Origin of the sequence: Bradyrhizobium sp. TM233, assembly GCF_036247965.1 — a bacterium.
GTDB classification, from domain to species: domain Bacteria; phylum Pseudomonadota; class Alphaproteobacteria; order Rhizobiales; family Xanthobacteraceae; genus Bradyrhizobium; species Bradyrhizobium ottawaense.
The window spans coordinates 1-55,479 of the sequence record NZ_BTIG01000027.1; the positions used below are offsets into that span (position 1 = coordinate 1).

Annotated in this window: 56 protein-coding genes; 20 read left to right on the top strand and 36 right to left on the bottom strand. The window is 65.6% G+C overall.

Annotated elements, in window-relative coordinates:
- Positions 1-195 precede the first annotated feature (195 nt).
- Positions 196-1,953: an alkaline phosphatase gene (locus AABA86_RS30790; RefSeq protein WP_338309466.1), complete on the top strand. Its 1,758-nt coding sequence runs from the start codon at positions 196-198 to the stop codon at positions 1,951-1,953.
- Between the two features lie 66 nt (positions 1,954-2,019).
- On the opposite strand, the gene AABA86_RS30795 is transcribed toward AABA86_RS30790, so the two are convergent.
- The 10 genes from AABA86_RS30795 to sdhC form a co-directional block, all read right to left on the bottom strand.
- Positions 2,020-4,170 carry an OmpA family protein gene (locus tag AABA86_RS30795; RefSeq protein ID WP_338309467.1) on the bottom strand — a complete coding sequence of 717 codons (2,151 nt, stop codon included), beginning with the start codon at positions 4,168-4,170 and terminating at the stop codon, positions 2,020-2,022.
- A gap of 185 nt (positions 4,171-4,355) precedes the next feature.
- Positions 4,356-4,598: a hypothetical protein gene (locus AABA86_RS30800; RefSeq protein ID WP_338309468.1), complete on the bottom strand. Its 243-nt coding sequence runs from the start codon at positions 4,596-4,598 to the stop codon at positions 4,356-4,358.
- Positions 4,599-4,681: 83 nt separating this feature from the next.
- A complete protein-coding gene (locus AABA86_RS30805) occupies positions 4,682-5,068 on the bottom strand; it encodes a VOC family protein (RefSeq protein ID WP_212252122.1) in 387 nt (128 codons plus the stop codon).
- Between the two features lie 18 nt (positions 5,069-5,086).
- Positions 5,087-5,911, bottom strand: a complete 825-nt coding sequence (locus AABA86_RS30810; RefSeq protein ID WP_338309469.1) for an FkbM family methyltransferase — start codon at positions 5,909-5,911, stop codon at positions 5,087-5,089.
- Positions 5,912-6,023: 112 nt separating this feature from the next.
- Positions 6,024-7,979, bottom strand: coding sequence for an ABC transporter ATP-binding protein/permease (locus tag AABA86_RS30815; protein ID WP_338309470.1), 1,956 nt, complete (start codon positions 7,977-7,979; stop codon positions 6,024-6,026).
- A 53-nt stretch (positions 7,980-8,032) separates the two neighbouring features.
- A complete protein-coding gene (locus tag AABA86_RS30820) occupies positions 8,033-10,231 on the bottom strand; it encodes a hybrid sensor histidine kinase/response regulator (protein WP_338309471.1) in 2,199 nt (732 codons plus the stop codon).
- A gap of 189 nt (positions 10,232-10,420) precedes the next feature.
- Positions 10,421-11,203 (bottom strand): succinate dehydrogenase iron-sulfur subunit, encoded by a 783-nt coding sequence (locus AABA86_RS30825; RefSeq protein WP_212252128.1) that lies wholly within the window; start codon positions 11,201-11,203, stop codon positions 10,421-10,423.
- Positions 11,204-11,310: 107 nt separating this feature from the next.
- Complete coding sequence (gene sdhA, locus AABA86_RS30830) at positions 11,311-13,161, bottom strand: succinate dehydrogenase flavoprotein subunit (RefSeq protein WP_338309472.1); 1,851 nt, start codon at positions 13,159-13,161, stop codon at positions 11,311-11,313.
- A gap of 3 nt (positions 13,162-13,164) precedes the next feature.
- Positions 13,165-13,569: a succinate dehydrogenase, hydrophobic membrane anchor protein gene (gene sdhD / locus AABA86_RS30835; protein WP_212252132.1), complete on the bottom strand. Its 405-nt coding sequence runs from the start codon at positions 13,567-13,569 to the stop codon at positions 13,165-13,167.
- The gene (gene sdhC / locus AABA86_RS30840) at positions 13,566-13,964 is read right to left on the bottom strand and encodes a succinate dehydrogenase, cytochrome b556 subunit (RefSeq protein ID WP_212252134.1); all 399 of its coding nucleotides are present in this window, start codon (positions 13,962-13,964) and stop codon (positions 13,566-13,568) included. The genes sdhD and sdhC overlap by 4 nt, the downstream gene beginning before the upstream one ends.
- A 517-nt stretch (positions 13,965-14,481) precedes the next feature.
- On the opposite strand from sdhC, the gene AABA86_RS30845 reads away from it, so the two are divergent.
- Positions 14,482-15,342, top strand: coding sequence for a sulfite exporter TauE/SafE family protein (locus tag AABA86_RS30845; protein WP_338309473.1), 861 nt, complete (start codon positions 14,482-14,484; stop codon positions 15,340-15,342).
- 153 nt (positions 15,343-15,495) lie between these two features.
- Here the strand turns inward: AABA86_RS30845 and AABA86_RS30850 are convergent, their stop codons facing one another.
- Entirely contained in the window at positions 15,496-17,025 is a 1,530-nt protein-coding gene (locus AABA86_RS30850; RefSeq protein ID WP_338309474.1) for a malonate--CoA ligase, read from the bottom strand.
- Positions 17,026-17,110: 85 nt separating this feature from the next.
- Here AABA86_RS30850 and AABA86_RS30855 point away from each other — a divergent pair, with 85 nt between their 5' ends.
- From AABA86_RS30855 to AABA86_RS30870, 4 genes are all read left to right on the top strand, one after another.
- Entirely contained in the window at positions 17,111-17,872 is a 762-nt protein-coding gene (locus AABA86_RS30855; RefSeq protein ID WP_338309475.1) for an SDR family oxidoreductase, read from the top strand.
- 387 nt (positions 17,873-18,259) lie between these two features.
- Entirely contained in the window at positions 18,260-18,814 is a 555-nt protein-coding gene (locus AABA86_RS30860) for a fasciclin domain-containing protein (RefSeq protein ID WP_338309476.1), read from the top strand.
- Positions 18,815-18,998: 184 nt separating this feature from the next.
- On the top strand, positions 18,999-19,628 hold the full coding sequence (locus AABA86_RS30865; protein ID WP_212252143.1) for a cytochrome b/b6 domain-containing protein: 630 nt from the start codon (positions 18,999-19,001) through the stop codon (positions 19,626-19,628).
- A 10-nt stretch (positions 19,629-19,638) separates the two neighbouring features.
- Entirely contained in the window at positions 19,639-20,421 is a 783-nt protein-coding gene (locus AABA86_RS30870) for a molybdopterin-binding protein (protein ID WP_212252145.1), read from the top strand.
- Here the strand turns inward: AABA86_RS30870 and AABA86_RS30875 are convergent, their stop codons facing one another.
- The gene (locus tag AABA86_RS30875) at positions 20,422-21,639 is read right to left on the bottom strand and encodes a YbfB/YjiJ family MFS transporter (protein ID WP_338309477.1); all 1,218 of its coding nucleotides are present in this window, start codon (positions 21,637-21,639) and stop codon (positions 20,422-20,424) included.
- Positions 21,640-21,770: 131 nt separating this feature from the next.
- Here AABA86_RS30875 and leuB point away from each other — a divergent pair, with 131 nt between their 5' ends.
- The gene (gene leuB, locus AABA86_RS30880; RefSeq protein WP_338309478.1) at positions 21,771-22,883 is read left to right on the top strand and encodes a 3-isopropylmalate dehydrogenase; all 1,113 of its coding nucleotides are present in this window, start codon (positions 21,771-21,773) and stop codon (positions 22,881-22,883) included.
- A gap of 197 nt (positions 22,884-23,080) precedes the next feature.
- Here the strand turns inward: leuB and AABA86_RS30885 are convergent, their stop codons facing one another.
- Positions 23,081-23,458, bottom strand: a complete 378-nt coding sequence (locus tag AABA86_RS30885; protein ID WP_338309480.1) for a hypothetical protein — start codon at positions 23,456-23,458, stop codon at positions 23,081-23,083.
- 156 nt (positions 23,459-23,614) lie between these two features.
- On the bottom strand, positions 23,615-24,409 hold the full coding sequence (locus tag AABA86_RS30890; protein ID WP_338309481.1) for a hypothetical protein: 795 nt from the start codon (positions 24,407-24,409) through the stop codon (positions 23,615-23,617).
- A 116-nt stretch (positions 24,410-24,525) separates the two neighbouring features.
- On the opposite strand from AABA86_RS30890, the gene AABA86_RS30895 reads away from it, so the two are divergent.
- Entirely contained in the window at positions 24,526-25,560 is a 1,035-nt protein-coding gene (locus AABA86_RS30895; protein WP_338309482.1) for an aspartate-semialdehyde dehydrogenase, read from the top strand.
- A gap of 112 nt (positions 25,561-25,672) precedes the next feature.
- Here the strand turns inward: AABA86_RS30895 and AABA86_RS30900 are convergent, their stop codons facing one another.
- On the bottom strand, positions 25,673-26,317 hold the full coding sequence (locus tag AABA86_RS30900) for a carbonic anhydrase (RefSeq protein WP_212252157.1): 645 nt from the start codon (positions 26,315-26,317) through the stop codon (positions 25,673-25,675).
- Between the two features lie 169 nt (positions 26,318-26,486).
- On the opposite strand from AABA86_RS30900, the gene AABA86_RS30905 reads away from it, so the two are divergent.
- Complete coding sequence (locus tag AABA86_RS30905; protein WP_338309483.1) at positions 26,487-27,368, top strand: HpcH/HpaI aldolase/citrate lyase family protein; 882 nt, start codon at positions 26,487-26,489, stop codon at positions 27,366-27,368.
- A 3-nt stretch (positions 27,369-27,371) separates the two neighbouring features.
- Complete coding sequence (locus tag AABA86_RS30910) at positions 27,372-28,031, top strand: HAD hydrolase-like protein (RefSeq protein ID WP_338309484.1); 660 nt, start codon at positions 27,372-27,374, stop codon at positions 28,029-28,031.
- Between the two features lie 13 nt (positions 28,032-28,044).
- Here the strand turns inward: AABA86_RS30910 and AABA86_RS30915 are convergent, their stop codons facing one another.
- The 4 genes from AABA86_RS30915 to AABA86_RS30930 all read right to left on the bottom strand — a co-directional run bounded on the left by AABA86_RS30915 (position 28,045) and on the right by AABA86_RS30930 (position 30,689).
- On the bottom strand, positions 28,045-28,464 hold the full coding sequence (locus AABA86_RS30915) for a hypothetical protein (RefSeq protein ID WP_338309485.1): 420 nt from the start codon (positions 28,462-28,464) through the stop codon (positions 28,045-28,047).
- Positions 28,465-28,694: 230 nt separating this feature from the next.
- Positions 28,695-29,480 (bottom strand): hypothetical protein, encoded by a 786-nt coding sequence (locus AABA86_RS30920; RefSeq protein ID WP_338309486.1) that lies wholly within the window; start codon positions 29,478-29,480, stop codon positions 28,695-28,697.
- A gap of 80 nt (positions 29,481-29,560) precedes the next feature.
- Complete coding sequence (leuD, locus tag AABA86_RS30925; RefSeq protein WP_008539074.1) at positions 29,561-30,166, bottom strand: 3-isopropylmalate dehydratase small subunit; 606 nt, start codon at positions 30,164-30,166, stop codon at positions 29,561-29,563.
- Between the two features lie 124 nt (positions 30,167-30,290).
- A complete protein-coding gene (locus tag AABA86_RS30930) occupies positions 30,291-30,689 on the bottom strand; it encodes a metallopeptidase family protein (protein WP_212252167.1) in 399 nt (132 codons plus the stop codon).
- Positions 30,690-30,845: 156 nt separating this feature from the next.
- Here AABA86_RS30930 and AABA86_RS30935 point away from each other — a divergent pair, with 156 nt between their 5' ends.
- Together AABA86_RS30935 and AABA86_RS30940 are read left to right on the top strand one after the other, a co-directional pair.
- The gene (locus tag AABA86_RS30935) at positions 30,846-31,127 is read left to right on the top strand and encodes a hypothetical protein (RefSeq protein ID WP_338309536.1); all 282 of its coding nucleotides are present in this window, start codon (positions 30,846-30,848) and stop codon (positions 31,125-31,127) included.
- 46 nt (positions 31,128-31,173) lie between these two features.
- The gene (locus tag AABA86_RS30940; RefSeq protein ID WP_338309487.1) at positions 31,174-31,431 is read left to right on the top strand and encodes a hypothetical protein; all 258 of its coding nucleotides are present in this window, start codon (positions 31,174-31,176) and stop codon (positions 31,429-31,431) included.
- A gap of 4 nt (positions 31,432-31,435) precedes the next feature.
- Here the strand turns inward: AABA86_RS30940 and AABA86_RS30945 are convergent, their stop codons facing one another.
- Positions 31,436-31,735, bottom strand: a complete 300-nt coding sequence (locus AABA86_RS30945; protein ID WP_212252170.1) for a DUF1330 domain-containing protein — start codon at positions 31,733-31,735, stop codon at positions 31,436-31,438.
- 180 nt (positions 31,736-31,915) lie between these two features.
- Here AABA86_RS30945 and AABA86_RS30950 point away from each other — a divergent pair, with 180 nt between their 5' ends.
- Positions 31,916-32,458 carry a hypothetical protein gene (locus tag AABA86_RS30950; RefSeq protein WP_212252172.1) on the top strand — a complete coding sequence of 181 codons (543 nt, stop codon included), beginning with the start codon at positions 31,916-31,918 and terminating at the stop codon, positions 32,456-32,458.
- 54 nt (positions 32,459-32,512) lie between these two features.
- Here AABA86_RS30950 and AABA86_RS30955 read toward each other — a convergent pair whose 3' ends face one another.
- The 7 genes from AABA86_RS30955 to ffh all read right to left on the bottom strand — a co-directional run bounded on the left by AABA86_RS30955 (position 32,513) and on the right by ffh (position 38,558).
- Positions 32,513-32,722 (bottom strand): hypothetical protein, encoded by a 210-nt coding sequence (locus AABA86_RS30955; protein ID WP_338309488.1) that lies wholly within the window; start codon positions 32,720-32,722, stop codon positions 32,513-32,515.
- Between the two features lie 93 nt (positions 32,723-32,815).
- Positions 32,816-34,222 (bottom strand): 3-isopropylmalate dehydratase large subunit, encoded by a 1,407-nt coding sequence (gene leuC / locus AABA86_RS30960; RefSeq protein ID WP_338309489.1) that lies wholly within the window; start codon positions 34,220-34,222, stop codon positions 32,816-32,818.
- A gap of 446 nt (positions 34,223-34,668) precedes the next feature.
- A complete protein-coding gene (gene rplS, locus AABA86_RS30965) occupies positions 34,669-35,049 on the bottom strand; it encodes a 50S ribosomal protein L19 (protein ID WP_212252178.1) in 381 nt (126 codons plus the stop codon).
- Between the two features lie 108 nt (positions 35,050-35,157).
- The gene (gene trmD, locus AABA86_RS30970; protein WP_338309490.1) at positions 35,158-35,913 is read right to left on the bottom strand and encodes a tRNA (guanosine(37)-N1)-methyltransferase TrmD; all 756 of its coding nucleotides are present in this window, start codon (positions 35,911-35,913) and stop codon (positions 35,158-35,160) included.
- Positions 35,914-36,031: 118 nt separating this feature from the next.
- The gene (gene rimM, locus AABA86_RS30975) at positions 36,032-36,583 is read right to left on the bottom strand and encodes a ribosome maturation factor RimM (RefSeq protein WP_338309491.1); all 552 of its coding nucleotides are present in this window, start codon (positions 36,581-36,583) and stop codon (positions 36,032-36,034) included.
- A 9-nt stretch (positions 36,584-36,592) separates the two neighbouring features.
- Positions 36,593-36,925, bottom strand: coding sequence for a 30S ribosomal protein S16 (rpsP, locus tag AABA86_RS30980; protein ID WP_008133080.1), 333 nt, complete (start codon positions 36,923-36,925; stop codon positions 36,593-36,595).
- Between the two features lie 85 nt (positions 36,926-37,010).
- Positions 37,011-38,558 carry a signal recognition particle protein gene (gene ffh / locus AABA86_RS30985; protein WP_338309492.1) on the bottom strand — a complete coding sequence of 516 codons (1,548 nt, stop codon included), beginning with the start codon at positions 38,556-38,558 and terminating at the stop codon, positions 37,011-37,013.
- 317 nt (positions 38,559-38,875) lie between these two features.
- On the opposite strand from ffh, the gene AABA86_RS30990 reads away from it, so the two are divergent.
- Positions 38,876-39,940, top strand: coding sequence for an MBL fold metallo-hydrolase (locus AABA86_RS30990; RefSeq protein ID WP_338309493.1), 1,065 nt, complete (start codon positions 38,876-38,878; stop codon positions 39,938-39,940).
- Between the two features lie 157 nt (positions 39,941-40,097).
- Here the strand turns inward: AABA86_RS30990 and AABA86_RS30995 are convergent, their stop codons facing one another.
- Together AABA86_RS30995 and AABA86_RS31000 are read right to left on the bottom strand one after the other, a co-directional pair.
- Positions 40,098-40,814, bottom strand: coding sequence for an SIMPL domain-containing protein (locus AABA86_RS30995; protein ID WP_338309494.1), 717 nt, complete (start codon positions 40,812-40,814; stop codon positions 40,098-40,100).
- Between the two features lie 5 nt (positions 40,815-40,819).
- Positions 40,820-41,599, bottom strand: coding sequence for a GyrI-like domain-containing protein (locus tag AABA86_RS31000; RefSeq protein WP_338309495.1), 780 nt, complete (start codon positions 41,597-41,599; stop codon positions 40,820-40,822).
- A 241-nt stretch (positions 41,600-41,840) separates the two neighbouring features.
- Here AABA86_RS31000 and dapF point away from each other — a divergent pair, with 241 nt between their 5' ends.
- Both dapF and mtaB read left to right on the top strand, forming a co-directional pair.
- Entirely contained in the window at positions 41,841-42,716 is an 876-nt protein-coding gene (dapF, locus tag AABA86_RS31005) for a diaminopimelate epimerase (RefSeq protein ID WP_338309496.1), read from the top strand.
- A complete protein-coding gene (gene mtaB / locus AABA86_RS31010) occupies positions 42,716-43,969 on the top strand; it encodes a tRNA (N(6)-L-threonylcarbamoyladenosine(37)-C(2))-methylthiotransferase MtaB (protein ID WP_338309497.1) in 1,254 nt (417 codons plus the stop codon). Before dapF ends, mtaB begins: the two co-directional genes overlap by 1 nt.
- A 132-nt stretch (positions 43,970-44,101) precedes the next feature.
- Here the strand turns inward: mtaB and AABA86_RS31015 are convergent, their stop codons facing one another.
- Both AABA86_RS31015 and AABA86_RS31020 read right to left on the bottom strand, forming a co-directional pair.
- Positions 44,102-45,211 (bottom strand): DUF2336 domain-containing protein, encoded by a 1,110-nt coding sequence (locus tag AABA86_RS31015; protein WP_338309498.1) that lies wholly within the window; start codon positions 45,209-45,211, stop codon positions 44,102-44,104.
- Positions 45,212-45,364: 153 nt separating this feature from the next.
- Positions 45,365-46,066, bottom strand: coding sequence for an RluA family pseudouridine synthase (locus AABA86_RS31020; protein WP_338309500.1), 702 nt, complete (start codon positions 46,064-46,066; stop codon positions 45,365-45,367).
- Between the two features lie 60 nt (positions 46,067-46,126).
- Between AABA86_RS31020 and ftsY the strand changes: the two genes are divergently transcribed.
- Both ftsY and AABA86_RS31030 read left to right on the top strand, forming a co-directional pair.
- A complete protein-coding gene (ftsY, locus tag AABA86_RS31025) occupies positions 46,127-47,074 on the top strand; it encodes a signal recognition particle-docking protein FtsY (RefSeq protein WP_338309501.1) in 948 nt (315 codons plus the stop codon).
- Between the two features lie 3 nt (positions 47,075-47,077).
- Positions 47,078-47,680 carry a septation protein A gene (locus AABA86_RS31030; RefSeq protein ID WP_028139237.1) on the top strand — a complete coding sequence of 201 codons (603 nt, stop codon included), beginning with the start codon at positions 47,078-47,080 and terminating at the stop codon, positions 47,678-47,680.
- Between the two features lie 136 nt (positions 47,681-47,816).
- On the opposite strand, the gene AABA86_RS31035 is transcribed toward AABA86_RS31030, so the two are convergent.
- From AABA86_RS31035 to ccmA, 5 genes are all read right to left on the bottom strand, one after another.
- Entirely contained in the window at positions 47,817-48,410 is a 594-nt protein-coding gene (locus AABA86_RS31035; protein WP_212252207.1) for a DsbE family thiol:disulfide interchange protein, read from the bottom strand.
- Positions 48,407-48,586: a heme exporter protein CcmD gene (ccmD, locus tag AABA86_RS31040; protein ID WP_338309537.1), complete on the bottom strand. Its 180-nt coding sequence runs from the start codon at positions 48,584-48,586 to the stop codon at positions 48,407-48,409. Before ccmD ends, AABA86_RS31035 begins: the two co-directional genes overlap by 4 nt.
- On the bottom strand, positions 48,586-49,380 hold the full coding sequence (locus AABA86_RS31045) for a heme ABC transporter permease (RefSeq protein ID WP_338309502.1): 795 nt from the start codon (positions 49,378-49,380) through the stop codon (positions 48,586-48,588). The genes ccmD and AABA86_RS31045 overlap by 1 nt, the downstream gene beginning before the upstream one ends.
- 91 nt (positions 49,381-49,471) lie before the next feature.
- A complete protein-coding gene (ccmB, locus tag AABA86_RS31050) occupies positions 49,472-50,140 on the bottom strand; it encodes a heme exporter protein CcmB (protein ID WP_338309503.1) in 669 nt (222 codons plus the stop codon).
- Positions 50,141-50,417: 277 nt separating this feature from the next.
- Positions 50,418-51,020 carry a heme ABC exporter ATP-binding protein CcmA gene (gene ccmA, locus AABA86_RS31055; protein ID WP_338309504.1) on the bottom strand — a complete coding sequence of 201 codons (603 nt, stop codon included), beginning with the start codon at positions 51,018-51,020 and terminating at the stop codon, positions 50,418-50,420.
- 240 nt (positions 51,021-51,260) lie between these two features.
- Here ccmA and acnA point away from each other — a divergent pair, with 240 nt between their 5' ends.
- Positions 51,261-53,981 carry an aconitate hydratase AcnA gene (acnA, locus tag AABA86_RS31060; protein WP_338309505.1) on the top strand — a complete coding sequence of 907 codons (2,721 nt, stop codon included), beginning with the start codon at positions 51,261-51,263 and terminating at the stop codon, positions 53,979-53,981.
- 235 nt (positions 53,982-54,216) lie between these two features.
- Positions 54,217-54,993 carry a DUF1223 domain-containing protein gene (locus AABA86_RS31065; RefSeq protein ID WP_338309506.1) on the top strand — a complete coding sequence of 259 codons (777 nt, stop codon included), beginning with the start codon at positions 54,217-54,219 and terminating at the stop codon, positions 54,991-54,993.
- Positions 54,994-55,479: the final 486 nt, after the last annotated feature.

Here is a 55,479-nt window from a genome sequence, read left to right on the forward strand (position 1 = left end):
AATACAAGGGTGGGCAAAGCAAAAGCGTGCCCACCATCTTTCCGCGACCGAGATAGCGGTGGGCACGGCGCTCACGCGCCTTTGCCCACCCTGCGATTGCGCGTAGCCCCCTTGGAGTTACGCGCTTAATGACGATGTCATGCTCGACCGTTACGGTTCCGCCTCTGTTGGAAACGGAATCGCGGAGCATCGCGCATGGTCAAGGGATCGGCACTCGCCTCTCTCATCGTCCTTATTGGGACATCGTCATTGTCGGCGCAGACGATCTATCCGATCGATCGTGCCGAGATCCTGGCCGGCGCGCAGTTCGACTTCAAGGTCGAGTTTCCCGGGCCGGTCGATCCGGCCAAGCTGAAGGTGACGGTGAACGGCGCGGACTATGCGACCGCGTTCGGCCGTTCGGCGACCTTCATCGAGCGCGAGGACGGCAAGGAGCAGTCGGCGCTGATCCTGCGCGACGTCACGCTGACCACGCCGGGCAGCATTGCCGTGGATGTGGGCGACGGCACGCACCAGCGCAGCGTCACATGGACGGTCTACGACACGGGTCCGCGCAAGGCCAAGAACGTCATCCTGTTCATCGGTGATGGCATGTCGCCGGCGCATCGGGTCGCAGCCCGAATCCTGTCCAAGGGCATTGCGGAGGGCAAGAGCCGCGGCAAGCTCGCCATCGACGACATGCCTCATATGGCCCTGGTGGCGACCGCAGGCTCGGACTCGATCATCACGGACTCCGCGAACTCGGCCAGCGCCTATGCGACCGGGCACAAGAGTGCCGTCAACGCCCTCGGCGTCTACGCGGATCGCACCGCAAGCCCGTTCGACGATCCCCGGGTCGAAACCATCACGAGCCTCGCGAGGAGGCGGCTCGGCATGGCGATTGGTGTTGTCACCAATACCGAGATCGAAGACGCAACGCCGGCCGCGATGGTCGCGCACACCCGCCGGCGCGCCGCCTATGACGAGATCGTCGAGCAGTTGTTTGCGGCCAAACCGGATGTGCTGATGGGCGGCGGCAGCGCGAATTTTCTGCCGAAGTCGGCCGCCGGCTCGAAACGCAAGGACGAGACCGACTACATCGCGAAGTTCCGTGACGCAGGCTATCAGGTCGCGACGACCGCGGGCGAGCTCGGCTCTGCCGCCGCAAAGCCGGAGACCGGCAAGCTGCTCGGCCTGTTCGCCGCCGGCAACATGGACGGCGTGCTCGACCGCAAATTCCTGAAGGGCGGCGGCGTGAAGAAGTTTCCCGAGCAGCCTGACTTGACCGAGCAGGTGCAGGCAGCGCTGAACATCCTGGCGAAGAACGAGGCCGGCTTCTTCCTGATGGTCGAATCCGGACTGATCGACAAATATGCGCATGTGCTCGACATGGAGCGGGCCGTCTACGACACGATCATGCTCGACAATGCGGTGCGCCAGACCCGCGAATGGGCGCGGGCGCGGGGCGACGATACCCTCATCCTGGTGCTCGCGGACCACAATCATCCCAACAGCCTTGTCGGCACGATCAACGACGACATGAGCGCCACGCCTAACGTTTCCTTGCGCGAGCGCGTCGGCGTCTACGAGCAGGCCGGGTTTCCCAATTATCCGGCGCCCGATGCGGATGGCTATCCGTTACGCGTCGATGTCAGCCGCCGGCTCGCGATCTTCTCGGCCAGCCTGCCGGACCACTACGAGACGTTCCGCCCGAAGCTCGACAATCCGAACGAGCCCACCGTGAAGGCGGGCGACGACGGGACCTTCAAGGCCAACGACAAATACAAGGACGTCCCGGGCGCGGTGCTGCGCCCGGGCAATCTGTCGGCGATGATCGGCGCCAGTGTGCATTCGGGCGAGGACGTCATCCTCACGGCGACCGGGCCCGGCAGCGAGCGCGTGCGCGGCTCGATGGACAATACCGAGGTCTTTCGCCTCATGGTCGACGCGCTCGGTCTGGCCGCCGGGCAGTAGCCGCCACGCGCGGCTCAAACAAAAATGGCCGGGATTGCTCCCGGCCATTTGCATTTGCGTTTCGCCTCAGCGCGGCGGCGCGGTGCCGGCCGGGGGCGGCGGCAGCGAGGCCTGGCCGCCGTTGAGCAACGGCGTGATGTTGCGGATGGTCACGCGACGGTTGATCGCGCTCGACCCCTGCGTCTGCTCCTTCAGGTACTGCTCGCCGTAGCCCTGCGACGTCAGGTTCTCCGCGGGCACACCGAACTGCTGCGTCAGCAGCTCGGCTGCGGATTGCGCACGACGATCCGACAGCGACAGATTGTCGACCTCGTTGCCGACCGCGTCGGTGTGTCCCTCGATCAGGAACACCTCGCGCGGATTGCGCTGGATCGCCTGGTTGAGGCCGTCGGCGATCACCTGCAGCCGGGCCGCCTGGTCCGGCGGGATGGTCCACGATCCCGTCTCGAAGATGATCGTGTTGACGTCGATGCTCGGCATCTGCATGCGAACATTGGGGCTGTAGCGGATCTCGTCGAGCGAGTAACGCCGATCGATCCGCTGCACCGGCGGTGCAACCATCGTTTGGTAGATCACGTCCGGCGACGCTTCCTGGGCGTCGACGATGTAGCGATCATAGGGAATGTTCACGACCGGCGGCGGCACGTCGACATAGAAGCCGCCGACCGCCCGCGGATCGCGGTAGGTGTTGTCGATGATGATGACCTCGCGCCCGCGGGGGTCCCTGCGGATTCGCCGCAGCAGCGAACCGTCCGCGCCGACCACGGTGATCACCTCGCTGCCGTCGGGACGGACCACGACGGTGCGGGTCTCACCGCCGACGGTGTCGGTGCGGATGTCGCGGGCGCCATAGCGGAAGCGATAGAGGTCGTTGCCGCGGACGTAAGCCTGCCCGCCCGGATCGCGGATGATGATGCGGTCCGGCTCGGTATAGACGGTGCGGCCGCCTTCGACGACCTCGCGTCGCTGGCTGTGCATGTCGGCAATGGTGGCGCCGATCACCGCGCCCGCCACCACGCCTGCACCAATCGCGAGCGGGGTCAGGTCGCGCTGCTGCGGGCGCGGCGGAGGCGGCAACGGCGCGGCGATCGTCGGGGCGGTCCGGAAGGCCGGCGCAACCGTCGGCGGAGTGTTCCGCACCCTGTCGGGCGGCGGGGTTGCGGCCGCCGAGCCCGGCACGATGCTCGGTGCCGCGACGCCGGCGGGAGGCGCCGGCGGCCGGGGCGGGGCACCAGCCTGCGGACCTGCAGCCGGGGTTCCGGCTGCGGGCGGCGTTCCACCCTGCTGGCCAGGAGTCGGCGTCGCAGTCGGGGCTGGAGTCGCGCCGGGGGCCGGCGTTGCCGAACCTGGGCGTCCGGGCGGCGGCGTCGGCGTTCCACCGGGAGCAGGCGCTGCCGTCGGAGCGGGCGCGGCACCAGGAGCCGGCGATCCTGCAGCCGGAGGCGTGCCGGGACGTCCGCCGGGCGGCGGTGCGCCGGGGCGGCCAGCGGGTGGTGCGCCGGGCGTGCTGCCCGGAGCCGGCGTTGCGGTCGGCGCAGGTGTTGTCGTTGGCGCGGGTGTCGCAGTCGGGGCAGGCGCGGCGGTCGGAGCAGGCGCTCCCGGCCGTGCCGTCGGCGCTGCGGGCGCCGGAGAAGGCGTCGCCGTGGGCGCCGGGCCGGGGCGGCCCGGAGGCGTTGCTGCAGGCGGCGGCGCTGGTGGCGTCGGGGCCGGACGTGCTGCGGGAGGCGGCGGCGTCGGCGCGTGCTGCGGAGCCGCGGCAGGAGGCGGTGCCGGCGGCGTGGGAGCCGGGCGTGCCGCTGGCGGCGGAGGCGGAGGTGTCGGGGCGTGCTGCTGCGGCGCCGCGGCCGGAGGCGGCGAAGGCTGCTTCGGTGCGGCAGGGGGCGGGGGTGGCGGCGGGGGGGCCGGACGGGCCGCAGGTGGCGGCGGAGGCGGTGGCGGCGCGGCGGGACGCGGCGGTGCGGCTGCCGGCGGCGGCGCAGCGGGCGGGTGGGGCGGTGCAGCGGCGGGCGGCGGAGCGGCCGGGCGCGCGGGCGCAGCAGGCGGCGCAGCCGCGGGACCCTTCGGCGGCTGCTTCGGTTTTCCGTCAGGGCCCGTGTCTTGAGGCTGCGCCTGCGCGACCACGAGCGGCGGCGCACTTTGCGCTTGCGATGCGGAGCTTGCGAATTGCATCGCGGTCAGAGCCGTCGTCGCGAGCAGCACGAAACGAAGATTGGTCATGGTGGTGAACTTCCCCGGAAGGTTCTTTGACGAAGTGTTGGGATGAACAGCTACGCGTTAGGCCGGATTGTGGCGGGCGAAGCGGTCGCGGCCCGATTTATTTCTGCACGGAAATCACGTCACTCCGGCAACGTTCATTGCGCATTCAGACGCTGGTTGCAATTGCCCCGCATGTGATCGCCGCTTCATGCGTGCTTCCGCAGCGGAATTGCATCGGTCGCAGGATTCGGCGTCAGCGGCCCGTTCGGCCCGCGCGATGGAATCTCTTCAGGCATGCGGCCCGGCAATTCGTCGGGCCGCGGTGGCGAGCCGGGTTCGCGCACCGGCGGCGTGATTTCAGGCTGCGGATTGCCCGGCGGAATGCCGGGTGGCGGTTCGGCGGGAGTCCCCGGTGTTGCCGGCGGAATCTCGGGCGGTTCGATCGGCATCGGCATCATCGGGATCAGTTGTCCGGGGAAGGACAACGATGATGTGGCGCCGATGTTCCTCATCGCATCGCGCTGGCTCTGACTTATTCCGGCGCGTGGCACACGGCCTCGATGTTGTGACCGTCAGGGTCGAGCACGAAGGCGCCGTAGTAATTCGCATGGTAATGCGGGCGGATGCCGGGCGGGCCGTTGTCGCGTCCGCCGGCCGCGATGGCCGCCTTGTAGAAGGCATCGACGGTGGCGCGGTCGCGGGCCGAGATCGCGACATGCACCGGCTTATTCATGGCGCCTTCGCCGCCGATCCAGAAATCCGGCTTGCCGTCGGCGCCGAAGCCTGCGGCGGCCGCGTGGCCGGTCTGCTCCGCCGTGACTTCCATGATCAGGCCGTAGCCGAGCGGAGCCAGCGCCTTGGCGTAGAATGCCTTGGCGCGCTCATAGTCGGAGACGGAGAAACCCAGATGGTCGATCATCGTAACCTCCTTCGTCCTTCAGCGTGAGAGGAACGTATTGCTTCGTGTCTTGCGCATGATCGCGAATCCGCGCGCGACCATGTCGGCAATACAATCCTGCTGCCATTCGTTTTGTGACAGATGCTCGATGACGACCGCGCGCGGCCATAGCGAGGGTGGTGCATCGCGGAAGAAGCCGATCAGCACGCGGTCCTCAAAACCCTCGACGTCGATCTTCAGCGAGTCGATTTGCGTGACGCCGGCCTCGTCGAGAATGCGCGTCAGCCGCAGCGACGGCACCTTGATGGCCTCGGCGCTCGCCGTGCCGGTGACGACGTGCGTGGCGCCAAGGTTACCGCCGCCACTCTCGATCATCAGCTCGCCGTCTTCATCGCCTGCCGCGGCCTGCACCAGGCGCACCTGCGGCGTCTCCGATGCGGCGTGGTTGAACGAGAGCCGCGCGAACGTCATGGGATGCGGCTCGATCGCAACCACCTTGCCCCTGGTGCCGACCTGCCGCGCCATCACCAGCGCAAAAGTGCCGACATTGGCGCCGACGTCGACGAACACGCCGCCGGCGGGAGTGTGCTGGCGCAGAAAGTCGAGCTCGTCGAGATTGTAATCGGGATTGAACAGCGCGCCGCGCTCCGTCGCGCTGCCCTGGTGATAGAAGCGGAACGATGCGCCCTGATATTGCACGTCGACAGGGCCGCCGCGCAGCAGGTTGACCAGCCGCGACATCCAGGGCCGGAACGCGCCGCGCTTCAGCCCGGACTGCTGTGCGAGGCGAATGATCGCAGCCTGCGCCGCATTGGGCGCAAACGCGCCGAACGGCGCGGACGAAGGGGCGTTGTCGGTCGTCAAGCAGGCGGTCCTCGTTGCAAGCGGCGCATGCATAGCCGGTTTTGATGCGGACTCCAACGCTCGATGCGAGCCGTAATCTCGCTGCCGTCGCCTGGGACGCGGGGAGAGAGTACTACGCCGCCTTCTTCGGGGCTTTGCGCTGCCGCAGAAATCGCCCGAGCAGCCTGCGCTTGCCCTTGCGCGGGATCAGCTCGATGTCGCTGACGAGCTTGGCGCCGCCCTTGCGGCGTTCCAGCACGATCTTGCGGCTGTGGAAGGCCTCCAGCTCGGCACGATGCGCGACGCTGACGATGGTCGCCTTCGGCAGCGCGTCGGTGACCATCTTCATCATCCTGTCCTGGCTCTTCTCGTCGAGCGCCGAGGTCGCCTCGTCGAGCACGATGATGTCGGGCTTGTGCAGCAACAGCCGCGCAAAGGCGAGGCGCTGCTTCTCGCCGCCGGATAGCGTCTGGTCCCAGGGGCTTTCCTCCTCGATCTTTTCCTTGAGATGGTCGAGGCCGACCTTATGCAGGACGTCACCGATCTCCTCCAGGGTCCAGTCCTCGGCCGCACCGGGATAGGCGACCGCGCGGCGCAGTGATCCGGAGGGCACATAGGGCCGCTGCGGCAGCATGAACAGTCGGCGATCCCTGTGAAAATTGACGCTGCCGCCGCCCCAGGGCCACAGGCCTGCGATGGCGCGCACCAGCGTACTCTTGCCGGTCCCGGATTCGCCGGCGACGAGCAGCCGCTCGCCCGACTCGATCACCACCTCGGTCTCGCCGACCACGGCCGTGCCGTCGTCGAGCGAGACCGACAGATCCTTCATCTCCAGGATGGCGTCGTTGCTGGTCTCGCCGCGCTTGATGCGGCCAAAACCGTCGCCCTGCTCGGCGCGTTCGAGTCCGTCGAGCGACATCATCAGCGAGGCGATGCGGCGCGCGCAGGCGTTCCAGTCGGCAAGCCGCGGATAATTGTCGACCAGCCAGCCGAACGCGCTCTGCACGATGGTGAAGGCGGAGGCCGCCTGCATCACCTGTCCCAGTGTCATGCTGCCGTCGAGGAATTTTGGCGCGCAGAGCAAAAGGGGCACGACCGGCGCAACCAGGCTCGAGCCCTGCGACACCAACGTGGTGCGCATGTGCTGACCGGCGAGCCGCGCCCATTGCCGGAGCACGCCGGCGAAGTTGCGGTCGATGCCGTCGCGCTCTTCCTCCTCGCCGCCCAGCAGTGCGATGCTCTCGCCGTTCTCGCGCACGCGCGTCAGCGTGTAGCGGAAATCGGCTTCGGCCTGGTTCTTGTCCTCGGAAACCTGCACGAAGCGCCGCCCGATCACCAGGATGGAGCCCGAGGCGATCGCGGCATAGAGCATCGCGGCGATCACGAGGAAGCCGGGAATGGTGAGCGTCGAGCCGCCGAACGTGACGGTGAGCGCGCCGCCGATGGTCCAGAGCACGACGATGAAGGTCGCGGCCGAGAGCAGCGCCGAGGTGACGCCGGCGAGGAAATCGACCGGCGAATCGGTGGCGACGCGCAGATCCTCCGCAATCCGGTATTCCGGATTTTCGTGGTCGCCGCGGACGAGGTTGAGCTGGTAGTAGCGCCCGTTCGTGAGCCAGCGCGTCAGCACGCTCGCCGTGAGCCAGGCCCGCCAGCGCCGCTGGATGCCCATGCGCGCGAACACCTGGATGACGCCGAGCACGATGCTGCCGATCGCGAGCGGGAAGAACAACGCGGTGAGATGGAAGACGGCGGTCGCATCGCGCTTCTCGATCGCGTCGAAGATCGCCCGGTTCCAGACATTGATGCCGTACTGGAAGCCGACGGTCAGGACGATCAGCACGCCGAGGCCGATCGAGAACGGCCAGGCCAGTCGATCGCCGTTGCGTCCCCAGAAGCCGCGCGCGCTGATCCAGAACCGCGTCAGCAGATAATCCTTGCGGGCCTGCTCGGCTTCCTCGGGTGAGAGCTCCGGGTCAGGCTCGAGCAATTCGGGCGGTGGTGCGGCGACCTCGTCGCCATTCTCGCCCTTGATCCCGACGATGGGCGGCTTAGGGCCCTGTTCGCGCTTGGCGGCCGGCGTGTGCATGAGCGGACAACGCGAAGGAAATCAATCGGTTCCCTCCAGTTCCGCATGGCACCTCATTCGGCGGCGCCGTCCCGGACGCGCCGGATCCGGGCCGCCCGGTGCAGAACGCGCGACAATTCCTCGATCGAATAGGGCTTTTGCACGAGCTCGAAACCGGTCACGCCCTCCTGCGACAGGGCCTGGCTGTAGCCCGTGGTCAGCACGACCGGCACGCCGATGCCACGGTCGCGGATCGCCTGCGCCAGATCTAGCCCTGTCATGCCCGGCATCACCACGTCCGAGAACACGACGTCGAAGCGATCCGCGTCCATGACGAGCTCGGCGAGTGCGTCGGTAGCGTTGTCGACCAGCGTGATGCTGTAGCCGAGCTCGGTGAGGCCATCGGCGGCGAAATTGGCAAGCTCGATATTGTCCTCGACCAGCAGCACCGACATGCCACTGCCGGCCACCGCCGGCGCCGTGTTCGGCGCCTGCCGCTGCGGCAGCAGGTCCGTCGGCACGCGCGGCAAATAGAGCGAGAAGGTGCTGCCGTGACCGACCTCGCTCGTGACCGTCACCTCGCCGCCGGATTGCCGGGCGAAGCCGAACACCTGGGACAGGCCGAGGCCGGTGCCATGGCCGACCTGCTTGGTGGTGAAGAACGGCTCGAAGATGCGCTCGAGTCGGGCGGCCGGAATGCCGATGCCGGTGTCGGTGACGGTCACGCGGATGAAGCCGCGGTTTCCCAAGCTCTGGTTTTCCAAGTTCTGGTTTCCCAAGCTTTGGCTTTCCAAGTTCTGGCTGCCCGAGGCGTGGGCCAGCGTGTCCGGAACGGTCGCCGCGGCCTCGACCGTGAAAACGATTCTGCCCTTGCCCTGCATGGCGTCGCGCGCATTGGTCGCCATGTTGATCAGCGCCGTCTCGAACTGGCCGGCATCGGCATGGACGAGGCAGGGCTCGGTGGGCAGGCGCATGGCGATCTCGATGGCCGGCCCCAGCAGCGGCGCCAGCATGTCGTGCAGCGCCTGCATCCGCTCGCCGACGTCAAATACCTCCGGCTTCAGGGTCTGGCGCCGCGCAAAGGCGAGCAGCTGCGAGGTCAGCTTGGCCGCGCGCGCCACCGCGTCCGCAATGGCCGTGATGTAGCGCTGTCGCCGCTCCTCCGTCAGTTGCGGCCGGTTCAACAGGTCGACCGAGGCGCGGATCACCGTCAGCAGATTGTTGAAATCATGCGCGACGCCGCCGGTGAGCTGTCCGAGCGCCTCGAGGCGCTGGCTGTGCTTGAGCGCCTCCTCGGCTTCACGCCGCTTGGCAGCTTCGGCCTGAAGGTGCTGGGTGCGACGCAACGCCAGCGCCAACAGTAGAAACAGGAGTGCGGTGGCGGGAATGCCGAACACCAGATGCTGGCCCATGGTGGCGAGCCAGCGCGCGCGGATCGCCGAGGTCTCGAGCCCGGCGCTGACATAGATCGGATATTCGGCGACGCGCCGATAGCCGATGCGTCGCTCGATCCCGTCCGACGGCCAGACGACCGTGATGAGGCCATGCTCCGGGTGGGCCGCGATTTCCCGGCCGACCGGTCCGGTCGGATCCAGCCGAAGGTCGCGGTCGAGCCGCGGGAAATGCGCAAGCAGCACGCCGTCCGTGCGTCCCATCGTGAAGAAGCTGCCGGCATCGGAACCGATCCGCGCATAAAAACTCTCGAAATATTCGGGCAGGACGGAGGCCTGGATCACCCCGATGAAGCTGCCGTCCTCGGAATCGCGGCGGCGGCTCACCCCGAAGAAGCGCGCGCCCTGATAAGGCGGACGGGGCGTCAGGGCCGTGCCGATGAAGCTGCCGATGGATTGGTCGACATGAGCGTAGAAATAGTCGCGGTCCGCAAAGCTGAGGTCCGGCGGCGGCGAGGCGAGGCTGTTGACCAGCGCTTTGCCGTCCGCGTCGAAGATCCAGGCCGATTTGAGCTGCGGCAGCGAATCGGTCAGCCGCCTCAGGCGGCGGTGCAGCGCCGGCTCGCGCGCGCGGATGGTGTCGTCGGGAAGGCCACGCACGACCTCGTTGAGCTCGGCCAGGCTGCGATCGATGGTTTCGAACACCTTGAGCGCGTGCTCATGCACGACGTCGAGCGTGCGCTCGATCTCCCGGTCGGCGGTGTCCCTGGTCGAGGTGTAGGAGATCGCCGAGGTGATGACGAACAGCGCAACCGGCAGCGCCAGGGATGCCGCCATCATCCACTGCAACAGCTTCAGCGAGTTGCGTTGCGCCCTCTGCACAGTCGCTCCGTCCCTGACGGGGAGCTTAACTGAATCTCGCGCAGGGAAGGAAGCAACTTGTGCCGGAACCGCTGGTTGTGCGCCTGGAACTTACGCGCAGTGCGGGTCGGAGAAAATTCTACTCGAATTGACCGCGATCTCGGAGCGTCCCGGCCGGTCCGGCCGGAACGCGAAGCATGAATTTCGTCTTCAGATCTGGCGCTCGACCATCTTGAGCTTGAGCTCGGCGATGGCTTCGGCCGGGTTCAGTCCCTTCGGACAGGCCTTGGTGCAATTCATGATGGTGTGGCAGCGGTAGAGCCGGAACGGATCCTCGAGATTGTCGAGCCGCTCGCCGGTCGCCTCGTCGCGCGAATCGGACACCCAGCGGTTGGCCTGGAGCAGCGCGGCGGGGCCGAGGTAACGATCGCTGTTCCACCAATAGCTCGGACAGGAGGTCGAGCAGCAGGCGCACAGGATGCATTCATAGAGGCCGTCGAGCTTCTCGCGATCCTCGTGGGTCTGGCGCCATTCCTTCTGCGGCGTCGGCGAGGTCGTCTTCAGCCACGGCTCGACCGATGCATACTGTGCGTAGAAATTGGTGAGGTCGGGGACGAGGTCCTTCACGACCGGCTGGTGCGGCAGCGGATTGATCTTCACCGCGCCGTCCTTCACGTCGTGCATCGAGCGGGTGCAGGCGAGCGTATTCTGGCCGTCGATGTTCATGGCGCAGGAGCCGCAGACGCCTTCGCGGCAGGAGCGGCGGAAGGTCAGCGACGGGTCGATGTGGTTCTTGATCCAGATCAGGCCGTCCAGCACCATCGGACCGCAATCATTGGTGTCGACGTAATAGGTGTCGACGCTCGGATTCTTGCCGTCGTCCGGATTCCAGCGATAGACGCGAAACTCGCGGGTCTCGGTCGCGCCTGCGGGCTTCGGCCAGGTCTTGCCGCCAGTGATCTTGGAGTTCTTCGGAAGTGCGAATTCAACCATTGCTCTAACCTTTCGTCATTCCGGGGCGATGCGCAGCATCGAACCCGGAATCTCGAGATTCCGGGTCTGGTCCTTCGGACCATCCCGGAATGACGGCTACTGTTCGATCAATACACGCGCGCCTTGGGCGGGATGTACTGCACGTCGTTGGTCATGGTGTAGTCGTGAACCGGGCGGTACTCGATCTTGACCTTGCCGGCATCGTCCAGCCAGGCCAGCGTGTGCTTCATCCAGTTCTTGTCGTCGCGCTCGGAGAAGTCCTCGCGCGCATGCGCGCCGCGGCTCTCGGTGCGGTTGGCGGCCGAGTTCATCGTCACCACCGCCTGCGCGATCAGATTGTCGAACTCGAGCGTCTCGACGAGGTCCGAATTCCACACCAGCGAGCGATCGGACACGGCGATATCGGTGATGCCGCTATGGACCTTCTCGATCAAATTCTGGCCTTCGCTCAGCACTTCGCCGGTGCGGAACACCGCGCAATTGCTCTGCATCACGTGCTGCATGCCTTCGCGCAGTTTTGCGGTCGGCGTGCCGCCGGAGGCGTAGCGGTAATGGTCGAGGCGGCCGAGCGCGAGCTCGGACGAGTTCGCCGGCAGCTCCGGCTGCTTGGCATTGGGCGTGAGCTTCTCGGCGAGACGGAGCGCCGCGGCGCGGCCGAACACGACGAGGTCGATCAGCGAGTTGGAGCCGAGGCGGTTGGCGCCGTGCACGGAGACGCAGGCGGCCTCGCCGATCGCCATCAGGCCGGGGATGATGGCGTTGTCGTCGCCGTCCTTCTTGGTCAGGACTTCGCCGTGATAGTTGGTGGGGATGCCGCCCATGTTGTAGTGCACGGTCGGCACGATCGGGATCGGCTCGCGCGTCACGTCGACATTGGCGAAGATCTTTGCGGATTCCGAGATGCCCGGCAGCCGCTCGGCCAGCACCGCGGGATCGAGATGGTCCAGATGCAGGAAGATGTGGTCCTTCTTCTTGCCGACGCCGCGGCCTTCGCGGATCTCGATGGTCATCGCGCGCGAGACGACGTCGCGCGAGGCGAGGTCCTTGGCCGACGGCGCGTAGCGCTCCATGAAGCGCTCGCCCTCGGAGTTGACGAGATAGCCGCCTTCGCCGCGCGCGCCCTCGGTGACGAGACAGCCCGAGCCGTAGATGCCGGTCGGGTGGAACTGCACGAACTCCATGTCCTGCATCGGCAGGCCGGCGCGCAGCACCATGCCGCCGCCGTCACCGGTGCAGGTGTGGGCCGAGGTGCAGGAAGCATAGGCACGGCCGTAACCGCCGGTCGCGAGGATCACGGTCTGGGCGCGGAAGCGGTGCAGCGTGCCGTCGTCGAGCTTGAGCGCGATGACGCCGCGGCAGGTGCCCTGGTCGTCCATGATCAGGTCGATGGCGAAGAACTCGATGAAGAACTCGGCGGCGTGGCGCAGCGACTGGCCGTACATCGTGTGCAGCATGGCGTGGCCGGTGCGGTCGGCGGCGGCGCAGGTGCGCTGCGCCTGGCCCTTGCCGAAGTCCATGGTCATGCCGCCGAACGGGCGCTGGTAGATCTTGCCGTCCTCGGTGCGCGAGAACGGCACGCCCCAATGCTCGAGCTCGTAGACCGCGTCCGGCGCGTTGCGCACCATGTATTCGATCGCGTCCTGGTCGCCGAGCCAGTCCGACCCCTTCACGGTGTCGTACATGTGCCAGCGCCAGTCGTCCCTGTGCATGTTGCCGAGCGAAGCCGAGATGCCGCCCTGCGCCGCGACCGTGTGCGAGCGGGTCGGGAACACCTTGGTGATGCAGGCCGTGCGCAGGCCGGCCTCGCTGCAGCCGACCACGGCGCGCAGACCCGCGCCGCCGGCGCCGACCACGACAACGTCATAGGTGTGGTCTTCAATCGGATAGGCTTTGCCGTTGGTGGCGGGAGCGCCGTTGCCCGTGCTATTCGTTGTGGTGGCCGATGTTCCCGTAGCCATGGGTTACACTCCGGAGGACAGTTTCAGGATCGCGTAGGTCGAGGCGAGCGCCACGGCGACCGAGAAGAAATTGTTGAGCATGATCGAGACGAGCTTCAGCTTCTCGTTGTGGATGTAGTCCTCGATCACCACCTGCATGCCGATCTTCATGTGCCAGGCGCTGGCGAAGATGAAGAGGAGCAGGATCACCGCGACGGGAATGGAGCTCAGGGTCTGCGCAGCGTAGACCTGGTTGCGGCCGAGCAGCATCACGATGATCACCAGCGCCGGGATCATCAGCAGCGTCATGGCGACGCCGGTGATGCGCTGGCGCCAGAAATCGGACGTGCCGGAATGCGCGGCGCCGAGATTGCGGACGCGGCCGAGCGGGGTGCGCAGGCTGCGCTTCGGCGTATCGGATGCGCTCATCGTCCACCTCCGTTCGCATAGGCGATGATCCAGATCAGCACGGTCAGCGCGATGCCGCCGATCAGGGCGCCCCAGGTCAGCGCTTCCCGCTCATTGGCCTTGAAGCCGTAGCCGAGGTCCCACACGAAATGCCGGATGCCGCTGAGCATATGGTGCATCAGCGCCCAGGTGTAGCCGAACACGATCAGCCGCCCGATGATGCTGCCGGCGAAGGCCTGGACGTGCGCGTAAGCGGCAGGGCCGGAAGCCGCGGCAACCAGCCACCAGACCAGCAGCAGGGTTCCAAAATAGAGGGCAACACCGGTGGCGCGATGGATGATGGACAGAGCCATCGTCAGCGTCCAGCGGTACACTTGCATGTGCGGCGAGAGGGGTCGTTCGATCCGTGCGGTCATGGGCTTTGATGTTTTATGGCGGCCCAGCAGGGGGCGCGCGGGGATCGGAAAGGTCGGCTCTATTTACGGAGTCGATTTGGCCTGCGCAATCTCCAAATTGCCATAAATCGAACGATCGTTCAGCTCTAGAGCCTTGATGATACAAGGCCAATCAGGGGCTTGGTATACCAGAGCGCCGGTCCGCCAGCGAAATTCAGAATGAAAATTCATTGCTTCGTGGTGTGCGCAGGGCGCATTGAAATCACTATTGGAACGCCTCTAACCCTTGTCCGCCGCTCGCCGCTCGAATCCGCCGGTTCATGGCAGCCGTAGCCGTCCCCTCCAGGGCCGAAGCGACCGGCGCGCCGACGCTGGCTCGGTTTCCCTGGGACTGCGGATATGCGCAGCCTGCATTCCACCCCAGCCGGGACGTCCGGTGCGTCGACCGGGCACCCCAGATCGCCTAAAGCTGGGACCGCAGCCGTCTCCGACCGACGTCTAGCAGAGGTTGCGACCAGTCGCCGGGGGCAGGTCAGGGGTGATTGCAGGTCTTGATATCAAGGACATCGTCGAACTCGCGCTGCTGCTGATCGCAACCGGCGCGCTATCGGGATTCCTGGCCGGCGTGTTCGGCATCGGCGGCGGCGCGATTCTCGTGCCGGTGTTCTACGAATGCTTTCGCATCGCCGGCGTGCCGCTGGAGGTGCGCATGCCGCTCTGCATCGGCACCTCGCTCGCGGTGATCATTCCGACCTCGATCCGTTCGTTCCAGGCGCATTACAAGCGCGGCGCCGTCGACATGGCCATCCTGCGGGTGTGGTGGCTGCCGATCGTGATCGGCGTCGTCTCGGGGAGCGTCGTCGCGCGCTACGCGCCGGAGCGGCTGTTCAAGATCGTGTTCGTCTGCGTCGCCTATTCCGCGGCGGCGCGGCTCATCTTCGCGCGCGAAGGCTGGAAGTTGGGCGACGATCTGCCGAAGGGTCCCTTGATGCGCGTCTACGGCTTCTGCGTCGGTATTCTTTCGACGCTGATGGGCATCGGCGGCGGCCTGTTCTCGAACCTCTTGATGACGTTCTACGGCCGTCCCATCCATCAGGCGGTCGCGACGTCATCCGCACTCGCGGTGCTGATCTCGATCCCCGGCGCGCTCGGCTACATCTATGCGGGCTGGCCGGCGGCGGCGAACTATCCGACCATCGCAGCCCTGCAGATCCCGTTCGCGCTCGGTTACGTCTCGCTGATCGGCGCCGTGCTCGTGATGCCGATGAGCCTCGTCACCGCGCCGCTCGGCGTGAGAGCCGCGCATGCGATGTCGAAGCGAACGCTGGAGGTCGCGTTCGGGTGTTATCTGTTGATCGTGGGCAGCCGGTTCGTGATGAGTCTGGTGGGCGGGCTGTAGTCGCCGCGTCCACCGTCATTCGAGCGCAGCGTCGTAGGGTGGGTTAGCGAAGCGTAACCCACCGCTTCTGCCGCCGCGGAACGCAAAGAGGTGGGTTACGCCTTCGGCTAACCCACCCTACGGCTTCATCCGCAAGGACGGCGAACGCCAGCCCTATTTCTTCGCGTAAATATCCTTGTACGTATCCCGCAAGATGTTCTTCTGCACTTTGCCCATGGTGTTGCGCGGCAGCTCGTCGACCACGAAGACGCGCTTGGGCATCTTGAACTTTGCGATCCGTCCGTCGAGCGCGTTCAGCACGGCGGCTTCAGTGACGTCGGCGCCCTTGTTGCAGACCAGCACCGCCGTGACGCCCTCGCCGAAATCGGCATGCGGCACGCCGATCACGGCGGATTCGATCACGCCGGGCATGGCGTCAATCTCGCTCTCGATCTCTTTCGGATAGACGTTGAAGCCGCCGGAGATCACGAGATCCTTGCCGCGGCCGAGGATGTGGACATAGCCCTTGCCGTCGATCTTGCCGAGGTCGCCGGTGATGAAGAAGCCGTCGTCGCGGAATTCGGACTTGGTCTTTTCCGGCATGCGCCAATAGCCCTTGAAGACGTTCGGGCCCTTGACCTCGATCATGCCGATCTCCTCGCGCGGCAGCTCCTTGCCGGTCTCGGGCTCGGTCACGCGCACGGAGACGCCGGGCAAGGGAAAGCCGACTGCGCCGGGCACGCGCTCGCCGTCATAGGGGTTCGACGTGTTCATGTTGGTCTCGGTCATGCCGTAGCGCTCGAGCACGGCGTGCCCCGTGCGCGCCGACCATTCGCGATGGGTCTCCGCCAGCAGCGGCGCCGAGCCCGAGATGAACAGCCGCATATGCTTCGTGGAGTCGCGCGACAGCGCAGAATTCTGCAGCAGCCGCGTGTAGAAGGTCGGCACGCCCATCAGCACCGTGGCGCGCGCCATCAGCTTGATGATCAAATCCGGATCGAGCTTCGGCAGGAAGATCATCGACGCCCGGGCGAACAGCGTCACGTTGGTCGCCACGAACAGGCCGTGCGTGTGATAGATCGGCAGTGCGTGGATGAGCACGTCCTTGTCGGTGAAGCGCCAGTAGCCGACGAGCGAGAGCGAGTTCGACGCCAGATTATCATGCGTCAGCATCGCGCCCTTGGAGCGGCCCGTGGTACCCGAGGTGTAGAGGATGGCGGCGAGATCGTCGTTCGCCCGCGCGACGGTTGCGAATTCGCTGCTGGCCTTGTCGGCGGCTTCCGTCAGCGAGCCCTTGCTGTCAGCTCCGAGCGTCTCGACCTTGGCCTTCACTTTCGCGGCGATCGGCGCGAGGCCCTCCGCCTTCGAGGGGTCGCAGACCACCAGCGACGGCTCGGCATCGCCGATGAAGTAGTCGAGCTCGTTCAGCGTATAGGCGGTGTTGAGCGGCAGGTAGACCGCGCCGGCCCGCACCGTGCCGAGATACAGCACGATATTGGCGACGGACTTTTCGACCTGCACCGCGACGCGGTCGCCCGGCTTCACGCCGCGCGCGACCAGCACATTCGCCATCTGCCCGGCCCGCGCGATCAGATCGCCATAGCTGATATGGCCGCCATCATGCGTCTCGATCGCGAGGCGCTTCGGATCGTCCAGGCCGTCGAACAGGCGGGAGAACAGGTTGGCGTTGGCAGCTGGGTTCATGCAACATTCCTCGCCGGCGAAGGCCGGTCAAACCGAGGGCTGGATTAGCAAAAACCGCCCCGATGAAGCAACGGAGACAGTTTGCATGACAAAAGATGGGAAACGCGTGGCCTGGGTCACGGGCGGCGGCAGCGGGATTGGGGAGGCCGGCGCCGAGGCGCTGGCTGCCGACGGCTGGACGGTGGTGGTCTCGGGCCGGCGCAAGGACGCCCTGGATACCGTGGTTGCCAAAATCGGCAAGGCGGGCGGTGCGGCCGAGGCCATCGCGCTGGACGTGTCCAACGCTGCGGAAGCCCAGAAAGCCGCCGACCAGATCGTCGCCAGGCACGGCCGCATCGACCTCCTGGTCAACAACGCCGGCATCAACGTCCCCAAGCGGAGCTGGAAGGACATGGAACTGGAGGGCTGGGACAGACTGGTCCAGGTCAATCTCAACGGCGTGCTTTATTGCATGCGCGCGGTGCTGCCGACGATGCGCAAGCAGCAGGATGGCGCGATCATCAACGTCTCGTCCTGGGCCGGCCGCCACGTCTCGAAGATGCCGGGCCCGGCCTACACCACGACCAAGCATGCGGTGCTGGCGCTGACCCATTCCTTCAACATGGACGAATGCGTCAACGGCCTGCGCGCCTGCTGCCTGATGCCGGGCGAGGTGGCGACGCCGATCCTCAAGCTGCGCCCGGTGGTGCCGAGCGAGGACGAGCAGGCCAGGATGCTGCAATCGGAGGATCTCGGACGCACCATCGCGTTCATCGCGAGCATGCCGGCAAGGGTCTGCATCAACGAGGTGTTGATCAGCCCGACGCATAATCGCGGGTTCATCCAGACGCCGAACAACAGGGATTGAGGCGCAGCGCGCGCGTCAATCTCCGCTGTCGTCCCGGGGCGCGACAACGTCGCGAACCCGGGACCCATAACCACAGGGAGAAGACGTCGCGCGAGACGGTAACTCCGAGTCTTCGCCAAACCACTCCCTGTGGCTATGGGTCCCGGATCGGCGCTTCGCTTGTCCGGGACGACAGCGGAGTGGGCGGATCGTTCGTGCATCACACGAGCGTCCCCCCACATAGTTTCACGCATCACAAAGAATTTTTCCCCGAAACCACTTCGCCAACCCTCCCGTAGTTCGGTCCAACGACGGCGCTGCTGCTTCACGCCAAAAGGTCGCAGCCGCCGTTGTTGCCCCAACGCAAGACCGGCCATCGCCGGTTACAATTCAATCGGGAGACTTTCCATGTCGAAGCGCATTGCCTATCTCGCCGCCGCCGCCTTCAGCGCCCTGGCCATCACCGCGACCGTCGTCGCGCCTGTCCGCGCCGAGGAGAAGACCGTCATGGTCGGCGGCGCCGCGATGTTCCCGTCGAAGAACATCGTCCAGAACGCGGTCAATTCGAAGGACCACACCACGCTGGTGGCGGCGGTGAAGGCGGCCGGCCTGGTGCCGACGCTGGAAGGCAAGGGTCCGTTCACGGTGTTCGCGCCGACCAACGCCGCCTTCGGCAAGCTGCCGGCCGGCACCGTCGACAATCTGGTCAAGCCCGAGAACAAGGCGACGCTGACCAAGATCCTCACCTACCATGTCGTGCCCGGCAAGCTCGAGGCCTCGGACCTCACCGAGGGCAAGAAGCTGAAGACCGCCGAAGGCGAGGAACTGACGGTCAAGAAGATGGACGGCAAGGTCTGGATCGTCGATGCCAAGGGCGGCACCTCGATGGTGACGATCTCCAACGTCAACCAGTCGAACGGCGTCATCCATGTGGTCGACACCGTGCTGATGCCGGCGACGTAACACCGCGCGATCCTGTTTCATCCCCCGAACAGGATGCGACGAAACGGCGAGCCGGGGGGCACCCGGCTCGCTTTTTTGTGACCGCCATAGCCAGACGCTATCGATTCGATGGCGGACAGGGCGTAACGAAAGCGGGCGCATCGGCGTATAATCGGTGTCACACGACGTTCAGGACGGAACCATCATGTCGAGCCTCACAGTCACCGACGAGCAGGTCAGCGCCGCCCCGGCCAAAGTGATCCAGCCGGCCTGGGTCCGCGTCATGCACTGGGTCAATGCCTTCGCCATGATCCTGATGATCCTGTCGGGCTGGCAGATCTACAACGCCTCGCCGCTGTTCGGCTTCAGTTTTCCGCGCGAGTACACGCTCGGCGGATGGCTCGGCGGCGGCCTGCTCTGGCACTTTGCTGCGATGTGGCTGTTGATGATCAACGGGCTCGCCTATCTCGTCACGGGCTTCGCCACCGGCCGCTTCGCCAAGAAACTGCTGCCGATTACACCGTCGGGCGTGCTCCACGACGTCAGGGCAGCGCTGACCTTCAAGCTCGGCCATGACGACCTCACCGTCTACAATTACGTGCAGCGCGTGCTCTATGCCGGCATCATCGTGGTCGGCGTGCTGATCGTGCTCACGGGGCTCGGGATGTGGAAGCCGGTGCAGCTCTATTACCTCGTCACGCTGTTCGGCGACTACCCGACCGCGCGCTACATCCATTTCTTCTGCATGGCCGCGATCTGCGCGTTCCTCGTCGTTCACGTCCTGCTCGCGCTGCTCGTGCCGAAGAGCCTGCGCGCCATGATCATCGGCCGCTGAGGAGGAGAACATGGCGAAGCGTTCATTCCTGATCCCCGGCGTCGACAAGCGGCTCTTGATCAAGGACTCCATCAAGACCATGCCCGACGTCACGCGCCGCCGCTTCATCGCGGGCGGCGCCAGCCTCGGCGCACTGACGCTGCTCACCGGCTGCGATGTGATCGACTCCTCCTCGGCCGAGGAGATGCTGAAGCAGGTCTCGAAATTCAACGACGCGGTGCAGGCCTTCATCTTCAATCCCGACGCACTGGCACCGACCTTCCCCGAGAGCGCGATCACAAAACCGTTTCCGTTCAATGCCTATTACGATCTCGACGACGCGCCCGATGTTGCTGGCGCCGATTGGAAGCTCGAGGTCCGCGGCCTCGTCGACAACAAGAAGTCGTGGACGCTGGACGAGCTCTACAAGTTGCCGCAAGTCACGCAGATCACCCGCCACATCTGCGTCGAGGGCTGGAGCGCGATCGGCAGCTGGACCGGCACACCCTTGCGCGATTTCTTAAAACTGATCGGCGCCGACACGCGCGCCAAATACGTCTGGTTCCAGTGCGCCGACAAGGACGGCTACAATTCGCCCTTGGACATGCGCAGCGCGCTGCATCCGCAGACCCAGATGACGTTCAAATACGCGAACGAGATTTTGCCGCGCGCCTACGGCTTCCCCATGAAGATCCGCGTGCCGACAAAACTCGGCTTCAAGAACCCGAAATACGTCGTCTCGATGGAAGTCACCAACGACTACAAGGGCGGCTATTGGGAAGACCAGGGGTATAATTCGTTCAGCGGAAGCTAGCTACGGCACCATCTGTTTGACCGGCCCGACTTTCCGCTGGCACAGCGCCGCCACCGCCCCCAAGGCCAACAACGCCGCCGATACATTGAGCGCGTAGCTCAGGCTCCCCAGCGCGTCCGTGATCGCGCCGACCACGATCGGCCCGAGCGTTTGCCCGACGCCGAACGAGATCGTCATCGCGGCGATCGCGGTCGGCCACATCGCCGGCGGATAGTTGAAGCGCACGAAGGCGGTGGTCGAGCCAACCACGGCGAAGAAGGCGACGCCGAACACGACGGCCGAGACCGCGAGCCATGCCGGCGAATGCCCGAGCATCGGCAGGGCCGCGCCAGCTGCGTTGGTGCCGAGGATGATGGCGGTGGCGAGCCCGCCGCGATCGAGCGCCAGCACGCCCCGCCAGGCCCAGGGTGTGACGAAGGCGGACAGGCCGATCAGGCTCCAGAACGCGGCTTGCGCGGTGGCCCCGCCGCCGCCGTCGCGCACATAGGCGATCATGAAGGTCATGTAGGCGATGTAGCCGGCGCCGAACAGGAAGTAGCCGGCGAGGTAGATCAGCACGGGACGAATCGCGAAGGCGGCGTGGCTGCCTTCGGAGAAGCGGACGCTGCTCTCGATGCGGATCAGGAACAGCGGCACGGTCATCGCGGCCGACAGCAGTGTCAGCGCCCACCACACCATCCACCACGAGCCCGGTCCGAAATATTGCAGCGTGAACGGAGCGATCAGCCCCGAGGACAGAATGCCGATGCCGGGCCCGGCATAGAACAGGCTGAGCAGGAAATTGGCCCGCTCGGGGCGAGACTGGGCAATGGTCGCCGCCAGTGCGCCGCCGGCGACGAAGCCGGCCGCGGCTCCGATGCCCAGCACCAGACGCGCCAGGCTCAGCGCAACGAAATTTCCCGTCAGCGCGCAGGTCGCGAGCGCGGCGACGCAGGCCAGAGTTCCGCCGCGGATCGCCGCCGCCCAGCCGACGCGCTGGATCAGGCGCGAGGCCACCAGCGCGCCCACGAGATAGCCGACGGCGTTGATGGTGTTCATGAATCCAGCCGCCGAATAGGACCAGCCGAGGTCCTCCCGCATATCGGGCAGCACCAGCGCATAGGCAAAGCGGCCAATGCCGAGCCCGACCGTGGCGGCCAGCGACAGCGTCAGGATCAGCCGCGCGGGATGCGCGTAGGGCGAGCGGCGGTCTTTAGGAAAGCAGTCTTGGGCGTGCAAGGGATACTCCGGCCTGCCCAGTGTGGCAGGCCCCGTCCGCCTTGCACAGCCGCACCCCGGCAATGGTGTCTTGCCAAGCGCGCAACGCCGCTCTAGCACTCCGGCCGAATTCGATCTCAGAGGATACGACCATGGCGACCCACAAACTGCTGCTGCTTCCCGGCGACGGTATCGGCCCCGAGGTGATGGGCGAGGTGAAGCGGCTGATCGACTGGCTCAATTCGGCCGGGATCGCCAAGTTCGAGACGGATACCGGCCTCGTCGGCGGCTCCGCCTATGACGCGCACAAGGTGTCGATCTCCGAGGGCGACATGGCCAAGGCGCTTGCCGCCGATGCCATCATCTTCGGCGCGGTCGGCGGCCCGAAATGGGACGCCGTTCCTTACGAGGTGCGCCCGGAAGCCGGCCTGCTGCGCCTGCGCAAGGATCTGGCATTGTTCGCCAACCTCCGCCCCGCCGTGTGCTACCCGGCGCTGGCCGATGCATCGAGCCTGAAGCGCGAGGCCGTCGAAGGCCTCGACATCATGATCGTGCGCGAGCTCACGGGCGGCGTCTATTTCGGCGAGCCCAAGACCATCACTGATCTTGGCAACGGCCAGAAGCGCGCCGTCGATACCCAGGTCTACGACACCTATGAGATCGAGCGCATCGGCCGCGTCGCCTTCGAGCTTGCCAGGAAGCGCAAGAACAAGGTGACCTCGATGGAGAAGCGCAATGTCATGAAGTCGGGCGTGCTCTGGAACGAGGTCATGACGGCGGTCCACAAGCGCGAATATCCCGACGTCACGCTCGAGCACCAGCTCGCCGATTCCGGCGGCATGATGCTGGTGAAATGGCCAAAGCAGTTCGACGTCATCGTCACCGACAATCTGTTCGGCGACATGCTGTCCGACATCGCGGCGATGCTGACGGGCTCGCTCGGCATGCTGCCCTCGGCTTCGCTCGGCGAGGTCGACGTGAAGACCAAGAAGCGCAAGGCGCTGTACGAGCCCGTGCACGGCTCGGCGCCTGATATCGCAGGCCAGGGCCTCGCCAATCCCATTGCGATGATCTCGTCGTTCGGCATGGCGCTGCGCTATTCCTTCGACATGGGCGCGCTCGCCGACAAGGTCGACGCCGCGATCGCCGCGGTGCTTGCCAGCGGCCTGCGCACCGCCGACATCAAGTCGGAAGGCACCACGGCTGCTTCCACCACGCAGATGGGCGAAGCGATCCTGAAGGAATTGCAGAAGCTGCACGCGTAAGGCGGGCACAGAATCGTAGGGTGGGTTAGCCATGTGGACTGCGCGAAGCGCAGACCGCTTGGCGTAACCGACCTCTTTCGTCTCCGCGGAGACAAGCAGTGGTGGATTACGCCTTCGGCTAATCCACCCTACGGCACCTTCCAAAACAAAATGGCCGGGCGCGAGCCCGGCCATTTTGATTCGGTCGATCCGTCCGCTCAGTACAGCGGGAAATTCTGCGGATAGCCGCCGACGTCCTGCGGCGGCGAAAGCGGCTGGCGATCGATCGGGCGGTTGAGATTCTCGCGCGCGAAAGTCGGATAGCCCACCGCCGGCGGGAAGGCGTAGTCGGAGAACTTGCGGTCGCCCGGATTGACCTCGGTGCCGCCGTCGAGCCAGGAGCGCTTGCTGACATAGATGCGGGTGCGGCCCTGCTGGTAGACGGCGTTGGGGCCGCTCGGGCCGTAATAGTGGCGGCCGCGCTCGTCATAGCGCTTGGTCTTGTTGTCAGCCGAGGCTGGCGTCGCAAGGGACAGGGCAATCACAGCGCCCGCCGCAAACAAGGTCGCCAGTTTGGCAGAGAATTTCCAGCTCATCACGTCCCCTTCAGGCGGCGCACCGCCAGTCGATATCACCCCATACTAGCCCGGCCGGGGTGAGCGCAACTAGGTCTATTGGGTCACACCAGCTCGGAATAATCGTGCGCGCTGGCAAAAGTTGCATCAATACCAGCCACTTGAGCTTGATGCCGGTCAAAGCGCCCCGCGCAATTGCGCGTTGGCGGCGCCCAGCAGCCAGTCCGGCGAGCCCACGAGGTCACAGCCGCGGCGCTTCAGCTCGGCACGGGCGAACCATTCCGCCAGCTTCGGCTCGTTGCCGGAGGTCAGCAGCGTCAGCCGGTTCAGCGTGCAGGCAATCGCCGCACGCCGGGCGGGCATTGTGTCGCCCTGACAGGAGAAGCCGGAGATCTGCAAGCCTGGCTCCTCGTTGCGCTTGAGGTAGCCGAGGCAGGCCGGGCTCCCCTTGTCCGCGCCGACCGGCCGGAACAGCGCGACGGCGCCGAATTTCGTCTCGATCAGGCCGGCTTGCTCGAGCGGGGTCGCAGCCCCAAGGCCCATCTGGACGGCGAGGTCCATCATGGCCGGACGGGCCACATCGAATTCGCCGCCTTCCCGATATACCTCGAGCTCGGCCAGCGGCCGGTCTGCCGCGCTCGCCCAGCGCATCACGTCCCGGCGGCCGCCTTCGGGATGCCGAAGGATGGTGTAAGAGGCTGTTTTTTCTGATGAATCGATCCGGCTAAGGGCGAAGGCCGGGTGCGAGCGATCGGCCGTGCTCCAGCCTGGCTTCAGCGCGGGCTCATCATCGCGCCAATCGGGCAGCTGGCCGAGCGCCGCGAGGGCGAGGATGGCAAACAGGGCGAGCGCCCCCACATAGGCGATCAGGCGCGCCAGCGTGCCGACCACCTCGTCGGCGAAGGCTGCCAGCGTCAGATAGAGATGGGTCCGGGTGGAGATTGCGGCCGTGCTGGCCTCGAGCGACTGCATCCACGGCCTTCAGGCATGGTCCAACGTTGTCTTGAGGCCGGTTCTCGCATAGAAGCGCTGCTCTTCCTGTTTAAGCGTCAGCTTCAGGAACGGGCTTTTTCATCGGAGAGTGAACGATGGGTTACAAAGTCGCAGTCGTCGGCGCGACCGGCAATGTCGGACGGGAAATGCTCAACATTCTCGACGAGCGCAAATTTCCCGCGGACGAGGTCGTGGCCCTGGCGTCACGCCGCAGCATCGGCGTCGAAGTCTCCTATGGCGACCGCACCCTGAAGTGCAAGGCGCTCGAGCACTTTGATTTCTCCGATGTCGACATCTGCCTGATGTCGGCGGGCGGCTCGGTGTCGAAGGAATGGTCGCCGAAGATCGGCGCCGCCGGGGCTGTCGTGATCGACAACTCGTCCGCCTGGCGCATGGATCCGGACGTGCCGCTGATCGTGCCGGAGGTGAATGCGGCTGCGACCGAAGGCTTCAAGAAGAAGAACATCATCGCCAACCCGAACTGCTCGACCGCGCAGCTCGTGGTCGCGCTCAAGCCGCTGCACGACAAGGCGACGATCAGGCGCGTCGTGGTCTCGACCTATCAATCGGTGTCGGGCGCCGGCAAGGACGCGATGGACGAGTTGTTCTCGCAGACCAAGGCCGTCTACACCAACAGCGAGATCGTCAATAAGAAGTTTCCAGCGCGTATCGCCTTCAACGTCATCCCCCAGATCGACGTCTTCATGGAGGACGGCTACACCAAGGAAGAGTGGAAGATGATGGCGGAGACCAAGAAGATTCTTGATCCCAAGATCAAGCTCTCCGCCACCTGCGTGCGCGTGCCTGTCTTCGTCGGCCATTCCGAGGCCGTCAACATCGAGTTCGAGAATCCGATCAGCGCGGACGAAGCGCGCAACATCCTGCGCACGGCGCCGGGCTGCCTCGTCATCGACAAGCACGAGCCCGGCGGCTACGCGACTCCTTACGAAGCGGCCGGAGAGGACGCGACTTACATCAGCCGCATCCGCGAGGACGCGACGGTGGAGAACGGTCTCGTGCTGTGGTGCGTGTCCGACAATCTTCGCAAGGGCGCAGCCCTCAACGCGATCCAGATCGCGGAAGTGCTGATCAACCGCAAGCTGATCAGCGCGAAGAAGAAGGCGGCGTAACGCACGCTGCCGTAGGGTGGGCAAAGGCGCGAAGCGCTGTGCCCACCATTCTCTCGATTTCGATAAAGGTCGTGGGCACGCTTCGCTTTGCCCACCCTACGAGATCCGTGGTTTAACCCACGCTGCGCGCGTTCTTGAATTCCTTGCTCGCCTTGTCCAGCACGAACAGCGATCCCTCCGCGACGCCGAAATAGGCGCCGTGGGTCTGCATCTGGCCGGCATCGACCGCCTTCCGCACGAATGGGAACGTCATCAGGTTTTCCAGGCTGCGGAACACCGCAGCCTTCTCGATGCGCTCGACGAACTGCGCCATGGTCTCGCGCTCGCGCTGCTCGACCACTTCGCCCGGCTTGATGAACATCTGCATCCATTTGCCGATGAAGTCGCCGGGCGTCAGCGGCTCGATCTTGTCGACGAAGGCGCGGATGCCGCCGCATTGGGCGTGGCCGAGCACCACGATGTGCTTCACCTTCAGCACCGTCACCGCGTATTCCAGCGCGGCCGAGACGCCGTGCGCGTTGCCGTCGGGCTGATACACCGGCACAAGATTGGCGATGTTGCGGACCACGAACAATTCGCCGGGGCCGACGTCGAAGATCACCTCGGGCGAGACGCGGCTGTCGCAGCAGCCGATCACCATCACTTCCGGCGACTGCCCCTTCACCGACAGGTCGCGATAGCGGGTCTGCTCGGTCGGCAGCCGCTGGGTGGCGAAGGCCCTGTAGCCTTCCAGCAAATGCTCTGGGAATGCGGTCATGGCCTATGCCTAAACATATACCGCCGGGGCGAACAAGCCTTTCGAATAGGCAGGCCAGATGTTATCGCCTGTGGCTGTTTGCTTGAGCATGATCCTTGCCGGAAAACCGCCGCACGCTTTTCCGGATCGTGCTCTACAACCGCCTCAGGAAACCGGAAGGAACGCTCGCATGACCCGCCCGCGCCGCAGCCATCTGTTCATGCCCGGCTCCAACCCCCGCGCGCTGGAAAAGGCGCGCAATCTCGCCGCCGACGGCCTGATCCTCGATCTGGAAGATTCCGTCGCCCCTGAGGCCAAGGCGGTGGCGCGTGACGGCATTGCCGCCGCGATCGCAGCCAAGGGCTTTGGCAAGCGCGAGATCCTGATCCGGACCAACGGCCTCGACACGCCCTGGTGGGCCGACGACGTCGCCATGGCGGCGAAGGCTTCGCCCGATGGCATCCTGGTTCCAAAAGTTTCAAGTATCGAAGATCTCGACATAATCGGCTTCCGTCTCACCGAGCTTGGTGCCGCGCCGACCGTGAAGGTCTGGGCCATGATCGAGACCGCCCGCGCCGTGCTGCATGCCGAGGAACTGGCCGAGGCCGGGCGCGATCCATCGCGGCGTCTGTCCGGCTTCGTGTTCGGTCCCAACGACATCTCGCGCGAGACGCGGATCCGGATGCTGCCGGGCCGCGCCGCGATGATCCCGATGATCACCCATTGCATCCTGGCGACGCGCGCCCATGGCCTCGAGATCCTCGACGGCCCCTACAGCGACATTGCCAACCCCGACGGCTTCGCCACCGAATGCGCGCAAGGCCGCGATCTCGGCTTCGACGGCAAGACGCTGATCCACCCCTCGCAGATCGACGCCTGCAACGCGATCTTCACGCCGCCCGAAGAGGAAGTCGCGCGCGCACGAAAGATCATCGCGGCGTTCGAATTGCCGGAGAACGCCTCGCGCGGCGCGATCCGCCTGGACGGCGCCATGGTGGAGCGCCTGCACGCCGACATGGCAAAGCGCACGATCGCCATCGCGGATGCGATTGCGGCGATAGGGAAGAGCTGAGGGGTGCCCCCGACCCGTTCCGTCCTCTTCGATCTCGACGGAACGCTGGTCGATTCCCGACCGGGCATCGTCGCGAGTTGCTCGGCGGCATTGCGTGCGCTCGGACATGATCCCGGCAACGCCCCCGACATAGCCATCGGGCCGCCGCTCGAAGACATCTTGCGGAGTTTGCTGCAGGCGTACGGGGACAACCGGATCGATGAGGCCGCTGTCGCGTATCGTCGGCACTACGGCGAAATTGGTCTGCTCGGAAGCGAGCCCTATCCCGGAATAAGCGACGCTCTTGCAGAGATGCGACGCGCTGGATTGCGGATCTATCTCGCCACCTCGAAGCGCGAAGTTTTCGCGCGACGAATTCTGGAAAACCTCGATCTCGCGACGCACTTCGACGGCATCTACGGTTCAGTGCCTGACGGCGAGCGGGATCATAAGCCGGAGCTGCTCGCCCATATCCTGTCCGATCAGGATATCTCCCCTTCGCGCAGCCTCATGGTCGGCGATCGCCGCCACGACATCATGGGTGCTCACGCAGTCAAGATGCGCAGCCTCGGCGTGCTCTGGGGATATGGCAGCCGGCAAGAGATCGAAACGGCCGGCGCGGACCAATTGGTGGAACGACCTGCCGATCTCTCGCGCATCGTTCTATCCATGTTAAACGGATAGTCGCCATCGCAATTCAGCGCGGCACAACGTCCGCGCGGTCGAGCGATTCCAGTGTCGCGGCATTGCCGCAATAGCCGTGATAATTCTCCGCGGCAGTGCCGTCGGCGAGATCGCGGTCGCATTGTCCCTTGTGATTGCAGAGCGAGCAGACCCGCTCCATGTCGCGGAGCAGCAGCGGCTGCGCGCGGCCGAGCCCTTCGGCGCTGATGCCGAGCTGTTCGAGCATCTTCGGCAGCTCGTCGGCGGCGTGCTTGCCGTGGCGGACCAGTTCCTCGAGATCGTCAGGCGCGATCCGCAGGTCACTCGCGATCCGGTCGAAATCGGCCCGATCGAGCTGCCGCATCTCGTTCAGCTCGCGGCGATGCTTCAGCCAGCTCGCAAAGGAATCGATGAGGTCCTGGACGATGGGATATGGCCTGGTTGCGGTGCTCATGGAAAGCTCCCTTCGGACAGCGGAACTGGAGCGAATTAAGCACAATGATGCAGGGGCGCGTTGCGCTGGATCAAACTGGAAGAGGGCGGGGAAATAGAGCTCGTGTCCCGGACGCGGTGCGGCGCGAAGTGCCGCTCCGCAGAGCCGGGACCCATCTCGCGGCATTGCTGAGCCCCGGCTCTGCAGCGCACCGCTGAAGAAGCGCTGCGCTGCGTCCGGGGCACGAGAAACTAGCCGAACCGCTCCGCCGCCCAGGCATACAGGCTGCCCGGAATCGGCTTTTCGCCGCCGCGGCCCTTGGGCGAGATGTGCAGGCCGATGATCTCGGGGCTGGTGACGAGGCCGAGATAGCTCGAGGGATCGAAGAACAGTTTTGGTTCGGCATGCACGGCGTAGAACGACTGCTTCGGCAGCGCGCAAGCGAGCTCACCGGTGCGGCGCGCCAGCGCGGTGAGTGCCGCGGGGCCGAAGATCGCGACGCGGATATCGGAGAGGCGGTTCGAGCTGCCGCGCAGGCGGCGCATCATGAAGGTGATGCGATGGCGGACCGACAGCCAGTTCGGCGTCAACTCCTCCTGCTCCATCAGCTCCTCGAAGGCGGCGACGATGGCGTGCCGGGGCGGCAGGTAGATCACGGAATTGCCGAGCTGGCGCGGCCGCTCCCAGGCGAAGTAAGGCTTTGCCGGATCGATCTCGACGGGCTTCAAGAGCAGCACATCGGCGTCGAGCCAGAGGCCGAGATCCTTCGCCATCAGCTTCATGCGGAAGAAATCGCTGAACTGCAGCGTGGTCCAGTCGCGCCAGCTTCCGTCCGGTTGCGAGGGCCGCAAGCGTTCCGAGAACGCGTGCGGCAGGATCGCTTCGGCGTCTGCATTTGCGACGCCGGCGGGCAGGCCGGGAATGGTGTCGAAACTATAGACCGTGACCTTGTGGCCGGCAGCGAGCTGCGAGCGCAGACAGGTCTGGCGCAGCGCGTCCATCGGGCCATGCCAGAAGGTGACGATGTCGGGCAGCATGCGGCGAAGCTATACGGGATAAGCGAGGCAAAGAAAAAGCCCCGGCGCAGTCGGCACCGGGGCTGAATGAAGACGCGAGATCAGGCCCAGGCGCGTTCGCGCTTGAGCTTGTCCTCATAGGTGTCGATCGAGGCCTTCTTCTCCATCGTCAGGCCGATGTCGTCGAGGCCGTTGATCAGGCAGTGCTTGCGGAACGGGTCGATCTCGAACTTGACCTTGCCACCGTCGGGGCCGCGGATCTCCTGGTTCGGCAGGTCGATCGTCAGCGTCGCGTTGGCGCCGCGCTCGGCGTCGTCGAACAGCTTGTCGAGGTCTTCCTGGCTGACGCGGATCGGCAGAATGCCGTTCTTGAAGCAGTTGTTGTAGAAGATGTCGCCGAACGAGGTCGAGATCACGCAGCGGATGCCGAAGTCGAGCAGCGCCCAGGGCGCGTGCTCGCGGCTCGAGCCGCAGCCGAAATTGTCGCCGGCGACCAGCACCTTCGCATTGCGATAGGCGGGCTGATTGAGGACGAAATCCGGATTCTCGCTGCCGTCGTCCTTGTAGCGCTGCTCGGAGAACAGTCCCTTGCCAAGGCCGGTACGCTTGATGGTCTTGAGGTACTGCTTCGGAATGATCATGTCGGTGTCGACATTGATGATCTTCAGCGGCGCCGCGACGCCTTCCAGCGTGGTGAACTTGTCCATGGTTGCGCTTTCCCGGATGGGTCTAGGGGAACAGGTATTTATCGTGATCGGGGCGGAAATCCTAGGCCGAATTCGGCAGGTCTAGTCTGCTTGGCGGGATCAAGCCACGGAGAAGGTGCGCTCCCTACCCCGCCCGCGCCTCAATCGCCGCCATATCGTCGTCCGACAGACCAAAATGGTGGCCGATCTCGTGGATCAGGACGTGGCGGACGATGTGGCCGAGGCTTTCGTCGTGCTCGGCCCAGTAATCCAGGATCGGCCGGCGGTAGAGCCAGACCATGTTGGGCAGCCGCGCCACGTCGCCAAGGCTCTGCTGGGGCAGGCCGACGCCCTGGAACAGGCCGAGCAGGTCGAACTCGCTCTCGCATTCCATCTCGTCCAGGACCTCCTCGGTCGGGAAGTCGTCGACGCGGAGGATCACGCCCTCGCACAGCCTGCGAAACTCCGCCGGCAGGCGCTCGAAGATCTCGTGCGCCGTCGCTTCCATCTCGGCCAGCGAGGGCGCTTTCAATTCCGTCCACATGGGGTTGTCTTAGCGCGGGTTTCCCGCTGATGCATCCCGCTTTATAAAGCGCGGCGAGGTTGACGGGCGCCGTCAAAACGGGGAGCGTGGGCCTCGAACGGGACGTTTCAGGTGGGCGGAAAAATGCGAGCGAAAACAGCGCTGACGCTACTGTGCATGGGGTTGTTTTCGCAGTTTTGCGGTGGCGCGGAGGCCCAGAGCGCGGCCCCCGGGGTCAGGCTGGCGCAGGCGGCCTCGCCGGACGACATCCCACCGCCGCGCAAGCGCCCGCCCTCGCGCCTGCGCGTCACGCCCTACTACAGCCCTGACGGCGTCTACCCGCGCTACAATCCCGGTCCCAATGCGGTCCGCGAATGCAATGCGACCTATGTGCAGGAATTCCGGCCGAGCGGCACCGTGATCGTGCCGCGTGTGAGCTGCTATTGGCGCCCCGGCTAATGCCGGTTCAACGCCGGTGCGCGACGGGGGGCCTCGAGGTGTGGCCATGGCGAGATGGGTTGCATGGGCCGTTGCCGCCGCGCTGGCCGCGGGCCTGCCTTGCGCGTCCGCAGCACCGAGGGTGACGGTTCCGGAGGCCTCGGCGGGGATCGCAATGTTCGATGTGCGACGGCCTGCGCGGACCTACGTCGTAGGGCATGCCGTGCGCCGTGATCCGCGCTATTACGCGCGGCCCGTCCACTACCGTCCCTATTCTTACCGCGTGCCCGCCCCCTTCGTGTTCGGCTACGGGCCATTCTGGTGACGCGCTAGCCGGCGGGCGCAAATCCCTTGACCAGCAGCACGGTCGCCTGCGCGCCCGCCTTGCGGTCGCGCGAGATCTCCTCGTAGTCGGGTGAATTCGAGAAGGCGAGGAAGGCGGCCTCGTCGGGAAACGACATCATGACGAGCTTGTCGTGCGGCCACGCCCCCTCGAGCACGCGCGGCTGCTCGTCGGCGGCGAGCAGCCGTCCATTGAACTTCCTGAACACATCGAAGAATCGCGCCTGGTAGCGGTCATAGGCCGCGCGGTCCGTCATCTTCAGCTGCGCGATTGCGTAGACGGTCATCTTCCAAAACTCCTCTCGTCGCGGCACCGCGTCGCATCGCAATTTGCCGGCCTCGTTCATTCATGGCGCGTTCACATCGCTATCCGCAATTTAATCCCGGGAGCGACTGCGATTGAACAGGGATGACGCGGGCCGGGAACGAGCATCGCCACTCCGCTGTCCAGATTCAGGGAGGAGTCCATGCTGAGGAGTTTGGGTCTCAGGGCAGGCCCGATGCGCCTGCTCGGAATTGCGGCCGCCACGACGCTGATGCTGTCGGCCGGAACCGCGCGTCGTGCTGAAGCGCTGAGCTTGATCAATCCGGCGACGTCACCTGCGACGAAGGCCGCGGCCGACGACCTCGTCACGCAGGTTCGCCACGGCGGCGGCGGACATGGCGGTGGCGGGCATTTTCACGGTGGTGGAGGCTTCCGCGGTGGCGGAGGACATATCGGCGGTTTCCGCGGCGGTGGATTCCATGGCGGCCATATCGGCGGCTTCCGCGCCGCACCGGCCTTCCATGGCGGCTATCGCTATGGCGGCGTTCACCGCTACGGCGGATTTCATCGCTACGGGATCTATCGGCCTCACTACGGCCATCGCCACTTCCACCGGCGCTATTATGTCGGCGGCTATTATCCCTACTACCATTATCCGCGCCGCTGCCGGGTCATCTGGACCTATTACGGCCCGCGCCGCATCTGCCGCTGGCATCGCTGGCACCATCCGTATCGGTATTGGTAAGCACGATCGAAGCGAAAAGGGCGCCTTAGCGGCGCCCTTTGTTTATCCGGTGGCCTAGAGCCAACCCCTCAGCTTCCACGATGCGGACTTCCACCGCATCAGGGTCTCGACCTTCCACTGCTTGAACATCGCGGGCGGCCAGCGGCTGAGCTTCGAGGTCTCCTCGACCTCGGGCTTGGCGACGATGTGCAAGCGTGGCGCGCGCCGGCGGTGCTGGCGCGTGGCCTCGCCGATCAGGTCGACATATTCAGGCTTGTTGGCCATGGCGCGCGTCCTCGCGAAAACCTCGCGAGGACGAGAGTGTCAGGCGATCGTTTAACGGCGGTTGCCGCGATCGCTACAATTGCAGGGACCGGCTTAGCGCCAGTCCCTGACGTCGACGAAATGACCCGCGATCGCCGCCGCTGCCGCCATCGCCGGCGACACCAGATGGGTGCGGCCCTTGAAGCCCTGGCGTCCTTCGAAGTTGCGGTTCGAGGTCGAGGCGCAGCGCTCTTCCGGGGCCAGCTTGTCCGGGTTCATCGCGAGGCACATCGAGCAACCGGGCTCGCGCCATTCGAAGCCGGCCTTGATGAAGATCTTGTCCAGACCCTCGGCTTCGGCCTGCTCCTTCACGAGGCCGGAGCCCGGCACGACCATGGCGTTGACATGCGCTGAGACGGTCTTGCCTTCGGCAATCTTCGCCGCCGCGCGTAAATCCTCGATGCGGCCATTGGTGCAGGAGCCGATGAAGATGCGGTCGACCTTGATGTCGGTGATCTTCGTTCCCGCGGTCAGGCCCATGTACTTCAGCGCGCGGTGCTTGGAGAGACGCTTGGCCTCGTCCGCGATCTTGTCGGGGTCGGGCACGATGCCGGTCACGGAGATGACGTCCTCAGGGCTGGTGCCCCAGGTCACGATCGGCGGCAGCTTGGCGGCATCGAGGCGCAGCTCGCTGTCGAAATGCGCGCCCTCGTCGGAGCGCAGCTTCTCCCAGTAGCGCATCGCCGCGTCCCAGTCCGCGCCCTTCGGCGCCTTGGGGCGGCCACGCAGGAAGTCGAACGCCTTCTGGTCGGGCGCGACCAGGCCGGCGCGCGCGCCGCCTTCGATCGACATGTTGCAGACCGTCATGCGGCCTTCCATGCTGAGCGCGCTGATGGCGTCGCCGGCGTATTCCAGCACGTAGCCGGTGCCGCCCGCGGTGCCGATCTCGCCGATGATGGCGAGGATGATGTCCTTGCCCGTCACGCCGTCGGGCAATTTGCCGTCGACGGTGACGCGCATGTTCTTCGCCTTCTTCTGGATCAGCGTCTGCGTCGCCAGAACGTGCTCGACCTCGGAAGTGCCGATGCCGTGCGCGAGCGCGCCGAACGCGCCATGCGTCGAGGTGTGGCTGTCACCGCAGACGATGGTGGTGCCGGGCAGGGTAAAACCCTGCTCGGGGCCGATGACGTGGACGACGCCCTGGCGCTTGTCGAACTCGTTGTAATATTCGATGCCGAATTCCTTGGCGTTCTCGGCCAGCGCCTTGATCTGCTCGATGCTTTCAGGATCGGGATTCGGCTTGGTGCGATCGGTGGTCGGCACGTTGTGGTCGACGACGGCGAGCGTCTTTTCCGGCGAGTGGACCTTGCGGCCGGTGGCGCGCAGGCCTTCGAACGCCTGCGGCGAGGTCACCTCGTGCACCAGGTGGCGATCGATATAGAGCAGGCAGGTGCCGTCATCGGCTTCGTGCACCAGATGGTCGTTCCAGATCTTGTCGTACAATGTGGTCGGCTTGGACATGAGCTTGAGCTCCGAAAGAATGTTGTGTCAGTGGATGGGCGCGCGCGGCGCGCAGGCAACAAAATCGTCAGCGCAGCTTTTAGGCTGCGCGGCTAAGCTCTGACGTTGCCGAGGTCGCGAAGCGTCCGAAGAACCGGCCGGGCAGCCGCGAGCGATCGTCGATGACGATGCGCTTGACGGGGGCGAGGCTGGTCGGATCTGGAAACATTCTAGAAGCTATATAGCACGCAGCGGTAAAAGCGCGAGGGCTTCAAGTTCGTGATTGCAAGCCACCGGGTCCGCGCGGAGCGCGGCCCGGTGACAGGCTCCGCGAAGCAATCCAGAAATGCATCTACGGGGGCAGTCTGGATTGCTTCGTCGCAAGGGCTCCTCGCAACGACGGTGGCCAAACAAAAAAGCGCGGAGCCGAGCCCCGCGCTTCTCGAAAACTTGCCTGATGGCGGAGCTTACTCGTTGACGGCCTTGGCGTGCTCAGTCTTCTCGACGATGCGGGCCGACTTGCCGCGAAGGCTGCGGAGGTAATAGAGCTTGGCGCGACGCACCTTGCCGCGGCGCACCACCTTGATCGAGTCGATCATCGGCGACATCACCGGGAACACGCGCTCCACGCCCTCGCCGTAGGAGATCTTGCGGACGGTGAAGCTCTCGTTGAGCCCACCGCCGGAACGGCCGATGCAGACGCCTTCATAGGCCTGCACGCGGGTGCGGTCGCCTTCGACGACCTTCACGTTGACGATCACGGTGTCGCCGGGACCGAATTCCGGAATGTCCTTGCCGGCGGACAGCTTGTCGAATTGCTCTTGCTCGAGCTGTTGGATCAGGTTCATGGGTAAATCTCCATCGGCGCGCCCAGCCGCAGATCGGGGGCTGCGCGAAATTCGTCTATCCAGCTATTGCGGATGTGGCCGCTCCTATAAGGCAAGCCGGAGCGTTTGTCACCCGTCTGTCTTGTTTTTTGGTGTTTTTTGGCGTCCGGCCCGATTCGGGGGCTTGGGTGGGATCTGGGCCCACAAATCCGGCCGCTGGGCCGCCGTCAGCGCCTCGGATTGCGCCCGCCGCCAGCTGGCCACCTTGGCATGGTCGCCGGAGGTCAGGATCTCCGGGATCGGCACCCCCTCGAACAGCTGCGGCCGGGTGTATTGGGGGTACTCCAAAAGGCTATCAGAGAAGCTTTCCTCGGTTCCCGAGGCCTCCTTGCCCATCACGCCCGGCAGCAGCCGCACACAGGCGTCGATCAGGGCCAAAGCGGCGATTTCGCCCCCGGACAGCACGTAATCCCCGATCGAGACCTCCTCCAGGCCCCGCCCGTCGATCACCCGCTGGTCGATCCCTTCAAAGCGCCCGCAGACGATCAGGGGGCCGGGGCCCTTGGCGAGTTCCCGGACTCGTGCCTGGGTCAATGGCCGACCCCTCGGGCTCATCAGCAGCCGCGGCCGCTCAGGGCCGATCTCTGCGGCATCGATCGCCGCCGCCAGAACATCCGCCCGCAGCACCATGCCCGGCCCGCCGCCGGCGGGGGTGTCGTCGACGCTGCGATGGCGGTCGGTGGCGGACGCCCTGATGTCCCGCGCCTCGATCTCCCACAGCCCGGAGGCCAGCGCCCGGCCGGCCAGGCTCACGCCGAGCGGCCCCGGAAACATCTCCGGAAACAGCGTCAGCACCGTCGCGCGCCAGGGTGAGGGGGTTGTCATCGGATCTCAATATCTCGTCGTCCCGGACAAGCGCAGCGCAGATCCGGGACCCATAACCACCGCAGCCAGTTTTGCGATGGCTGGAGCCATCAGCTTAGCCAAAAACCACGGCCTGTGGTTATGGGTCCCCGCGTTCGCGGGGACGACTCGTGGAGGGATCATTGTCCTCGCCCTCGACCTCCTGCGGCAGCGCGATCACGACACGGCCGCCTTGGAGGTCGACCTCCGGCACCACCGCGTTCGTGAACGGCAGCAGCAGCGTCGTGCCTTTCGGCGGGGCGATTTCGATGATGTCGCCGGCGCCGAAATTATGGATCGCGAGCACGCGGCCGAGCGCATCGCCTTCCGTGGTGACGGCGGCGAGCCCGATCAGATCGGTGTGGTAATATTCGTCGTCGTCGGTCGCGGGCAGTTTTTCGCGCGCGACGTAGAGTTCGATGCCGTTGAGGCGCTCGGCCTCATCGCGGGTCGTGACGCCCTTGAACGTCGCGACCAGATGGTCCTTGGCCTCGCGCGCCGTCGCGACCTCGAACTGGCGCTTGCCGTCCTTGGACAGCAGCGGACCGTAGCGCCTGACGGCAAAGGGATCCTCGGTGAAGGTCCACAATTTGACCGCACCGCGCACACCATGCGCGGCGCCGATCCGCGCGACGCAGACCAGCGCCGACATGATCTAGCCTTAGCCCTTCGCGGCGGCTTCGGCCTGCGCCTTGCGCTCCTTGCGCGGCACGGCCTTCTCGGGGTTGTTGCGCGCTTCGCGCTTCTTGACGCCGGCAGCATCGAGGAAACGCGCCACGCGGTCGGACGGCTGCGCGCCCTTGGCGAGCCAGGCCTTCACCTTGTCCATGTCGAGCTTCAGGCGGGTCTCGTTGTCCTTCGGCAGCAGCGGGTTGAAATAGCCGAGACGCTCGATGAAGCGGCCATCGCGCGGGAAGCGCGAATCGGCGACGACGACGTGATAGACGGGGCGCTTCTTGGTGCCTGCGCGGGCGAGGCGGATAACGACGGACATCTAGTTCTCCTTCAAAGTACAGTTTGTTCGGTTGATTGGTATTTTCGCGCCGCGCGGGACCGTGCGATCCCTCGTGACGAATTCCTCATTTCTTCTTGCCGGGAAAACCGCCGAGGCCCGGCAGCATCGGCTTGCCGCTGAGGCCCGTGAGCCCCGGCACATTCGGCAGGCCCTGACGCAAGCCGGCCGGCAAATCCTTCGGTAGGCTCGGCAGACCCTGTCCGCCGCCGCTCTGCATCTTCTCCTGCAGCGCCTTCATCTCTTCCGGCGAGGGCGGCTTCATGCCGCCGCCGAAGCCCATGGCCTGCGCGATGCCGGCGAGCGGGCCGCGCTTGCCCGAGCCCATGGCCTTCATCACATCAGCCATGTTCCGGTGCATCTTGAGCAGCTTGTTGACCTGCTCGACGCTCTGGCCGGACCCTGCAGCGATACGCTTCTTGCGGCTGGCCTTGAGCAAATCGGGATGACGGCGCTCGTCGCGCGTCATGGAATCGATCACCGCGACCTGGCGCTTCAGGATCTTGTCGTCGATCCCGGCGGCGGCGATCTGGTTCTTCATCTTGGCGATGCCGGGCATCATGCCCATCAGCCCGCTGATGCCGCCCATGCTGGCCATCTGCAGCAGCTGCTCGCGCATGTCGTTGAGGTCGAACTGACCCTTGCGCATGCGCTCGGCGGTGCGCGCGGCCTTCTCGGCGTCGATATTGGCGGCAGCGCGCTCGACCAGCGAGACCACGTCGCCCATGCCGAGGATGCGGCCGGCGATACGATCGGGGTGGAAATCTTCCAGCGCGTCGGTCTTTTCACCGGTGCCGATCAGCTTGATCGGCTTGCCGGTCACCGCGCGCATCGACAGCGCAGCACCGCCGCGGCCGTCGCCGTCGACGCGGGTCAGCACGATGCCGGTGAGGCCGACACGCTGATCGAACGCGCGCGCGAGGTTCACCGCGTCCTGGCCGGTGAGGCTGTCCGCGACCAGCAGCACTTCATGCGGATTGGCCGCGGCTTTGATCGCCGCCGCTTCCGCCATCATGTCTTCATCGAGCGTGGTGCGGCCGGCGGTGTCGAGCAGCACGATGTCGTAGCCGCCGAGCTTGCCGGCTTCCATCGCGCGCTTGGCAATCTGCGGCGGCTGCTGTCCCGCCACGATCGGCAGGGTCGGAATGTCGAGGTCGCGGCCGAGCACGGCCAGCTGCTCCATCGCCGCCGGGCGATAGACGTCGAGCGAGGCCATCAGCACCTTGCGCTTGTCGCGCTGGACCAGGCGGCGGGCGAGCTTGGCGGTGGTGGTGGTTTTACCGGAGCCTTGCAGGCCGACCATCATGATCGGCACCGGCGGCACGGAATTGACGTCGATGGTCTGGCTTTCGGCGCCGAGCGTGTTGATCAGCTCGTCATGGACGATCTTGACGACCATCTGGCCGGGGGTGACCGACTTGACGACGGTGGCGCCGATCGCCTGCTCGCGGACGCGCTCGGTGAAGCTGCGAACCACCTCGAGCGCGACGTCGGCCTCCAGCAGCGCGCGGCGCACCTCGCGCATCGCGGCGTCGACGTCCTTTTCGGTCAGCGCACCGCGCCCCGTCAGACGATCGAGAATGCCACCAAGCCGTTCCGACAGATTGTCGAACAATGCCGTTGTCCTTTGTCCTGCTCGTCAAAAAGACGATCTTCCAAACACCTTTACGCCCGAGGGCGCATAGCGCTGTCGGGCGTTGACCTCTAGTCCCTCAGGACCAGTCGGCGGGTCGAAAAGAAAGCCTTTCCGAGAAAGTGGCGGGGTTAAACGCCGCTCACGCCCAAAAGTCAAGGAAAGTTAGGGTGCCGGGGCGGCTTTGCCAGGGTAAGATACTGAATTTGCGTCACTTTTAACCACCGGTTCCTTTTCGTTTGGCCACGCCCATATAGAAGGTGATGACTTACCTCCGCCACCAGTCTTGAAGCCTGCCTGTGCCGATCACCCGCCGCCGCGTTTTCGGGCTGCTCGCCGGGGCCGGCGCCCTGGTCGGTCTCCCGTCCCTCTGGATGTCCCGCATGAAAACCTACGACGGTCCCGCCTCCGACCATTTCGACGGCCTGAACTTCTTCGATCCGGACGGCGCGCCGCCGAAATCGCTTCGCGAGGTGCTGCGTTGGCAGTTCAGCGGCAAGCGGCAGCGCGCCACCTGGCCCGACTGGGCGCCCAGCCCCCATGCCGACACCCCGCCGGAGCGGGTCGATGGCGACAAGGTGCGGTTGTCCTTCGTCGGCCATGCCAGCTGGCTGATCCAGACCGGCGGCCTCAATATCCTGGTCGATCCCGTCTGGTCGACGCGGGTCTCGCCGGTCGCCTGGGCCGGGCCGAAGCGGCACAACGATCCCGGCATCGCCTTCGAGAAGCTGCCGAAGATCGATGTCGTGCTGGTCTCGCACGGCCATTACGACCATCTCGACATCGCGACGCTGTCGCGGCTCACCAAGAATTTTGCCCCGCGCGTGGTCACCCCGCTCGGCAACGACGTGACGATGCGCAGCTGGGATTCCACGATCAAGGTGGAGGCATTCGACTGGCATGATCGCGTCGAGCTCGGCGGCGGCATCGCCGTGCATCTGGTGCCGACCCGGCATTGGACGGCGCGCGGCATGTTCGACCGCAACAAGGCGCTGTGGGCGAGTTTTGTGCTGGAGACGCCGGCCGGGAAAATCTACGTCGTCTGTGATTCCGGCTACGGCGACGGCCGGCACTTTCGCCGCGTCGCCGAGAGGCACGGCAAGCTGCGGCTGGCGATCCTCCCCATCGGCGCCTACGAGCCGCGCTGGTTCATGCGCGACCAGCACATGAACCCGGAGGATGCCGTGAAGGCGCTGGCCGATTGCGGCGCCGACGCCGCGCTCGGGCATCATCACGGCACGTTCCAGCTGACGGATGAAGCGATCGATGCGCCGGCCAAGGCGCTGGTGGATGCGCTCGATGCGGCGCAGATTCCGCAGCAGCGGTTCGTCGCGATGAAGCCGGGGCAGGTGGTGGAGATTTAGGTCTCTCCGCGCCCACAGCTCGTGCCCCGGACGCAGCGCAGCACGTAGTGGTGCGCTGCTGAGCCGGGGCCCATGTTGCCGTACATCCCGTGTTGCTTTCTGGGTCCCGGCTCTGCGCAGCATCGCTACGCGCTGCAGCGCGTCCGGGACACGAGACTTATTGCTCTTTGGGCTTGATCGCCCAGCTCACATTCACCGTGACCGATAGCGTTTCCTCGCCGGGCGCAACCGCGGCTTGCGGCGCTGCCATCGGCGCTGTTGCCATCCGCGCCTTGAACAGCGGCACCGGGGCGCCCCCTTCGGAGACGCTCAGCGGCGCGCCCAACGTCACGCCGGTGGCCTTGGCGTAGATTTCCGCCTTGCGGCGGGCGTCCGCGACTGCCTGCTCGCGCGCGTCGTCGAGCAGCTTTGAGGCCTGCGTCACCTCGAAGGAGATGTTGCCGATGTCGTTCGCGCCGGCGCTGACCAGCGTATCGATGATGCCGGCGACCTTGGTCACGTCGCGGATCTTCACGGTGACGCGGTTGGAGGCGCGGAAGCCGACCACTGGGGATGCCCCGGTGGATTTGTTCTGGCCGTATTGCGGCTGCAGCGACAGCCGCGAGGTCTGGTAGTCCTTCTCGGCGATGCCGGCGCCCTTCAGCGCCAGCAGCACCTTGCCCATCGCGGCGTTGTTGGCATCGGACGCTTCCTTCGCCGTCTTGGCGTCGTTGGCGACGCCGGCGTCGATCTGCGCGAGATCGGGCGCCGCGGAAATGTTGGCTTCGCCGCTCACCGAAATGGCGGATGGAAAGTCATCGGCAAGCGCGGGCATTGTCAGCAGTGTGGCGAAAGCGGCGGCAAGGGACGTAGCAAGTACGGCAGGCTTTTTCATTGATCTCACTTCAGCGGCACGAAAACATTGATCACGAGCTTGTCCTCGGCCGTCTTGAGGGGATCGGTGAGGTATTCCTCGATGAAGGTGTCCTTGGCTTCCAGCCTCTTGTCGTCAAGGTGATTGGTGATCGCCTCGTAGGTGTTGTCCATGTTGTCGTAGGAACCGCGATGGACGAATTTCAGCACCTTGCCCTCCGGCGACTTGCCGATGCTCATGTCCTTGGACAGGTTCTTGGGATCTTGCTCGACCGGGATCTCGGCAAGGAAGGTGAAACCGGTGTCGTCGGTCGAAGTGTAGACGATCATCGCATTGCCGGCGTGCTTGATGCCCTGCTTGTCCAGCAGCGTGTTCAGCGCCTTGAAGGCGTCGATCAGCGTGTCGAAGGCCGAGTCCCAATTGGCGGTGCCCTTGACCATCACGACCTTTTTGGCCTCGAGCGTGGTCTCCAGGCCGAACGGATCGGCGGTCTGCACCGGGGCGGGTGTCGCGGCGGCGGCCGGTGGCGGGGCCGTCGGGCTGGGTGAGGCGCTGGCGGCGGGCGAGGGCGAATTTGTCGGGGCCGGCGACGCGCTGGCCGCAGGCGATGGCGCGGGTGAGGGCGTGGCTGCCGGCGCGGGCGACGCACTCGCGGCCGGGGCGGGAGAGGCCGACGGGGCGGGCGAGGGACTTGCCGAGGCGGCCGGTGCCGGGCTCGGGGTTTGCGCGAGAACCTCAGAGAGGCCGAGCGACAAGGCCGCCGCCGGGATCAGCGCGGCCAGAGCGAGACGACGAAACCTGAACATATTATTCTCCCCAAGGCCTTAGTCACCAAGGCCTGAACCACCAAGGCCTGCCCGGCTTTGCGCCCGGCCGCGCATCCCGCTTCGCGCCAACTTTCGCCGTTCTAACACGCAAGCGCCAAATTCGTCCCATGACAGATGCGTCATGACAGTTGTCCAGGCAGTCCTGCTGGCGCCCAGCGGCAAAACTCTGGCCAAGCCGGCAAGGATCGCCATATAAGACAGGCGAAATTCAGGAATTTTTATGAGCGCGCTGGCCAACCACGCATTTGCCAAGATGAACGGCATCGGCAACGAGATCGTCGTTGTCGACATGCGCGATTCCGCCGGGCCGGTGACGCCGGACGACGCCCGCGCGGTAGCGTCCGCGAATGGCGGCGTCGCCTACGACCAGCTCATGGTGCTGCAGAAGCCGCGGCTCGAGGGCACCGAAGCCTTCATCCGCATCTACAACAATGACGGCTCGGAAGCCGGCGCCTGTGGCAACGGCATGCGCTGTGTGGTGCGGCGCATCTTCGAGAAGAACGGGCAGACCAATGCGACGTTCGAGACCGCGGCCGGCCTGCTCAACGCCTGGCAGGGCCCGGCGCCCGATCTCTACACCGTCGACATGGGTGTGCCGAAGTTCGGCTGGCAGGACATTCCGCTGGCGGAAGAGTTCCGCGACACCCGCTACATCGAATTGCAGATCGGGCCGATCGACAATCCGATCCTGCATTCGCCCTCCGTGGTGAGCATGGGCAATCCGCATGCGATCTTCTGGGTCGATGACGTCAACGCCTATGATCTCGAGCGTTTCGGTCCGCTGCTCGAAAACCACCCGATCTTCCCGGAGCGCGCCAACATCACGCTCGCCCATATCGTCGATGACAAGCACATCACCATCCGCACCTGGGAGCGTGGCGCCGGGCTGACCAAGGCCTGCGGCTCGGCGGCCTGCGCCACGGCCGTCGGCGCGGCCCGCCTGAAGCGGACCGATCGCAAGGTCGAGATCACGCTGCCCGGCGGCAAGCTCGGCATCGAATGGCGCGAGCGCGACGACCACGTGCTGATGACGGGCACCGCGACCTTCGAATATGAGGGCCGATTCGATCCGGCGCTGTTCGCGCCGGCCGCCTGATGGCCGTCGACATCGTCACCTTCGGCTGCCGCCTCAATGCCTTCGAGGCCGAGGTGATCCGCCGCGAGGCCGAGGGCGCAGGGCTTTCAGACACCATCGTCATCAACAGCTGCGCCGTCACCAATGAGGCGGTGGCGCAGGCGCGGCAATCGATCCGCAAACTGAAGCGCGAGCGGCCCGAGGCGCGCATCGTCGTCACCGGCTGCGCGGCGCAGACGCAAGCTGCGATGTTCGCCGACATGACCGAGGTCGATCGCGTCGTCGGCAATGACGACAAGATGCGGTCATCCGCGTGGCGCGACGCCCGCAATGCCTTCGATCTCGGCGCCGGCGAGAAGATCGCCGTCAGCGACATCATGGCTATCAGGGAGATGGCGCCGCATCTCATCGACGGCTATGCGAGTGGCCTTCCGCGCGTGTTCGTGCAGGTGCAGAACGGCTGCGATCATCGCTGCACCTTCTGCATCATCCCGTTCGGCCGCGGCAATTCGCGCTCGGTGCCGATGGGCGCGGTGGTCGAACAGGTGCGGACGCTGGCCGAACGCGGCCATGCCGAGATCGTTCTGACCGGCGTCGACCTCACCAGCTACGGCGCTGACCTGTCCGGTGCACCGAAGCTCGGCATGCTGACGAAGCAGATTTTGCGGCATGTGCCGGAGTTGAAGCGCCTGCGCATCTCATCGATCGATTCGATCGAGGCGGATGACGATCTACTCGATGCCATCGCCGGCGATGCGCGGTTGATGCCGCATCTGCATCTGTCGCTGCAGTCCGGCGACGACATGATCTTGAAGCGCATGAAGCGGCGGCATTCGCGGCGGGACGCGATCGCATTCTGCGAGCGGGTCCGCCGCCTGCGCCCTGATGTCGCCTTCGGCGCCGACATCATCGCGGGTTTCCCGACCGAGACGGAAGAGATGTTCTCGCGCTCGCTCGATCTCGTCGAGGACTGCGGCCTGACATTCCTGCACGTCTTCCCCTATTCGCCCCGCCCCGGCACGCCGGCCGCGCGGATGCCGCAGGTTGCGGGCGGCGCGATCAAGGAGCGTGCGAAGCGGCTGCGTGCGGCTGGCGAAACAGCACTGCGCAAGCGGCTGCAAGCCGAGATCGGCGCGACGCGCGATGTGCTGATCGAGAGTGAGACGCAGGGCCGCACGGAGCATTACCTGCCGGTGGCGATTGCGGGCGAGCGGGTTGGCAGTGTGGTGCCGCTTAAGATTGCTGCCAGTGATGGCGAGCGTCTCACCACGTAGTCAGTGTCGTCGCCCGGCTCGACCGGGCGACCCAGTACGCCGCGGCTTCTCCGCATCTCACTGACGTCTCTGGAATACTGGATCCCCGCCTTCGCGGGGATGACACCGTTGGCCTGGCGAATAGCGCCCGTCCTACGACGCCCGTACCTGCCAGAACCGCAGCGTCCGCTTGGCATTCTCCGGCGTCATCCGCGCGTAGTGATTTTGCGCTCTTGCCAGATCCGCCGGCTTCATCGCACCCGTCGCAAAACGGCTTTCGAGCACGGCGGTGGTGGTCTCCCAGCTGAGCTGCGCCGCCTTGCACGGCACCAGCAAGCCGTCGTCGCGCAGGCTCTGCATCAGCGGGCGGATCACCTCGACGGTCGATCCGGACAATGCGGCCAGCGCTGCGGCGGTCTCTTCATAGCGCCGCTGCGTGGCGAAACCGAGCAGCGCCGCTTCGCTGAGTTGGCCGGTCGCCTTGAGCATTGCAATCGCCCGCTTGGCGCCTTCGAAATCGCGGACGCCCGACATCTCGCGATCGACGCCGACGGTGGCGGCGGTGATCGCGCTCTGGATTTCCTCGAACAGATGCGGCGGCGCGCGTGACAGCAGACGGGCGCGCACGGCATCGCTCGCCGAGCGCAGCAACCGGCGGCGCAGCTCCGAGGGCAGGTCGACGCGGACGCCGACGCTGACGGCAAGTTCGGGATCGGCCTCGGCCTGGGCGACCATGACGGCGAATCCATTTCCGGAGACGCGCGCGCCGGGATTGGCGGCGAGCCGCCGGCTGACGCTGGGATAGCGGCGCGCCAGCAAGGTGTCGGTGACGATCTCCTTCAGCCACCAGCGGCCGGCGATCGCGAGCAGATGCGGCTCGCCCTTGGATGATGCGATCTTCACCAGCTCGCCGTCGTCGAGACGGGCGGATTCCTGCAGCACGGGACCGGCGATGCGGATCTCGTCATTGCTGGCGAGGCGGCGGATCACCGAGGGCGGCGCCTGCGCGATCGGCGCCAGCTGCGCGCTGATCTCGGCGAGCGCGATGCGTGCGCCCATGTCGGCAAGCGCGCGCAGCTCGATGGTGCCGATCAGGCGCTCGAGCACCTCGTCGAACAGCGCGATCTGCTCGTCGTCGAAACTGCCGGCGGAGGAGAGGAACAGATCGGTGACGCGCCGGGCGGTTTCCAGGCCCTTTTCCGCCGAGCCTGCGCGAATCGCGGATTCGACCTCTTCGATGATCGATAGCTCGGCCTTGGACATCACGCCTTGCTCGTCCTGAGCGGTTACAGAAGCTTGTTCTAAGCGACCGTCATCATTAGCGGCGAGCACTGAACGTTTCGTAAACCATGGGACGGGACCAGTAGGTGCAGCAGTCGCCGCGAAGGCGGTGGGCTCCCTCCCCCGCTTGCGGCGCTACTCCCCGTTCCAGCCGCAGCCGCGGAGCTTTTCGTGCATGTGGGGCGGGGCCGGCGCCACGACGCGAACGGGCTCCTTGTTCCGGGAGATCGGCACCACGATCTCGCGGGAATGCAGATGCAGCTTTGGCTCGCCGAAACGCGGGCCGTTGCCGTAAATGTTATCGCCGAAGATCGGCCAGCCGGTCGCGGCCGAATGCACCCGCAATTGGTGGGTCCGCCCGGTCACCGGTTCCATGGCAAGCCAGGTGAAGCCGTCGCCCCGGCCCATCACTTTCCAGTTGGTGATCGCCTTCTGTCCCTCGGGATCTGGCTTCTGCCACCAGCCGCGTTCGGCGTTGAGCCGGCCGAGCGGCATGTCGATGGTGCCCTCGTCCTCGGCGGGGCCGCCCTCGACCACGGTCCAGTAGGTCTTGCCGATCTTGCCGTGCTTGAAGAGGAGGCCGAGCGAGGCCGTTGCCTTGCGGTGGCGGCCGAGCACGAGGCAGCCGGAGGTGTCCTTGTCCAGGCGGTGAGCGAGCACCGGCGGCCGCGGCAGGCCGAAACAGAGCGCGTCGAACGAGGCCTCCAGATTGGCGCCGCCCTTGGGCCCGCGATGCACGGGAAGGCCGGCCGGCTTGTCGATGATCAGCATCAGCCCGTCGCGATGGAGCACGCGCGCAAGGATCTCGTCGGCGGTCAATTGGGGAACATCGAGCAATTGCAGGACTTTCGGTCAAGACTTTCGTTTAACAGCGGGAACGGCTAACACACCGCCACCATGAACGATACCACGTCAGATCCCCCCAAGCTGAGCTGGTGGCGCCGCCTGTCCAACGGGCTGAAGCGCACCTCGTCCTCGCTCGGGACCGCGGTCGCCGACCTCGTCACCAAGCGCAAGCTCGACCGCGCCATGCTCGACGACATCGAGGACGTGCTGCTGCGCGCCGACCTCGGCACCTCCGTCGCGGTCCGGATCGCCGAAGCCGTCGGCACCGGGCGTTACGACAAGGCGATCTCGGCGGACGAGGTCAAGGACGTCGTCGCCACCGAGGTCGAGAAGGTGCTGGCGCCGGTGGCAAAGCCGCTCGAGATCGATACGGCCAACAAGCCGTTCGTGATCCTCGTGGTTGGCGTCAACGGCTCCGGCAAGACCACCACCATCGGAAAACTCTCGCAGAAATTCGCCTCCGAAGGCCGCAAGGTGATGCTGGCCGCCGGCGACACGTTTCGCGCCGCCGCCATCGAGCAGCTCAAGGTGTGGGGCGAGCGCACCAGGACGCCCGTGATCGCGGGCGCGCAGGGCTCGGATTCGGCGAGCCTCGCCTTCAACGCGCTGACGGCGGCGAAGGAGCAGGCCATCGACGTGCTCCTGATCGACACCGCCGGCCGGCTGCAGAACAAGGCCGAGCTGATGAACGAGCTCGAAAAGGTCGTGCGTGTGATCCGCAAGGTGGATGACACTGCGCCGCATGCCGTGCTGCTTGTGCTCGATGCGACCGTCGGTCAGAACGCGTTGTCGCAGGTCGAGGCCTTCCATCGCACCGCCGGGGTCACCGGCCTCGTGATGACCAAGCTCGACGGCACCGCGCGCGGCGGCATTCTGGTGGCGCTCGCGGAGAAGTTCAAACTGCCGGTGCATTTCATCGGCGTCGGCGAAGGCGTCGACGATCTCGCGCCGTTCACCGCGCGCGATTTCGCCCGCGCCATCGCCGGAATCGAAAGCTGAAGAATGGACAAGACCCAGCCGCATCCGCTGTTCAAGCTCGCGACCGAGCTCGGTCCGCTGCTCGTGTTCTTCTTCGTGAATGCGAAGTTCAATCTGTTCGCGGCGACCGGCGCCTTCATGGTCGCGATCGTCGCGGCGATGGTCGCCTCCTACGTGGTGACGCGCCACATTCCGATCATGGCGATCGTCACGGGCGTGATCGTGCTGGTGTTCGGCACGCTGACGCTGGTGCTGCACGACGAGACCTTCATCAAGCTCAAGCCGACCATCATCTACGGCCTGTTCGCCGCGATCCTCGGCGGCGGGCTGCTGTTCGGCCGCTCCTTCATCGCCGTCATGTTCGACCAGATGTTCAATCTGACGCCGCAGGGCTGGCGCATCCTCACGCTGCGGTGGGCGCTGTTCTTCGCCGGCATGGCGGTGCTGAACGAGATCGTCTGGCGCACCCAGAGCACGGACTTCTGGGTGAACTTCAAGGTGTTCGGCGTGACCCCGCTGACCATGGTCTTCGCCATCGCCCAGATGCCGCTGACCAAGCGCTACCACCTCGAGCCGGCGTCGCTGGAAGCGAGCGAGGCCGACGCGGGGGATGTCAGGAAGGGGTAAGCTCTCGTGTCCCGGACGCGCGAAGCGCGAGCCGGGACCCAGGCTCTTTCCGGCAATGCGGCCGTGGTGAGATGGGCCCCGGCTCTGCAGCGCATCGATGAAGGATCGCTGCGCTGCGTCCGGGGCACGAGCTGCCTTACGAGCCTGCCCCCAGCGCCTTCTCCATCTGCGGCAACAGCACCTTCTGCAGATTGTCCGGCGTGATCGGGCCGACCAGCTTGTAGACGATGGTGCCCTCGCGTCCCACGACGAAGGTTTCGGGCACGCCGTAGACGCCCCATTCGATCGAGGCGCGGCCGTTGGCATCCACGCCGACGCGGCCGAACGGGTTGCCGTAGCGCCCGAGGAAGCGGCGCGCATTGTCGGACGCGTCCTTGTAATTGATGCCGACGAGCTGGAAGCGCTTGTCCTTGGCGAGCTCGGTCAAAAGCGGCGCCTCGTCATGGCACGGCACGCACCAGGACGCCCAGACATTGACCAGGCTGACCTTGCCCTTGAACGCGGCGGGATCGAGGCCGGGCACCTGCGCATTGTCGATCTGCAATCCCTCGAGCGGCGGCAGCGCCGTCTGCGGCGCCGGACGGCCGATCAGCGCGGAGGGAATCCGCGAGGGATCGCCGCTGCCGAGCCGGAACCAGAACAACAGCGCAAGGCCGATGAAGGCGATCAGCGGCAGCACCATCAGGAAGGTGCGGCGCTGCGGCGCTGCGGAGGTCGATTGTTCGCTCATGACGCGTCCATGGCGCTGCGGCCGGAGCGGCGGGTGATGCCGCTGCGGTCGAGCTCGCGCAGGCGCTGCGTCTGGTTGCGATAGTCGAGCGCGATCCAGCCGATCAGGATCGCGACCACGAGGGCCGCTGCGGCATAGGACGTCACGATGAAGGACGCATAAGGACCGAGCGACATCATCCTGCGGCCCCAATTTCGTTCGACGCGCTTTGCCCGCGAGAGGTGGCGCCCATCTCGTTCGAGAACGCCACGCGGCTCGCCTGCATCATCTGCAGGGAGCGGACCCGGCGGCGCAGGATCTCGTTGCGCATCGCCGCCAGATGCAGTGTGACGAACAGCAGCGTGAAGGCGATCGCCATCACCAGCAGCGGAATCAGGAACGACTTGTCGAGCGCCGAGCCGCCCATGCGCATCACCGAGGCGGGCTGGTGCAGCGTGTTCCACCAATCGACCGAGAACTTGATGATCGGCAAATTGAGCGCGCCGACCAGGGTCAGCACGGCGGCAGCGCGCGCCGCGCGCGAGGGATCGTCGACCGCGCGCCACAGCGCCATCAGGCCGAGATACATCAGGAAGAGGATCAGCACCGAGGTCAGCCGCGCGTCCCACTCCCAATAGGTACCCCACATCGGCCGGCCCCACAGCGAGCCCGTCAGCAGTGCGAGGAAGGTGAAGGCGGCGCCGATCGGCGCTGCGGCTTTGGCGGCGACGTCGGCGAGCGGATGCCGCCACACCAGCGTGCCGAGCGAAGCGATGCTCATCACACCCCAGACGAACATCGACAGCCAGGCATTGGGCACGTGGATGAACATGATCTTCACGGTCGCGCCCTGCTGGTAGTCGTCGGGCGCCAGCGCGGTTTGATAGAGACCGATCGCGAGCAGGAGCACGGTCGCGGCCGCGAGCCACGGCAGGACCCGCGCTGTCAGCGCGAGGAACCGCGTGGGGTTGGCGAGGTCGATCAGCGTCATGGTACCCTGATAATCATCGGTGGCCGCTCAGGCAATCAGCACGAAAGCGAGGAACGAAAGTTGATCGGGGTCAAGGTCAGTCGAGTGCATCTCAGTCGAGCCCGTGCCGCAGGCTCGCTGCGGCTGCGAATGGGCCGATCACGAGGCTGACCAGGGACAGCGCGCACAGGATCGAGAACGGCGCGCCGAACGTCATCGGGCCGACGATCACGGCCTGCGACGCCGCAACCCCGAAAATCAGGACGGGAATCGACAGCGGCAGCACCAGCACCGCCATCAGCAGCCCGCCGCGGTGCAGCGTCACCGCCAGCGCCGCGCCGATCATGCCGGTAAACGTCAGCGCCGGGGTGCCCGCCAGCAGCGTCAGCGCCACCGCACCGGTCGCGATCATGTCGAGGTTGAGCAGCAGGCCGAGCACGGGGGTTGCGACAATCAGCGGCAGGCCGGCGGCCAGCCAATGCGCCAGCGCCTTGGCGGCGCAGGCGAGTTCCAGCGGGGTCCGGCTCATCGTGATCAGGTCGAGCGAGCCGTCCTCGTGGTCGGCCATGAACAGCCGGTCCAGGGTGAGCAGGCTCGCCAGCAGGGCGCCGAGCCAGAGGATGGCCGGCCCCAGCCGCGACAGCAGCGCCAGATCCGGCCCGACCGCGAACGGCATCAAGACCACCACGGTCAGGAAGAACAGCACGCCAATCAGCGCCCCGCCGCCAACGCGGAGCGCGATCCGGACGTCCCGGCGGATGAGGGCGGAGAGGGCGGTCATGGGGTGACTCCCGCGGCGAGGCGGCTATGGGAGCCCGGCTCCCGCCATAGGCACACTGCGCTCCCTCCCCCCTTGCGGGGGAGGGCGGGGGAGAGGGGTAGCCCCAGGTGAGATACTCGTTTGAGGCGAGCCGCCAGCAACAAAACGCCTGCCTCCGCAACGCCAGAACCGACAGGTCTTGCCGTGTGGCACCCCTCTCCCTGACCCTCCCCCGCAAGGGGGGAGGGAACGGAGAGGCCGGGGGCCAGCCGCTCGGAAAGCTGAGGGTCGATGCGAATCACGCCACACCCCCGATCCGCAGCTCCCGCGACTCGATCCCCAGCGGCGCATGGGTCGCCGCGACGATCATGCCGCCGCGCGACAGGTGCTCGCGCATCAGGTCGCCGAACATGTCCTGGCCGGTCACGTCCAGCGCATTGGTCGGCTCATCCAGCAGCCAGACCGGGCGGCGGACGGTCAGCAGGCGCGCCAGCGACAGCCGGCGGCGCTGGCCGGCCGACAGGAAGCCGGCGGGTAGGTGGGTGGCATGCTCGAGCCCCACCGTGGCGAGGCTCTCGGCGAAGTCAAGACGCTCGCCCCCAAGGAAATCGGCCCAGAACATCAGGTTTTCCGCGACGCTGAGCGCCGGCTTCAGGGCATCGCGATGGCCGAGATAGTGGCACTGCTCGGGCAGCGTCAGCTCGGCATCGCCGCCCTCCAGCGCGATCGTCCCGCCCGCCGGAACCAGCAGGCCGGCGATCAGCCGCAGCAGCGAGGTCTTGCCCGACCCGTTGCGGCCGACGACCGCCACCGCTTCGCCGGCGATAGCCTCGAAATCGAGCCCCGCAAACACCTCGCGGCCGCCACGCACGCAAACGACCCCGCGTCCGGAAAGCTGCATCTTGCCTCGTGCCACCCCGCTCACCGCCGGGCCTCAGGAAAACTTGGGGTAGCGCATGGGAATTTTTGGCTCGCGTATGCTGCGGTACGGATTGTGGCTGTGGCGGCGCGGTTAGAAAGCTTCTATAAGCCCGGAACTACTTGATGCAGCAACTCAACCTGCCCCTGCAAGCGGCCCAGCCTGATACGCTGACGGTGTTAAAATACCCTGCCGGGTATAACTAACAATTGGGATTCCTACATGACCTCGCTCGACAGCTTCAAATGCAAAAAGACCCTCAAGGTCGGCGCCAAGACCTATGTCTATTACAGCCTGCCCACGGCCGAGAAGAATGGTCTGAAGGGAATTTCCAAACTTCCCTATTCGATGAAGGTCCTGCTCGAGAACCTCCTGCGCAACGAGGACGGCCGCTCGGTCAAGAAAGACGACATCGTCGCGGTCTCGAAATGGCTGCGCAAGAAGTCGCTGGAGCATGAGATCGCCTTCCGCCCGGCGCGCGTGCTGATGCAGGACTTCACCGGCGTGCCCGCGGTGGTCGATCTCGCTGCGATGCGCAACGCGATGCAGAAGCTCGGCGGCGATGCCGAGAAGATCAATCCGCTGGTTCCGGTCGATCTCGTCATCGACCATTCCGTGATCGTGAACTTCTTCGGTGACAACAAGGCGTTCGGCAAGAACGTCGCCGAGGAATACAAGCAGAACCAGGAGCGCTACGAGTTCCTGAAGTGGGGCCAGAAGGCGTTCTCGAACTTCTCCGTCGTGCCGCCGGGCACCGGCATCTGCCACCAGGTCAATCTCGAATATCTCTCCCAGACGGTCTGGACCAAGAAGGAGAAGATGACGGTCGGCAAGAAGACCGGCACCTTCGAGGTCGCCTATCCGGATTCGCTGGTCGGCACCGACTCCCACACCACCATGGTCAACGGTCTCGCCGTGCTCGGCTGGGGCGTCGGCGGCATCGAGGCGGAAGCCTGCATGCTCGGCCAGCCGCTGTCGATGCTGCTGCCCAACGTCGTCGGCTTCAAGCTGAAGGGCGCGATGAAGGAGGGCGTCACCGCGACCGACCTCGTGCTCACCGTCACGCAGATGCTGCGCAAGCTCGGCGTGGTCGGCAAGTTCGTCGAGTTCTTCGGCCCCGGCCTCGACAATCTCTCCGTCGCCGACAAGGCGACCATCGCCAACATGGCGCCCGAATACGGCGCGACCTGCGGCTTCTTCCCGGTCGACGCCGCCGCGATCGATTACCTCAAGACCTCCGGCCGCGCTCCGGCGCGCGTCGCGCTGGTGCAGGCCTATGCCAAGGCGCAGGGGCTGTTCCGCACCGCCAAGTCGGCTGACCCGGTGTTCACGGAGACGCTGACGCTCGACCTCGCCGACGTCGTTCCCTCGATGGCCGGTCCGAAGCGTCCCGAGGGCCGCATCGCGCTGCCGTCGGTCGCCGAAGGGTTTTCGCTCGCGCTCAACACCGAGTACAAGAAGGCCGGGGAACCGGCCAAGCGCTTCGCCGTCGAAGGCAAGAAGTTCGACATCGGTCACGGCGACGTCGTGATCGCCGCCATCACCTCCTGCACCAATACCTCGAACCCGAGCGTGCTGATCGGTGCCGGTCTGCTGGCGCGCAACGCCGCGGCGAAGGGCCTCAAGGCCAAGCCGTGGGTCAAGACCTCGCTCGCCCCGGGCAGCCAGGTCGTCGCGGGCTATCTCGCCGATTCCGGTCTGCAGAAGGAGCTCGACAAGGTCGGCTTCAACCTGGTCGGCTTCGGCTGCACCACCTGCATCGGCAATTCCGGTCCGCTGCCTGAGGAGATCTCGAAGTCGATCAACGACAACGGCATCGTCGCCGCCGCCGTGCTCTCGGGTAACCGCAACTTCGAAGGCCGCGTCTCGCCGGACGTGCAGGCGAACTACCTGGCCTCGCCGCCGCTGGTGGTCGCGCACGCGCTCGCGGGCAGCGTCACCAAGAACCTCGCGGTCGAGCCGCTCGGCGAAGGCAAGGACGGCAAGCCGGTGTACCTCAAGGACATCTGGCCGACGACCAAGGAGATCAACGCCTTCATGAAGAAGTTCGTGACCGCGTCGATCTTCAAGAAGAAGTATGCCGACGTGTTCAAGGGCGACACCAACTGGCGCAAGATCAAGACGGTCGAGAGCGAGACCTATCGCTGGAACATGTCTTCGACCTATGTGCAGAACCCGCCCTATTTCGACGGCATGAAGAAGGAGCCGGAGCCGGTCACCGACATCGTCGAGGCGCGCATCCTCGCCATGTTCGGCGACAAGATCACCACCGACCACATCTCGCCGGCCGGTTCGATCAAGCTGACCTCGCCCGCCGGAAAATATCTCAGCGAGCACCAGGTGCGTCCCGCCGACTTCAACCAGTACGGCACGCGCCGCGGCAACCATGAAGTGATGATGCGCGGCACCTTCGCCAACATCCGCATCAAGAATTTCATGCTGAAGGGCGCGGACGGAAATATCCCTGAAGGCGGTTTGACAAAGCACTGGCCCGACGGCGAGCAGATGTCGATCTACGACGCCGCGATGAAATACCAGCAGGAGCAGGTGCCGCTGGTGGTGTTCGCCGGCGCCGAATACGGCAACGGCTCCTCGCGCGACTGGGCCGCCAAGGGCACCCGTCTGCTCGGCGTGCGCGCCGTGATCTGCCAGAGCTTCGAGCGCATCCATCGCTCCAACCTGGTCGGCATGGGCGTGCTGCCGCTGACCTTCGAGGAAGGCACCTCCTGGTCGTCGCTCGGCCTCAAGGGCGACGAGAAGGTCACGCTGCGTGGCCTCGTCGGCGACCTCAAGCCGCGCCAGAAGCTGACCGCGGAGATCGTCTCCGGCGACGGTTCGCTGCAGCGCGTCTCGCTGCTCTGCCGCATCGATACGCTGGACGAGCTCGATTACTACCGGAACGGCGGTATCCTGCACTACGTGCTGCGCAAGCTCGCGGCCTAAGCGCGAATTTGTGAACGGTGGCTCACCGCGACGTGAGTAGAAGGTTAAACGAAGGCGGCCTATCACAAGGCCGCCTTCGTGCGTTTGCGGCATGCTCCAGATGGGCCCGCCCGGCGGAAAACCTCCTTTCGGACGGTCGGCCTGGACGGTCGAGTGTGTCGCGCCCCGTAAGACTACGGTGACCATCCGGCGATAAGATCTCCCTTTCCACGAGCAATGGTGTGCGGCGTTCGACATGACAACAATGACGGCTTCTCATCTGGTTTCACGTTGGTCCGGTGCCCTCTGGTCGGGAGCTCTCGGCATCTGTGCGATCGTCGCCGTCATCCGTCCTGCCGAGGCTGATCCCCGCGCCGTTGTCGAATTGTTTACCTCGCAGGGCTGCTCCTCCTGCCCGCCCGCCGACCAGATCATCGGCGATCTCTCCAAAGACCCGTCGATCATCGCGCTGAGCATGCCGATCGACTATTGGGACTATCTTGGTTGGAAGGACACGCTGGCGGATTCGCGCTTCTCTGCACGGCAGCGTGCCTATTCACGCATGCGCGGCGACCGCGAGGTCTACACGCCGCAGGTCGTGGTCAACGGCTCCACCCATGTCATCGGCAGCGATCGTGCCGGCATCGAGAGCGCGATCGGCAAGACCGACAAGGGCACGGGCGTGATGAGCGTGCCGGTGACGATGTCGCTCGCGGGCAAGCAGATCAACGTGTCGGTGGCGGCGAGCAACGAGCCGGGCATCTCGCATGGCGAGGTCTGGATCTGTTCGATCGCCAAGTCGGTCCCGATCGCGATCACCCGCGGTGAGAACCGTGGACAGCAGGTCACCTATCACAACGTGGTGCGCAACCTGCTCAAGGTCGGCGACTGGACCGGGCGTTCGGAAAGCTGGACGGTGCCGATCGAGAACCTCACGCGCGACGGCGTCGACGGCGCGGTGGTCTATGTCCAGGACGGCAGCCGCGACAAGCCCGGCTCGATGCTGGGCGCGGCGTACACGTCGCTGCACTGATTCGGATTTCTCGCTAGAGTCGTACTGCTCTCAACCCTCATGGTGAGGAGCGCGTCCTTGCGCGCGTCTCGAACCACGAAAGGCCCCCGCTTATGCGGCTCGGCCTCGATCCTTCGAGACGCCGCTTCGCGGCTCCTCAGGAGGAGGAGAGATAGTGTTCGCACGGATGTTAGGGGTGAAGGTCGGTCGCGCTGGAAACATCCCGACACAAACAAAAAAGGACCAACTTGCGTTGGCCCTCCTTGTTGCGCGTACAGACCCGATCCTGTTCGACCCCGGGGGGCTGGGGGCTGAGGAATCCGGAACCGAAAGGACCGGGTCAACGCACGTGAGTCTTGTCGCAATGCAGGGCGGCAGTCGCTAGGCGGAAAAGCGGCGAGAGTATGATTCCTGCTAACGATCCCGTGACGGTTTGCCGCGAGGGAGTTCCACCATAGCGTGTGTACTGAGTCGCACTCGATTCGACCGGTTGAATCAGGAGCCTCT

Excerpts from the sequence above, each read along its gene's own strand:
- AABA86_RS30790 (WP_338309466.1), top strand. The coding sequence starts at position 196 with ATGGTCAAGGGATCGGCACTCGCCTCTCTCATCGTCCTTATTGGGACA.
- AABA86_RS30795 (WP_338309467.1), bottom strand. The coding sequence starts at position 4,170 with ATGACCAATCTTCGTTTCGTGCTGCTCGCGACGACGGCTCTGACCGCG.
- AABA86_RS30800 (WP_338309468.1), bottom strand. The coding sequence starts at position 4,598 with ATGCCGATCGAACCGCCCGAGATTCCGCCGGCAACACCGGGGACTCCC.
- AABA86_RS30805 (WP_212252122.1), bottom strand. The coding sequence starts at position 5,068 with ATGATCGACCATCTGGGTTTCTCCGTCTCCGACTATGAGCGCGCCAAG.
- AABA86_RS30815 (WP_338309470.1), bottom strand. The coding sequence starts at position 7,979 with ATGCACACGCCGGCCGCCAAGCGCGAACAGGGCCCTAAGCCGCCCATC.
- AABA86_RS30825 (WP_212252128.1), bottom strand. The coding sequence starts at position 11,203 with ATGGTTGAATTCGCACTTCCGAAGAACTCCAAGATCACTGGCGGCAAG.
- sdhA (WP_338309472.1), bottom strand. The coding sequence starts at position 13,161 with ATGGCTACGGGAACATCGGCCACCACAACGAATAGCACGGGCAACGGC.
- sdhD (WP_212252132.1), bottom strand. The coding sequence starts at position 13,569 with ATGAGCGCATCCGATACGCCGAAGCGCAGCCTGCGCACCCCGCTCGGC.
- sdhC (WP_212252134.1), bottom strand. The coding sequence starts at position 13,964 with ATGACCGCACGGATCGAACGACCCCTCTCGCCGCACATGCAAGTGTAC.
- AABA86_RS30850 (WP_338309474.1), bottom strand. The coding sequence starts at position 17,025 with ATGAACCCAGCTGCCAACGCCAACCTGTTCTCCCGCCTGTTCGACGGC.
- AABA86_RS30855 (WP_338309475.1), top strand. The coding sequence starts at position 17,111 with ATGACAAAAGATGGGAAACGCGTGGCCTGGGTCACGGGCGGCGGCAGC.
- AABA86_RS30860 (WP_338309476.1), top strand. The coding sequence starts at position 18,260 with ATGTCGAAGCGCATTGCCTATCTCGCCGCCGCCGCCTTCAGCGCCCTG.
- AABA86_RS30865 (WP_212252143.1), top strand. The coding sequence starts at position 18,999 with ATGTCGAGCCTCACAGTCACCGACGAGCAGGTCAGCGCCGCCCCGGCC.
- AABA86_RS30870 (WP_212252145.1), top strand. The coding sequence starts at position 19,639 with ATGGCGAAGCGTTCATTCCTGATCCCCGGCGTCGACAAGCGGCTCTTG.
- leuB (WP_338309478.1), top strand. The coding sequence starts at position 21,771 with ATGGCGACCCACAAACTGCTGCTGCTTCCCGGCGACGGTATCGGCCCC.
- AABA86_RS30885 (WP_338309480.1), bottom strand. The coding sequence starts at position 23,458 with ATGAGCTGGAAATTCTCTGCCAAACTGGCGACCTTGTTTGCGGCGGGC.
- AABA86_RS30890 (WP_338309481.1), bottom strand. The coding sequence starts at position 24,409 with ATGCAGTCGCTCGAGGCCAGCACGGCCGCAATCTCCACCCGGACCCAT.
- AABA86_RS30895 (WP_338309482.1), top strand. The coding sequence starts at position 24,526 with ATGGGTTACAAAGTCGCAGTCGTCGGCGCGACCGGCAATGTCGGACGG.
- AABA86_RS30900 (WP_212252157.1), bottom strand. The coding sequence starts at position 26,317 with ATGACCGCATTCCCAGAGCATTTGCTGGAAGGCTACAGGGCCTTCGCC.
- AABA86_RS30905 (WP_338309483.1), top strand. The coding sequence starts at position 26,487 with ATGACCCGCCCGCGCCGCAGCCATCTGTTCATGCCCGGCTCCAACCCC.
- AABA86_RS30915 (WP_338309485.1), bottom strand. The coding sequence starts at position 28,464 with ATGAGCACCGCAACCAGGCCATATCCCATCGTCCAGGACCTCATCGAT.
- AABA86_RS30920 (WP_338309486.1), bottom strand. The coding sequence starts at position 29,480 with ATGCTGCCCGACATCGTCACCTTCTGGCATGGCCCGATGGACGCGCTG.
- leuD (WP_008539074.1), bottom strand. The coding sequence starts at position 30,166 with ATGGACAAGTTCACCACGCTGGAAGGCGTCGCGGCGCCGCTGAAGATC.
- AABA86_RS30930 (WP_212252167.1), bottom strand. The coding sequence starts at position 30,689 with ATGTGGACGGAATTGAAAGCGCCCTCGCTGGCCGAGATGGAAGCGACG.
- AABA86_RS30935 (WP_338309536.1), top strand. The coding sequence starts at position 30,846 with ATGGGGTTGTTTTCGCAGTTTTGCGGTGGCGCGGAGGCCCAGAGCGCG.
- AABA86_RS30940 (WP_338309487.1), top strand. The coding sequence starts at position 31,174 with ATGGCGAGATGGGTTGCATGGGCCGTTGCCGCCGCGCTGGCCGCGGGC.
- AABA86_RS30945 (WP_212252170.1), bottom strand. The coding sequence starts at position 31,735 with ATGACCGTCTACGCAATCGCGCAGCTGAAGATGACGGACCGCGCGGCC.
- AABA86_RS30950 (WP_212252172.1), top strand. The coding sequence starts at position 31,916 with ATGCTGAGGAGTTTGGGTCTCAGGGCAGGCCCGATGCGCCTGCTCGGA.
- AABA86_RS30955 (WP_338309488.1), bottom strand. The coding sequence starts at position 32,722 with ATGGCCAACAAGCCTGAATATGTCGACCTGATCGGCGAGGCCACGCGC.
- leuC (WP_338309489.1), bottom strand. The coding sequence starts at position 34,222 with ATGTCCAAGCCGACCACATTGTACGACAAGATCTGGAACGACCATCTG.
- rplS (WP_212252178.1), bottom strand. The coding sequence starts at position 35,049 with ATGAACCTGATCCAACAGCTCGAGCAAGAGCAATTCGACAAGCTGTCC.
- trmD (WP_338309490.1), bottom strand. The coding sequence starts at position 35,913 with ATGACAACCCCCTCACCCTGGCGCGCGACGGTGCTGACGCTGTTTCCG.
- rimM (WP_338309491.1), bottom strand. The coding sequence starts at position 36,583 with ATGTCGGCGCTGGTCTGCGTCGCGCGGATCGGCGCCGCGCATGGTGTG.
- rpsP (WP_008133080.1), bottom strand. The coding sequence starts at position 36,925 with ATGTCCGTCGTTATCCGCCTCGCCCGCGCAGGCACCAAGAAGCGCCCC.
- AABA86_RS30995 (WP_338309494.1), bottom strand. The coding sequence starts at position 40,814 with ATGAAAAAGCCTGCCGTACTTGCTACGTCCCTTGCCGCCGCTTTCGCC.
- AABA86_RS31000 (WP_338309495.1), bottom strand. The coding sequence starts at position 41,599 with ATGTTCAGGTTTCGTCGTCTCGCTCTGGCCGCGCTGATCCCGGCGGCG.
- dapF (WP_338309496.1), top strand. The coding sequence starts at position 41,841 with ATGAGCGCGCTGGCCAACCACGCATTTGCCAAGATGAACGGCATCGGC.
- mtaB (WP_338309497.1), top strand. The coding sequence starts at position 42,716 with ATGGCCGTCGACATCGTCACCTTCGGCTGCCGCCTCAATGCCTTCGAG.
- AABA86_RS31015 (WP_338309498.1), bottom strand. The coding sequence starts at position 45,211 with ATGTCCAAGGCCGAGCTATCGATCATCGAAGAGGTCGAATCCGCGATT.
- ftsY (WP_338309501.1), top strand. The coding sequence starts at position 46,127 with ATGAACGATACCACGTCAGATCCCCCCAAGCTGAGCTGGTGGCGCCGC.
- AABA86_RS31030 (WP_028139237.1), top strand. The coding sequence starts at position 47,078 with ATGGACAAGACCCAGCCGCATCCGCTGTTCAAGCTCGCGACCGAGCTC.
- AABA86_RS31035 (WP_212252207.1), bottom strand. The coding sequence starts at position 48,410 with ATGAGCGAACAATCGACCTCCGCAGCGCCGCAGCGCCGCACCTTCCTG.
- ccmD (WP_338309537.1), bottom strand. The coding sequence starts at position 48,586 with ATGTCGCTCGGTCCTTATGCGTCCTTCATCGTGACGTCCTATGCCGCA.
- AABA86_RS31045 (WP_338309502.1), bottom strand. The coding sequence starts at position 49,380 with ATGACGCTGATCGACCTCGCCAACCCCACGCGGTTCCTCGCGCTGACA.
- ccmB (WP_338309503.1), bottom strand. The coding sequence starts at position 50,140 with ATGACCGCCCTCTCCGCCCTCATCCGCCGGGACGTCCGGATCGCGCTC.
- ccmA (WP_338309504.1), bottom strand. The coding sequence starts at position 51,020 with ATGCAGCTTTCCGGACGCGGGGTCGTTTGCGTGCGTGGCGGCCGCGAG.
- acnA (WP_338309505.1), top strand. The coding sequence starts at position 51,261 with ATGACCTCGCTCGACAGCTTCAAATGCAAAAAGACCCTCAAGGTCGGC.
- AABA86_RS31065 (WP_338309506.1), top strand. The coding sequence starts at position 54,217 with ATGACAACAATGACGGCTTCTCATCTGGTTTCACGTTGGTCCGGTGCC.